This window comes from Bacillus sp. GW821-FHT01G09, assembly GCF_059422205.1.
Map to the genome: position 1 here is coordinate 865484 of NZ_JBWKWL010000001.1, position 57671 is coordinate 923154.

A 57671-nucleotide genomic window follows, 5' to 3' on the forward strand; every position below is an offset into this window, starting at 1 on the left:
CAGCATCATCAATGACCTGAATCGGATTTCCCGCTTCATTATAGCCATACTGTACCTTCCGGCCATTTGGCTGTGTCATGAGAAGTGTCTTTTTATCAGCATCATAGCTGTAGACATATGTTTCTTTTTTAGCGTTGATCGCTTTTTCGAGACGGTGTCCGCTATACTGATATTCGGTAAAGACAGGCTTTGCTTCGGTACTGTTGGCTGAATACTGTTTGACAAGGCGCCCTTCACTACCGTAGTCATAGCTTGTGACAGTCCCGTCTGTATCTGTAACCTTCTTCAGCAAATCATTCTCATATGAGTAGGTGACTTTCTTATTTTTAGGTCCTGTGATGGACGTCACATGGCCGTTTTCATCATAGGTAAATGTAAGCTTGCGGCCTGATGCATCTGTAATGGCGGTCAGTTGATTTTTGTCATTGTAAGTATAGACAGTTGCATTGTTATGGCCATCCACTACCTTTTGGAGTTTGCCGCCTTTTTTATTGAAATAAGCGTTGGTTTGATCCTTTGTTTTTAATATGAACTGATCAGCTGTTTCTGTTAATTCAAGATATACACCGGTCGGCGGCTGAAACGTGCCATCGGCTTTTTTCGTGAATCGATGTGTCGTAGCGTCTTCATCGATATACATTGCCCCGCCATCCGTTGAGATGACAGATGTTTCTGCATCAGCATACCAGCCTTGTCCAAATAAGTGATCAGAGCTGTCAAGACTGTTGTAGGTTCTCGATAAGCCAAGTCCCGGACCGCGTCCGTCAATTGACAAATCTTCTTCATTCACAATGACATTGCCTGTCGCACCATTTAACTGGCCGCTTGGGATATCAATGATAGACCAGTATTCTTCTGTCCCAAGGAATTCTGCTCCTTCATGGAACGTTGGGTTAAAGGGCGCCGTTGGAATTGTTTCACCATTCGCATCATAAGCGACAAGCGTGAAAGAATAATTCTTCTTCCCTTTGTAATTCCCATTTGCATTGTTATAGACAGGTGATGGATCGAGGGCTAATTCCCCGCCTTTTCCATCTGTATGAAGCTTATAGCTTCCAGCTTTGATTTCCTCAGAAGTCGGCCAGATGTTTTTATTTTGGGTTGTCCAATGATCCGCGTCACCCACATCAAAGGATTGATATTCTTTACCGTTGTAAATGTTAACTTTATAGCCTTTCGCATTTTGAACCTTTTCCCATATCAAATTCACATAGCCCGTTTGACTCGATTTTGTATTTGTATACAAATAGCCAGTTAAATTCTTTGGCTTAGCGATATCAGGAAGTGCCGGGTTAGCAGCCGGTGATGCAATGGATTCGCCGTCTTTGTTGTATGCGATAATTTTAAACGAGTAATTTCTTTTGGCTCCATCTCCCCCGGCGTTTTTATAAGTTGGGCCGGGATTGATCGGCAGCTCTGCACCATTGCCGTCTTTCAGATGAAGAGCATATTTCCCAGCCTTAATTTCAGCACTTGTCGGCCAAATCTTTTTCCCTTTGGTGGTCCAAGACGTCTGATTTCCCAGATCAAGTGTCTCAAAGCCTTTCCCATTGAACACCTGAATCTTATAGCCGGTTGCACCAGATACAGCTTTCCAAGAAAGATCGAAATAACCTGTGGCATTCCCATTATTGTAGCCCTTTGCTGATGGTGCTTGTGCTTTTCCTACATTAGGGATAACGGGCTTTGCCGGTGCGGACATCGCTCCTTCACCTTGGTCAAATACTGCACTGACGCCAATCCAGTAGTTTTTGCTTGTAGCATAGCTTCCGCCGGAATTCTTATAGACCGGGGATGGATCTAATGCCAATTCAGCTCCACCCTTGCCGTCCAGATGCAGTTTATATCTCTTGGAGGCAATTTCTGCGCTCGTAGGCCAGATTTTTTTCCCTTTTGTGCTCCACGACGTGACGTTGCCTGCAGAAATCGCTTGATATTCCTTACCATTGTAGATCCATACCTTATATCCTTTTGCGCCTTCAACCTTTTTCCAGCTGATATCGAAATAACCTGTGGAATCGCCGTTGTGATAAGCTTTAATTGTAGGGGTGTTTCCCTTTGGTATGGTATACGTCACTTCAATATACGGTTTATTGGCGGAGTTCGCTGAAGAAATTAGTTTTTTCCAATATTCCTTGCCGTTTCCGTTTGTATGAAGCTTAAATCCATAGTTGGCCCCGCCGGAGTTCCATGACTTTACAGCAGCGGTCACATCATAACTCGCCCACTGTCCTTTATGGACGTCTGCTTTTCCGATATTTTTAGATGCCGGTTTGGTGTTCCATGTCACTTTTGCATTATCATAATTGCTGTTGACCGTATCCAGCCAAAGACCGGTTGCCTTTGTTCCATAATAGGAATGGGCTACGTATGTTTTTAATGTAGCTTTAGTGACAGTCATATTTTGAATTGGCTTTAGGTTGTTAAATTTCATGAACGCATAGTTTGTGCCTGTTGTTTTGTCATAATAGCCCGTTTTCAGTACATAGGCCTTTAAATTAGCATCCCATTTTTGTGAGGAGGCCGAATAGTTCGTCGTCGGGTAGGCACTCATGACAAACGTGTCCGATGAAACAGATAAAGAAGTTGACGGGTCGATAGATACTGGATATACGCGTTCTGGGTCTTTCAGCCAGTTCTCGTCTGCCGTAAGATGAAGCAAATACCCTTCTTCATTCTTTTCCAGCTTATAGCTGACTTTGTCTGACCGTTCAACCTCGCCGGAAAGCTCATCTAGTTTTGAATCCGTCATAAAAGGCTTAGGCACAGAAAAAACAACTTTGCCTTTTTCATCAGAAAAATCAATGGATCCATCCTCTTGTTCTTTAGCCTGCAAATCGGTTTTTAACTGAAATGTAAATGTGTTGTATCCATCATACTGATGAAGGACTAAATCTTCTTTTATGTTTTCATTGAATGTGAAAGTCTGAAGATCAATATTCGGAAAAACATCCGGATACACAATCTCATTACTGTCAGTCTTATAATCTGCTGAGGTATCTTTCGGAGTAAGTGAAGTTTTATTCAGGCCTTTCGCTTCTACAAGTGAATATGTAACCTTATGGTCATTATGCTCAAAAGTCGCATAAAGCCCGTTCTTCATTTGCTTTTGAAAATCTGAATTCAAAATAGCGTTCGCTGTCTCGACTTGTTTGCTTGTCGACTCTTTTAACTCAGGAGAAATGTCTTCCCAGTCGGCATCAGGTGTTTCCTTTGTATGAATAGGATCAAGGTATACTTCCTGTTTATAGACACCGTCACCTTCATAATAGAGTTTTGTATTTTCTGTTCTTTCAGAGGTGATCTCACCCTCTTTGTTTATATCTTTTGGATCAAAAGGTACAGCTTTCTCAGTTTGTTCTTTCTGAAGAGTTTCTTCTGGATCATCGGCAGCAATACGATTTCCATTCTCTTCTTCTGTGGATTTTGCCAGTACATCGGCTGGCACTAATGAAATGATTAAAGCCAACACTAAAAATGCTGCTATGAACCTTTTAAAGTTTCGCCTCTTTCTTTTTTTCATTTTCTCTCTCCTTTTGTAATAAAAGTAATATTTACTCAATAATCTTAACTAGACTGAAATATTATTACAATATTTTTCTAGAAAATTTATCTTATTTTAAGGATTAGCGAGAGTCAATTGACCTAAAACAAAAAAAAGGCCCCATAGGCCTTTTTACATTTTTTATTGTATTTGTTCAATCTCCGTACCCTCAGCTGTCACATTCGCCTTCCCCTGCCTCCTGACAAGCGTCAAGGCCATGCCCGCAAAGATCATTACGATGCCAAGCGTTTGATAGAGGTCAGGGCGGAAGCCTGTGAAGACGGTATCTAGCACGATCGCGACAGCGGGGTCGAGAAATACAATGATTGAAATAAATTTCGTTGATAAAAATCGCAAACCGTCAAAAAACAACAAATATACAATACCCGTATGGATGATGCCGGTAGATACCACCATAATCCAGTTTCCCTGAGATAGGTCAGCAAAAGCGCCAAAGTGAATAAACGGAATCAGGATGATAACCCCTAAACCCGTCTGCAAGAAGGTGGTCGTGTAAGGACTGAGATTGTGAATGCCTTTTCCCAATAAAGTGGTGAACGCATAAAACAGTGCGGCGAGAACTGCCCATATGATCCCTGATCCCATCAGCTGTGTCAATGAAGTGCTGCCGTTAATCCCGGAAATCAGCGCAGTTCCCAGAAAGCAGATGATAATGGAGCTGACGGAGATCACATTTAATTTCTCTCTGTAGAAGAAGCTCCCCAGAAGAAGAACAAGCACCGGCGCTAGATGATAAACGGAGATGGCAATTGTAACGGACGTTTCTTCAAAAGACTTAAATAAGAACACCCAGTTGAATACAAGAAAGAAACCGCACGCCAATGTTTGCAGCACGTCTCTCTTGCTCCATTTTTCAGTTTTATACTGGCCGGACGCCAGCCAGCAAAGGCCTAAAAACAGCGTCGCGCAAAGGCAGCGGACAAAGACCAATTCAAATGACGGCAGATTGGTATGCTCTGAGAAAAAGCCGATAGAACCGAAAATCACCATGGAGATGACCATTTTGATTACGGCTGTTGATTTTTGTTTTGACGATATGGAAAGATCCTGTTGCATCAAACGTATTCTACCTCCAGTACTGCATAGCATAAACTGTTTTTTATGAATTCAGAAATCTACACATAGAATTCCTCTTTTTTACATGTAGATATTATAACACTTCTATTCTAAATAAAAAAAAGCGCCCAAGGGCGCTTTTTTTACAAATCTATCGAACAATCAAAACCGGGCATGTTGATAATTGAGACACTTTATGGCTGACGCTTCCAAGCATCATTTCTTTCAGGCCGCTGATCCCCCGGCTGCCAACTACAATCAGGCTGACGCCTTTCTCTTTTGCGTGATTTAGTATCTCATACGCCGGCTCGCCATTCGCGTAAATGGTTTCAGCTTGAACGCCTTTTTCGGCTGCTTTTTCTTTTGCATTCTCAAGGATTTTCAGGCCCTCTTTTTTAACCTCGTTCCTGATTTCATCAATAAAGTGTTCAGGCACATAGACAATTCCCGTCAGAGAAGAAGTCGTGACGACGGCTTCTCTCCCCACATGAAGAATGCTTAGTTCCGCTTGCTGCTCCTTTGCCAAATGCACTGCGGCATCAAGCGCTTTTGCACTCATGTCTGATCCGTCAATCGCTACTAACATTTTGTTAAACATGCTCTTCCCGCCTTTCGGACTGTGGGTGGTTCATCTTTCTCTTTTATTGTCCGCCTGCATTTTGTTATTGTCAATTGAAGCGCATGAGTTTTCAAAAATTTGTCAGATACTCTCTCCGTTTGTGGCGATGACCTGCTGATACCAGTTGAAGCTTTTTTTCTTGATACGATTAAATGTTCCATGTCCTTCATTGTCCCGGTCCACATAAATGAAGCCGTAGCGTTTTTTCATTTCCGCAGTAGATGCGCTGACAAGGTCAATTGGCCCCCATGATGTGTATCCGATTAATTCAACGCCGTCCGCAATGGCTTCGCGCGCTTCAATTAAATGATCACGCAGATAGTTGATTCTGTAATCGTCCTGAATCGTGCCGTCCTCTTCAACCTTGTCTACAGCGCCAAGACCGTTTTCAACAATGAACAGTGGCTTCTGATAGCGGTCGTATAAGGTGTTGAGCGTAATGCGCAAGCCTTTCGGGTCAATTTGCCATCCCCATTCTGATGATTTCAGGTAAGGGTTTTTGACTCCCCCCAGCAGGTTGCCGCCTGATTTTGCAAGCTCTTCCGGATCAGTGCTAGCCGCCATCGACATGTAGTAGCTAAATCCAATATAATCCACCGTATGTTCTTTCAAGAGCTCTTCATCGCCTTCAGCCATTTCAATTTCGATATTGTTTTCTGCCAGATAGCGTTTCATATATCCCGGGTACGCGCCTCTTGCCTGAACATCTGAAAAGAATAGTGTTTTGCGCTCATTCTCCATTGCCGCGAAGACATCCTCCGGCTTAGAAGTCATCGGATAGGTTGTCGTTGCCGCTATCATACAGCCAATTTTCGAATCAGGGATGATCTCGTGACCCGCTTTGACAGCAAGAGCACTGGCCACAAATTGGTGGTGTGCCGCCTGGTACATCGCGTTTAATTTGTTTTCTCCTTCTTCAAAAACAAGACCGCCTCCGGTAAATGGCGCATGGAGCACCACGTTAATTTCATTAAACGTCATCCAATACTTCACTTTGTGTTGATAGCGTTTGAAAACCGTTTTGGCATAGCGTTCATAAAACTCTATGACTTTGCGATTCTTCCAGCCGCCATAATTTTTCACTAAACCGAGCGGCATTTCATAATGAGAGATGGTTACGACAGGCTCAATATGATGCTTTAACAGCTCATCAAACAGATCATCATAAAAGCTGAGGCCTTCTTCATTTGGCTCCTCTTCATCGCCATTCGGAAAAATTCTCGTCCACGCAATCGATGTGCGGAACGCCTTAAATCCCATTTCTGCAAATAAGGCGATATCCTCTTTATAACGATGATAAAAGTCAATCCCGTTGTGATACAGATTCAAGGAAGTCATTGATTCATCAAATGGAGACATGATCCCGTTCGGCGATACGTCAGCTGTCGAAAGCCCCTTACCCCCCTCGTTATAAGCACCCTCCACTTGGTTGGCAGCAACTGCGCCGCCCCATAAAAATCCTTCTGGAAATCGTTTTGCGTTTGAACTCATATTGATCACCCCATTAGTTTTTTCAAGATAAAGCAAGCAGCGCTTCTTTTGTCTGCACTTTACCGATCTCTTTTACCGGCGAAAATGAATATTGGTCTGTGTTGGTCACGATCACCGGGGTAATGACGTCATATCCCGCGGCTTTGATTTGCTCCAGATCAAAGGACACGAGCGGATCTCCCGGTGCGACCTTGTCGCCTTCTTTGACGTGAGCCGTGAACCATTGTCCCTCCAGCTTCACCGTGTCCAATCCAATGTGTATGAGTATTTCGGCTCCCTGATCACTCGTAATGCCAACTGCGTGTTTTGTTTTAAAAATGGTGGTAACGCTTCCATGAACAGGCGAAACAACTTCTCCTTCTTCAGGCTCTATGGCAAATCCTTTTCCCATGATCCCGGCAGAAAACACTCCGTCTTTGACTTCACTTAAGGCTTTCACTTCTCCCTTAATCGGGCTGTGAATAATCTCTCTGCTGCCCTCATGCACAGCCGGCTGCTGGCTGCCGTCAGAAGGCACATCCTCGAATCCAAGCAAATACGCAGCTGCTGTTCCCGCCGCAAACGCAATCACAAGGCCGATCATCGCGTAAATAAACGTTGGGCCGATAAAGACAGGGATGCTCGGGAGACCTGCATTCCCCCCGACGATATAGGAAGCAACACCCGTCATGCCGTAAAACGCGCCACCGGCTGCACCGCCAATCAAAGCGGCCGCAAACGGCTTTTTCAATCGCATATTCACGCCGTACATCGCAGGTTCTGTAATCCCCATCAGCGCCGTGATGCTTGTGGTAAGCGCAAGTGATTTAAATTTTTTGTTTCTGGAGCGAAGGAAGACGGCAAATGATGCTCCCGCCTGCCCCATATTCGCCAAAAACATAGCTGGCAGTAAATAATCGTGGCCGTTTTGAGCGATGTTGTTGATCATGATCGGCACAAAGGCATAGTGCATGCCCGTCATAATGATTAAAGAGAATGTACCAGCCAGCAAAATCATCGCCACAAGCCCTGCATGATCAAACAAATAATTGACCCCAGAAGACAAGTATTCTCCTAAAATAGCGCCAAGCGGACCGACTGTAATCAATGTCAGCGGCACGACAATCAATAGCGTGAATGTCGGAACCACAATCAATTTGAGAGACGAGTGTGTAAAACGGTCAATCCATTTTTCTACGTACGAAGCAATCCAAATCGCCAGCAAAATCGGGATGACCGTTGACGAATAAGTGGCAGCGGTTACAGGAAGCCCGATAAAGGAAATCGGTTTCCCCGCATCGAGCAGGGCTGTCAAATCCGGATGCAGAATCGCCGCCGCAATGGCTGCCGCTACGTACGGATTGCTTCCGAATTTTCTCGCCGCACTCATCGCTAGCAGGAGCGGCAGGAAGTAGAACGCGCCGTCACCGACAGCCGTCAAAATGACATGAACCTGGCTCTTCTCCGCCATCCAGCCAAACGTAACTGCCAGCGCAACAAGCCCTTTGATCATCCCCGCTCCCGCAATCGCAGGCAGAATCGGGGTAAACACACCAGAAATCACATCAAAGACCGCACTCAGCACATTCTTTTTCTGAGAGGATGAACCAGCGCTCCTCTCATCACTGAGATTGCTGTGCCGCACAATCGCCTGATACACCTTCGGCACATCGTTTCCGATAATGATTTGAAACTGCTCGCCGCTGATATTGGTGCCCATCACTCCAGACAGCTGCTCCAGCTGACTGCGATCCGCCTTCGCGTTGTCATGAAGATTAAAACGCAGCCTCGTCATGCAGTGGATCACGCGCTGAACGTTGTCTTCACCGCCTACGAGTTGTAATATGTCCTTCGATAATTTATCATAATCCATGTGTATACCTCCTTTTTATGGGGGGACTGCTGGAAGAAAGGTGGCCGCCTTTCACCAGCTTTTTTTGTATCAAATGCTGCATCACCTCCTAAAAGAGAATAAAAAAAACCTAAATGACACAGATTGCGAGAGTCTCCTCCGGCACCTGCACCATTTAGGTTTTGCCTGCTTTCGCAGTAACAATCCTGACGGGTCGTTTATTTGTTTGTAGGTATACTTTAGCACTAGATTTGCGTGATGTCAACGCTTTCATTTTTGGTGTTGACTATCGTTTCTAGAACAAAAGTAATCATAAAGGTTTGAACTTTAACTTCAATAAAAAAAACCTTGAAAGGCACTTTGCCAATCAAGGTAAAACAGTTATCACTAGACTACTCTAAAGCTACTTACTAGGAAGCAAACCAGAGGGTCCTGAAAACCATTTAATTAAAATAGTTATGACGTGAGATTTTTATAACCAGGAATCTCTTCTAACATGAAAAACCTCTAGTTGTTTATCATATAACATGTGTATTAAATTTAAATTCGAAATTGATTACAGTTCCGATATATTCATATTCTTTTAGTATAACTATAAGCGACTAGCCAACAACTCTTTTGGTGTTATCCTTGTAATTTAAAGTATTGAGCTAAATTATTCATATACTTATCATAGTCATCGTCTTTACATTTATTCATGATAGTCTCTACAGTAGAATTGACAGTTTTTATATTAAAATCTCTCATTATGAGATATCCATGACCTAATTCAATTTTTGTACTTTCAAGTATCTTATCCAATCTTTTAGGACTAATAATATCAAAAGTAAATAAATCAGAAGCACCTGGTATATCAGGCAATCCTATGTCAAGTTCAAATGAAACGTAGAAATCATCAGCGTCCTCACCCCAATTTTCATAGTCTTTAGTTAAAGCTTTAATTTCTAACATAATTATATCCCACCTTTTAATCTAAAATATCAACATGTACATTTCTTAATTCTGTTTTTGATCCTACAACAGTAATTTCATTTTCAGTGAAGTTCGCTCTCCACATTTTTTCCTTTGGTTTATATTGCAATCTGAAAGCTCTCATTTTATCTACACTTTTGTACCCTAAAAAATTTCCTGCTTTATCATACATTTTTTCCGCTCCTTGACCAACCCAGCCTTTTCCTGCATCTAGTGCATTCTGACGTGTTGAGCTACCAAGAGTTGATAAACCTTTAGGGGAATTTTTTATTCCTATAACCGTTTGGGAAGAGCTTAAATTATCTACATATCCAGGATGCCACCACTTACTATTAACACTGCCTTTAGAAGGTTTCTTTTTTACGTCTCCCTTTATATCCTTCTCCACTACTTGTTTAGCCACATCTGTGACAACACGCTTCCCGCCTCGGACCGCCAATTTTTTAACAGCACCCTGAGGGCTTACCCACTCAATAAATTCATACTGCGTTCCAGCCAAAAATGAATCCAGTGACTTAGCTCCGCCTACTTTATCCTCTGGTATGTAAGACACTTCTTCTAGCCGCTTTTTCCCTCCAGCATAGAATTCTCTTACGATCTGGCCGTTTTCATAAACATAATATTTGCCGCCAACATAGTCGATGCTTGCAGTATTGCGAGTTAGTTCGTCAATCACTTCTATCGTATCTATCTTTTTTAATCTTTTATTATTATATAGTTTATCATTTATCACCCGTATGTCTCCATAGACTTTCGGGTGAGCTGCTGCTTCTTTCTGTAATACAGTTACGTTACTGTCATCAGCATGAATCTCACGCTCGATCTTCTGTTGTTTGTCATCCATCATCACAGAATCAACGTTTGATTGCTTATGTTTCTCCAGTTTCTTCAGCATCATCTCCATCGGAGAATCATCCGCCTGCTTCATTTGCGAGTTAATGCCGCAGAAGGTTTGGTTGATCTTTTCTTCTTCCTGTGATTTCAGGATGGAGCCGCTTTTGTAGCCTGTGATTTCAATTTTCGGGCCGGTGTACATGGTTTCGAGCTGATCAATGTATTTTTTCATCGTTTGAAAATCTGATTTTGCGGCTTCTAGTGCTTGGGTTTGCTGGCCGTCAAATTGAAAGAGCTTATTCAGGGTGTCTGAAATCAGTCGCTCAGCCTGTTCTGTTTCCATTCGGAAAAAGGTATCATTGACTGCCGGCAGGCTGACGATGTGGCCGATGGCTGATGTCTGGCGATTGACTGCGTCAGTGAGCTGCTCTGTCACTTCTCGTGCATGCTTGACCCCATGTCTCGCATCGTGTGAGAGAAAAGCCTCTGCGATCATGCCGTGGGAGTCAGATTCTACAGAGGAAATCGCATGCTGTGTTTGTTTCAGCACTTTTTTGTATTCGTCGATAAACATGCCAAAGAAAAGGAGAAAAGGCTTGTGGCACTCCTCGTAAAAGGTCCGGATGGCATCTCCGCCTTTTCCTTTCAGCGCATCCTTCATGCCTGCCAGATGCTCAACGCTTTTTTCCAGCTTCTCCAGCTGTTGTTTTTGCTTGTCCAGTTTCTCAATCGTATGCTGAATGCCCTCGTGAAGAGCGTGGACATCTAATGTTTTCAATCCCTTGTCCTCCCGCGCTTTATTTCATGGAAGATGATATGTTTTCGTCCGTTTCCTTCATGGCGTTTACCGCGCTTTCCGTTTGTGCGATATGCTTGGCCAGAACAGACGCATATGCTTCAGTGAGCTCTTTGATGTCCTTATTTAATTGCTCGATGGACTTCACAACATTCAAATGGTTTCTGCCTGAGAGATGGCCGGGTAAGGAGGACTTGAGTTCAGCTGAATTCTTGAGCTGAGAAAGCCCTTGCTTCACTGTGCCATACACCATTTTAATTTCCTGTGCCATTTGTGCTCACCTCACTTTTTATGTTTTTCCTTCTCTATTTCATGCTCTATCCTCGTAATTTGGCGTCTTATGGAATAGACATCGCCCTCTAATGAGTGGATTTTTCCTTCTATGCTTTCGATGATTCCGCTGACTTGATCGCTTTTGATTTGCTGATATGCTTTGTTCATTCCTTCACGAATATCTTCAAACCGCTGAGCATGTGTTCCTCTCCATGCCTCCCGGTTAAGATGAGGCCGGTGAATGAGATGCTGGGCCTCGGAGAATTCGTGTTTGATTTGCCTGATTTCGTGCAGCACTCGTTTTAACTGATGGATCTGTTCCTGTTTTTCATGTAAGTCGGCTTTTACCGAATGTAACAACATTTCACTATGCATGCCGCAACACCTCATGTTTCTATCAAACTGTGTCAATTCTTTACAATACAGACTATTTTCATATTACATGATGGGTCATATTGGATAAATAGGTGAAAGGATTTGTCTTACAGAGGATATAAATAAGTATATTTATCTATTATCCTTTTCATTCGACTTTCTCGCGAGTAAAATACTGCTTACATAGGACTTTAAGATCAGGTACAATCGTCCTCATTTGATTTGCGATGCCATTTACAAATATCTGTTACCTATAGTCAATAATAATGATAAAATTAGGATATCTATCTAAATATGGAGAGAGAAAAATGAAAAAAAACAGTGGTTTTCATGAAGAATTGCAAGAAAAGCACCAGCTTTATCCGGTTGAACATCGTTTTCAGTCTGTTTTACCGAAAGAATATCCAGAAATTTTAACTTTACATATAGCAAAACAATTTGGCGAAAAAATCAAAACGCTTGTTCATCACGGACAATATAATCAGGCGGTTGAATTAACCCAAAAAATATCTTCTGATCTTGGTAATGATACTGCCTTTGCAATACCACTTTCTTCAGTTCTTTATCATGTAGGTGACCTGGATCTTCCTGTGTCAGAGCACTTTTCGCTATCACGGTTGAATCTACTCGGAAACCATAGAGCGGATGATAATTTTTTTAAAGCATTAAAGAATGAAATGTTAACTGCTGATCGTGTGGATTTTATGGTCAGTTTTACAAGATGGTCTGGCGTCCAACTTCTTATTCCACCATTACAAGAGCTTAATAAACGTAATGTGCCAGTACGTATTATCACATCAACATATATGGGAATTACTGAACCTAAAGCCCTTAAACAGCTCATGCAATTTCAAAATGTCGACTTGAGAATTGTAAATGATTACAGTCAATCGTTTCATACAAAAGCTTACTTATTTGAACGTCTTTCAGGGCAACATAGTGTCATTATTGGATCATCAAATCTCTCGCAATCCGCTCTGACCACTGGGTATGAGCTAAATGCAAGAATACCAGATACAAAATATCTTCCAATTTTTCAACAAACAAAAGATGTCTTTAATAAAGTATGGGTCGAAAAAACACAACCGGTCGATGACCAGTTCTTAAAAGCTTATGAAGAATTTCAAGCAGCTAATCACAAAATGAGCGCGTCTCTCGTCTCTCAAAACTCTCTTTACCAAACAAAAATACAACCTAATACCATGCAAGAAATAGCGCTTAAAAACCTCAAGAAAACGAGAGAACAAGGTGAGGAAAGGGCTGTTATTATCGCTGCAACTGGTACAGGGAAAACATATCTTGCAGCATTTGATTTTTCCGAATATCAACCAAAAAAATATCTTTTTATTGCTCATCGTGAGGAGTTACTAACTAAAGCCATTGAAACATTTGAAAAAGTCACTAATGACCATGATAACTTTGGATTGTTAACTGGATCGAAAAAAGAATGGAATAAAAGGTTTTTATTTAGCACAGTTCAAACCTTGTATAAAGAAGAAACATTAAAACGGTTTGCACCAGATGAATTTGATTACATTGTCATTGATGAATTTCATCATGCAGAAGCCTCTACCTATCAATCAGTGTTGAATTACTTTAAACCTGGATTCTTATTAGGTTTAACTGCAACTCCAGAACGTTTAGACGGTAAAGATGTACTTGAAATCTGCAATCATAATGTTGTCTATGAAATCCGCCTTCGAGATGCGTTAGAAGCTGAATTGCTTGCCCCATTTCATTATTTTGGTATTCCGGATCATACTGTTGATTACGATAAAGTGAAAATAACAAACGGGGTCTACGATGAACGTTCATTGGTTAATCATTTGAAAAATCATGAGCGAGTCGATTATGTAATAAAGATGATAAATATGTACGGTTTCGACGGAGAAAGAATGTGTGGGTTGGGCTTCTGTACTAACGTTGAACATGCCCAATATATGAGCCAAGAATTTAATCAATTAGGATTACATACAACTTATTTAACAGGGCAAGATTCCTCAGCACAACGTCAGAAAGTGATTAGAGAACTTGAAGATCCGCATCATAGTTTAGAACTGATTTTTACAGTAGATATTTTTAATGAAGGCATTGATATACCAAAATTAAACTTACTGCTTTTTTTGAGACCGACTGAATCACCAACCATATTTATTCAACAGTTAGGAAGAGGATTAAGAAAGACTGATGATAAAGAGTTTGTAACGGTACTTGATTTTATAGGAAACTATCAGAAATCGTTTGTTATACCGCTAGCCCTTTCCGGACAAACTAGCCAAAAATCCTTTGATAAAGATTCATTACGAGTTGCGGTTACCCATGAGTTTGCAGACTTACCAGGTGGATCTTATGTAGATCTTGCATCTGTAACGAAGAAAGAGATTTTACACAAAATTGATAGTATTAAATTAAATTCAGCTGCCATGCTAAAAACATTATATTATCAATTTAAACGAGATATTGGGCGTTCTCCAGAGCTACTTGATTTTCTTTATTCAGATCAAGCTCCAGGTCTTACCTTTTTTATAAAAAAATATAAGTCTTGGGTCGAAACGAAAAGAAAAATGGATGACCTTCATTCTTTAGATAAAGAAGTATTAAATGATTCGCTAGTTTTAAGAATGGTATCCTGGTTAGAGCAACAGTTTCCGATTAAGTGGCCCTATGATTTATTATTGTTACAATGTGGATTTAATATACAGAGAATCACTGTAGAGGATGTTAAAAAGTCTTTAGAAGATACATTTCATTTAAAAATCAAAAATACTAATATACACGACAACTTGATTAAACGATCTATGGAGCGTTTATCCACACCACATAAGAAACAACAATGGAGTTTTGGTACAGTGGAGGAAAATACGTTCATACTACAATTAAATATTTTTGAACGTTTATGCCATCCTCGGTTTGGTCCTTATATTAAGGAGCGTATCCAGTATGGTTTAACCGAATTTAGACGCATGAATAATTTAGAAGCACTTTTATCTAGTGAACTACAACTCACCTTGTATCAAACATATACTAGAAATGAACTCATACATTTATTTCAATCAACTGATCAAGAGGGAACGTGGCGAGAAGGTGTAAGGAGAGTTAACAATAACTACTTAATTTTTATTACATTAAATAAATCTAAAAAAGTTGAGGACCATTTGTTATATAAAGATTACTTTATAGATCCCCATCATTTTCACTGGCAAAGTCAAAATCAAACATCACATGATTCTCCTGTAGGTCAGAATTTTATTAACCATAGACAAAAAGAATATAAAATACATCTTTTCGTGCGTAAATTTAGCGAAATGCATGACATCACCTTACCTTTTATTTATCTAGGTAAAGTTGATTACGTATCAAGCAATGGGGACAAACCTATGAATGTAATATGGAAGCTCCATCAGCCTGTCCCAGAAAACTTGTATGTTGATTTAATTAACTAGTGCATTTACGGTTGGAAGATCAGCAGGTGCCCATTCAAGTGACTCAAGTTCACTCACGGGCACCCATCTGAGTTCCGCATGTTCTTTGGCAACAGGTTCATCCTCTACAATTTTCGCTTGAATAGAAATCAAATTAACAATGACTTTTTCATATTCGTGATGAATGTCAGCAATTATTTCACCTGCTTCAATTTTACAACCAAGCTCCTCATGAATTTCTCTTACAAGAGCTTCTCGTGCATTCTCACCCTCTTCAAGTTTCCCTCCTGGGAATTCCCATAGATTGGCCAAAGACATGATTGGCGAACGAAGTGCACATAATATCATATCTTTATCGTTTTTAATCACTGCTGCAGCTACTTTGATTGTTTTTTTCACTTTATTTCTTCCTTCCTTGCATTTCTTCTTAAATTCAACGCTATATTTAATATTACATAGTGATCTGACCTTGCACTTTTAGTAAAACTTTATCATACTGAAAAGATTCTATGACAAACAACATAACTTTTTTTGACTATATAGAGTTATTATCACCCACTAAAAAACTACTTAAGTAAAATAACTTATTCTAATGGTAGAGTTTTAATCATTTTTTAACTTATTTGTTCCTAAAATAGAATTTAGCAGTCCCTTTATTTTTTCTGCCTCGCCACTCTCATTTGTCCTTAATCTAATAAAAGGTATCCCTGATTTCCTCAGAATAGAATCTTTTAATTCATCCCTTCTTTTCTGGTCATTTGAATAATGATAAGCAGTACCGTCTACCTCTATTACTCCAGCAGGTGCATTCCCCATTTTGTAATAAAGCATAAAATCAAATCGAGCTACTGTTTTAACAAACTTTTGCTCCTCTTCATTTAAATGAGAGGTGTCATTAAATAAATCCTTTAAACGATACTCCCTTCTAAACTCAATTTTTTTATAGGTCTCTTCTTTAAGAATATCTCTGAGCAAACTAGCAATAATCCTTTCAGATTTATACTTTGAGTCACTCTCTCGTAGTTTATTTTCTCGTTGCACTAAAACTTCGGAGAATTCTTTATATAGTAAATCGAACACAGAAATGACCTGACTTTCATGATATAAACTAGCTTCCGTATAATATTCCATATAACGTATTAACTCGGAGAATTCTTTGTTACTTCTCTTGAAAATATCGACAGCAGATACTAAAACAAAACGTTTTTTTGCTCTCGATATAGCGACATTAATTAAAGTAGCACTATCAACAAATTCAATATCCTTTTTACCGCCCTTATCATCAAGTACTGTGGAGAAAATAATTCCATCACATTCTCTTCCCTGAAACTTATGTACAGTATCTTTAATAATTTCTTCTCTCATATAACGATTAGCAGCTTTTATCTGGGCTCTATAAGGAGCAATGAATCCAATATCATCAAAATCACGTGGGAAAACCTTATCTCTAATCGTTGCCTCTTCAAGAGAATCTAATTCACGAACATTGTGTCGCCCGCCTTGGAATCTCATATGATTTCCTTTAACGGTTTTTATTAAAATAATTGAAAAATCGTCTTCTTCATCATATTTAGTCAAAGGAATGAGGTTGCCATCATAATATTGTTCATTACAAAACTTGATGATCATAGGATGGCAACGATAGTGCTCCTTTAATAAAGTAACAGGAATTTTATTCTCGTATACTTTTAAAACAGAATGCAGTAGGCTATTTTCTACATAATCAAAGCAAGGTTCGATTCCCATTTCTCCCTTTGATATGTTCTTATCTGGAATGTGAGGTAGTTGTTTTGTATCTCCAACAATAATTACATTTTTAGCACAGCCTAGAGCAAGGATACCTGGCATCAATTCTAACTGTGAGGCTTCATCAATAATTAAGTAATCAAATAAGAAACCATCTGGAATTGATTTCATTAAAGAGAATGCAGTACTCAGAATAATAGGATATCGATTTATAAATCGATCAAACTGCTTTGCATCTTTATATTTCTTGTACTCAAAATTCTCTTTCTTAACCGTTTTTTGCTTATTATGTATATAATTTTTGAAAATTAATGTAGAGTAATTTTCAATTCGATTACTTAGCTCATCAAAATTTTTGGCATGTAGCATTTGATTTATTTTATTTAACTCAGAATTTAATTCAGTTAGTTTTTGCTTATAGAATTGATATTGGAGTTGAGAAAGCATTTTCTCTTTATTTAGACTGTCTCCTATTTGTTTGAAATCATATAACCCATAGTAGAAAAGATATTTGGTTTTCTTAAAGAAGTTCATTCGATTTTGTTTGTTCAGTGCTTCGTCAGCCATAAAATTTAAAATCTTATAATTATTAAACTTATAAAAAGGTAAAAGTTTTGGTTTCATGGTTTCTAATGACTCAAAATGTTGTTTATAATATTTTTCCTCCGTCTCTAGGTCTTTTATTTGCTGTTTTATCACTGCTTGTCGGTTTTGTAACTTTAATAGTTCTTTAATAGATTCTACATCACTTAAGACGCTTTTCAGTAACTCTGATTCTCTCTCATTCTCAACCTTCCATTCGGCTATATTTTGAGGGAGTTCCGGAAGTTGCTCAAAGAATTTTTTTTGATTATCTTGGCTACCTAATGATGCAAGAAGAAAATCGTAGCCTGCTTTCTCCATTTTTTCTCTTACATTGGCGACAGCAGAATTATTACTTGAGACAATTGCAGCATTTTTTCCCTTCATCATTATATTAGTGATCAAATTTAAAATAGTTTGTGTTTTTCCTGTACCAGGAGGACCTTCAATTACACTTATTTGAGAAGAAAAAGCAGACTGAACTGCCTGAATCTGACTTAGGTTTAAACCAAAAGGAAAAAGGAGTGTCTCTGAATCCTTATACGATCGATTTTCTTTTGAAAAATAAGCATAGAGAGCACTTTCTATTCTTAACGGCATACGCTGAATTTCACCTTCCAAAATAGGTGGGATATCATTTTTTGTTTTATCTTTAACGGCCGCTACATGTCTAAAATAATCCAAAAGTTGTTTAAACTTTGCATTACCTAAAGTAATCTTTTCAATATCTTTTTCTTTATAAATATATTTCTGATCATTTCCACTAAAAATCAAAACAGCATACTTATCTCCATATATTTTAACGCTTTCTATATTTGCTTTTACATTTCCCTTTAGAACTAGTCGTTCTTGCTTGTTAATGACCAATTCTCGAACAGGGGTAATTATACACCTATCTAATTCTTCACTAATCTTCATTCCACTGTTCAATGTAATATGAACAGTTATTTTAGCATTATCACGTTTAGATAATCGCCATTCTTTAATTTGATCAGAATATGTTGTATTACCTACCTCAATGCTTACACCCGTCAAATTATTCCCTCCAAAATAACTTTTATCAAAATTGTTATTTTTTGTTATAGTATACAAAATTAATAAGGTGTTTTCAAAATACCTGATATGAAGTAAGTAAGAAAAGAACCTTTTCTTTTCCAAGAAAAGGTTCTTAAATATAATTTTATCTTTTAAGCTTACTACCCCAAACAGCCTCACCGCTGCCATTCAACACACTAAACGTCATGATGTTCTTCTCTCTCACCGAATCCCACTGGCGTAAAAATACCCCGTTATACGTCTTGCCCGCTAACGTGATGGCGGCTGTATTCTTACCGGTTTTCTTCCATGTTCCGGTCATTTCCCCGGAAATGGTGTGGTTTTTGTTGAGCTGGATGTTGATGGTTTTTTTGATGTCGGCTGAGATGTCTTTTCCGTGCTGGATGAGTTTGTATGTTCCTGTGATATCTTTTTGTTTTACTTCTTTCAGTGTTTCGCCCGCATAACGATAGGGCGTTGCTACCGGCCAGCCGTCTTTGTTCATGAACAATTGGTGGACTCTGACTTCGTGTTCTTCACCCCTGCCCGGGAAGCGGGTGTGGAAGATTAAATAGGAACGCCCGGTTTTTTCATCATAGTATGCGGAGTTGTGGCCTGGTGAGACGTACCCGGTGCCTTTTTCATTTTCTGTTTCAAAAATGTAGCTGCCCATGAGTTTGACGCCGTATGGTTCGATGGAACGGTCGTCGAAGAATGTGCCTTCTTTACCGCGGACGTCGAGCATTGGATTGCCTTCTGCATCATAGTAAGGGCCGTCTGGTTTCTTGGAGCGGGCCACACGGATGTTGTAGCCGCCTGTTGCATCGAGACCGCCATATGATAGGTATAAGTAGTAGTATTGGGTGTCTGGATTATAGAGAACATACGGGCCTTCGATTCTGCTGTGGTTGCCGCCGAGCAGTTTTTTGCCGTAGCCCTGCCCAGGAAGCGGGAAGCCCGTTTTTGGATTCATTTCAAGAATGAAAATGCCGCCTGAGTATGATCCGTACACCATCCACAGCTTGCCGTCTTTATCAAAGAAGGTATGCGGGTCGACAACATTCGGGTGTTTGGTTGCGTCATACGGTGTTCCATCGCTGCTTGTGCCTTCCATTCCTGATTTCAAAAAGATGCCTTTGTTTTTGTATGGGCCTTCGATGTTGTCAGCAACGGCAACACCCATGGCGGATCTTGGCGAGTCGCCGCGGCAGGCGTTGTAGTACATGTAGTATTTGCCGTCCGCCAGCTGCGTGACGTCAGCCGCCCAAAGAGTATCGGATTGCGCCCATTCGAAGGTTTCTTTTAATTCTTCATAGACATTCGGAATAAGTGGGTTGTCATTGCTTACGCTGGTGGTCAGCTGCTGCCATTGCATGAGGTCATTTGTTTTTGCTGAAGCGAGATGAGATCCAAAAACATAAAAGGTGCCGTTTGTTTCAATGATGGAAGGGTCATGGACGCTGACTTCTTTAAATACTGGTTTTTGTGCATAGACGGAGCTTGGGTGGATGAAGGCCATGATAAGAGCTGCAAGAAAACATACACGGAACAATCGGTTGAACATTTAACCAATTCGCCTCACTTTTTTTATTAAATTTTTAAGCGCTTACATTTTCCTATGAAGAAACCCCGGCCTATTAAAACAGCCGAATGTTTTCATATTCAAACAGATAGGTGATTTCTCACTGTTCTCTTACATTGTCTGGCTGTTTTGCGCAGAACTGCTGCTTGCATATCCTCTCCTTCATAGTTCAACTCTTTTGGTGTTTCTCCTTCTTTCATCACTCTGTTTTTCATTCGCGTACATGTAATAACTGCTTTGTCAGGTTTTGCATCGACTGTGATACAGCCATTTCGTTGTCGGCGGTTTTTAAGATGATGCCTGATTGCCCGTCAACACCAGAGTGATTCGGCTGGCTCTTTATAAAATGCCTTGCGAAAAATGCGACTTAGTAAACGCATATTGAGAGTTAGACAGCGGCCGCTTGCCTCCTGTCTGGATATCGTGTGCAATCGCTGAAAAAACCCATCCTGCTTTCTGCGTCGCGCTATTACAATACCAATCTAACTTGTTAAAGACTGTAAAAAACCTTTTGACTTCTGCTGCTGAACCAATTAATATAATACTCAGTTAATAGTTATCAGAATTTTTAGGAATTGAGTGATTCATATGACACTGCATAAAGAGCGTCGGATCGGCCGGCTGTCTGTTCTCCTGCTGCTGAATGAGGCGGAAGAGAGTACGCAGGTTGAGGAGCTGGAGCGAGACGGATGGAGGGTCTGTCTTGGCAAGGTAGGATCAATGGACGCGCATAAAGTAGTAGCCGCAATTGAAACCGCTTCCAAAAAGAGCGGTGTCATTCAATCTGAGGGTTATCGGGAGTCACATGCGCTTTATCATGCGACGATGGAGGCTTTGCATGGCGTGACCAGAGGTGAAATGCTTCTAGGATCGCTGCTTCGGACGGTGGGCTTGAGGTTTGCCGTTTTGAGGGGAAATCCTTATGAAAGTGAAGCGGAAGGCGATTGGATTGCTGTCTCGCTTTACGGAACAATCGGGGCGCCGATTAAAGGTCTTGAGCACGAGACATTCGGTGTTGGAATTAATCACATATGAAACAGCCCATAGATCTTAGACGATAGGGGGCTATGCGTGAAAACAGATGTTCACAGCATAGCTCCTTTTTGTATGGGCGCTTTACCAAAGTAAAGAAAAAGGAGTTGGGCTTATGGTGACTTTAGACGGTTCTTCATTGACAACAGCCGACGTCGCTCGTGTGCTGTTTGATTTTGAGGAGGCAGCGGCTTCCGAGGAAAGTATGGAGCGCGTGAAAAAAAGCAGAGCAGCAGTGGAACGGATTGTACGCGACGAAAAGACAATCTACGGCATCAACACCGGATTTGGCAAATTCAGCGATGTCCTGATTCAAAAAGAAGACTCGGCGGCGCTGCAGCTGAATTTAATCCTTTCTCATGCCTGCGGAGTCGGCGACCCTTTTCCTGAGTGTGTTTCCAGGGCAATGCTGCTTTTGCGCGCCAATGCGCTGTTAAAAGGCTTTTCCGGTGTACGTGCTGAGCTGATCGAACAGTTGCTTGCTTTTTTAAATAAACGCGTCCATCCTGTCATCCCTCAGCAGGGATCACTTGGCGCAAGTGGAGATCTGGCGCCGCTTTCCCACCTGGCGCTTGCGCTGATCGGGCAAGGAGAGGTCTTTTTTGAGGGGGAAAGAATGCCGGCAATGACAGGCTTGAAAAAAGCCGGTATTCAGCCGGTAACGCTGACATCCAAGGAAGGGCTTGCCTTGATTAACGGGACTCAGGCCATGACTGCAATGGGGGTGGTCGCCTACATCGAAGCTGAGAAACTAGCCTATCAAACAGAGCGAATTGCCAGCTTAACGATTGAAGGCTTGCGGGGAATTATCGATGCATTTGACGAGGATATTCACTTAGCCCGCGGCTATCAGGAGCAGATCGATGTCGCAGAACGAATTCGCTTTTATCTATCTGACAGCGGACTGACAACCTCCCAGGGAGAACTGCGGGTTCAGGATGCCTATTCATTGCGCTGTATTCCGCAAGTACACGGTGCGACTTGGCAGACACTAGGCTATGTCAAAGAAAAATTAGAGATTGAAATGAACGCAGCTACAGACAATCCACTCATTTTCAATGACGGTGACAAAGTGATTTCCGGCGGAAACTTTCACGGACAGCCGATCGCCTTTGCCATGGATTTTCTGAAAATCGCAATATCAGAGCTTGCGAATATCGCAGAGCGCAGGATCGAACGACTTGTGAATCCGCAGCTGAATGACCTGCCGCCGTTCCTGAGCCCTCATCCCGGTCTGCAATCCGGTGCAATGATCATGCAGTACGCCGCGGCCTCACTCGTTTCTGAAAATAAAACACTGGCCCATCCGGCAAGTGTGGATTCCATTCCGTCATCCGCCAACCAAGAGGACCATGTCAGCATGGGAACCATCGCCGCTCGGCATGCTTATCAGGTGATCGCAAATACAAGGAGAGTCATTGCGATCGAAGCCATTTGCGCATTGCAGGCGGTTGAATACAGAGGCATAGAACATGCAGCGTCCTATACGAAACAGCTTTTTCAAGAAATGAGAAAAGTCGTGCCGTCCATTCAGCAGGACCGTGTTTTTTCCTATGACATTGAACGCTTGACTGACTGGCTGAAGAAAGAATCTTTAATACCTGATCATCAGAATAAAGAACTAAGGGGGATGAACATATGACTGATGTAAAAAAATCAATCCGTGCCAACAGAGGAACAGAGCTTGAATGCTTAGGATGGGAGCAAGAGGCAGTGCTTCGGATGTTTCGAAACAACCTTGATCCAGAAGTCGCCGAGAAGCCGGAAGACCTCATCGTATATGGCGGGATCGGCAAAGCCGCACGGGATTGGGACGCTTTTCACGCCATTGAGCATTCCTTGAAAACATTAAAAAATGATGAAACATTGCTCGTGCAATCCGGAAAGCCAGTTGGCATGTTCCGTACACACCCGCAGGCCCCGCGCGTGCTCCTGGCAAATTCTGTTCTTGTTCCGAAGTGGGCAGACTGGGAGCATTTCCACGAACTTGAGAAAAAAGGGTTAATGATGTACGGACAGATGACGGCTGGCAGCTGGATTTACATTGGCTCACAAGGCATATTGCAAGGAACCTATGAAACCTTCGCTGAGCTGGCGCGACAGCACTTCGGGGGCAGCTTAAAAGGAACGTTGACGCTGACAGCGGGTCTCGGCGGAATGGGAGGCGCACAGCCGCTGTCTGTCACGATGAATGAAGGCGTCGTGATTGCCGTCGAGGTTGACGAGAAACGCATCGACAAGCGGATCGAAACAAAATACTGCGATCGAAAAACAGCATCGATTGAGGAAGCCTTAGCTTGGGCTGAAGAGGCAAAGCTGGCAGGAAAACCTTTGTCCATTGCACTTCTCGGAAACGCAGCTGAGGTGCATCACACACTTTTGAACCGAGGCGTCAAAATTGATATTGTGACAGATCAGACATCTGCCCATGACCCTTTAATCGGTTATGTTCCCGAGGGCTATTCACTTGATGAAGCTGACCGTTTGCGTCAAGACAATCCAGAGCTTTACGTACGCCTTGCGAAGCAAAGCATGAAAAAACATGTCGAAGCCATGCTGGCCTTTCAGCAAAAGGGCTCTATTGTATTTGACTACGGCAACAATATCCGGCAAGTCGCAAAGGATGAAGGGCTGGAGAATGCCTTCGATTTTCCGGGTTTTGTCCCTGCCTACATCCGCCCCTTATTCTGTGAAGGAAAAGGGCCGTTCCGTTGGGCGGCGCTTTCCGGAGATCCGGCAGATATTTACCGTACGGATGCGTTATTAAAAGAGCTGTTCCCGACAAATAAAGCCCTTCACCGCTGGATTGATATGGCACAGGAAAAAGTCACCTTCCAAGGCTTGCCGTCCCGTATTTGCTGGCTTGGATATGGAGAACGAAAAAAGATGGGCCTCGCCATTAACGAGCTGGTTAGAAGCGGGGAGCTAAAAGCGCCTGTCGTTATTGGGAGAGATCATTTGGACTGCGGGTCTGTCGCCTCTCCAAACCGGGAGACAGAAGCGATGAAGGACGGAAGTGACGCTGTTGGTGACTGGGCTGTGCTAAATGCACTTGTCAACACGGCGGCGGGTGCAAGCTGGGTTTCTTTCCACCATGGCGGCGGTGTCGGAATGGGCTATTCCCTGCATGCCGGCATGGTTGCAGTGGCCGATGGAAGTGAGCTGGCTGACGAGCGGCTCGCGCGGGTCTTAACGAGCGACCCAGGAATGGGCATTATCCGTCATGCGGATGCGGGTTATGAACGTGCCGCTGAAGTAGCGAAGGAACAGGACATTATCGTGCCGATGCAAAAATAAAGGAGTGATGACATGCCAAAGCAAATTGATACGATTCTCATCAACATCGGTCAGCTTTTGACGATGGAAAGCAGCGGTCCGCGGGCAGGCAAAAGCATGCAGGATCTTCATGTGATCGAAGACGCTGTTGTCGGCATTCATGAACAGAAAATTGTGTTCGCCGGACAAAAAGGGGCTGAAGCCGGTTACGAGGCAGACGAAATCATTGACTGTTCGGGACGCCTTGTAACGCCTGGCCTCGTTGATCCGCACACCCATCTTGTATTTGGCGGATCTCGTGAAAAGGAGATGAACCTTAAGCTTCAGGGCATTTCATATTTGGATATTCTGGCGCAGGGCGGCGGGATTCTGTCTACAGTCAAGGATACCAGGGCGGCTTCAGAAGAAGAGCTGCTGCAAAAAGCCCATTTTCATCTGCAAAGAATGCTGTCCTACGGCACAACCACAGCAGAAGTGAAAAGCGGCTACGGCTTGGAAAAAGAGACAGAGCTCAAACAGTTGCGTGTCGCAAAGAAACTGCATGAAAGCCAGCCTGTTGACCTTGTTTCCACATTTATGGGAGCCCATGCGATTCCTCCCGAATATCAAAACGATCCAGATGAATTTCTGGATCAAATGCTTTCCCTTTTGCCGGAAATCAAAGAGCAGGAGCTCGCCAGCTTTGCTGATATTTTTACAGAAACAGGTGTTTTTACAGTCAGCCAATCCCGCCGTTATTTACAAAAAGCAGCTGAGGCGGGCTTCGGATTAAAAATACACGCAGATGAAATCGATCCGCTTGGAGGTGCTGAATTAGCAGGTGAGCTAAAGGCTGTCTCAGCCGACCATTTGGTAGGTGCATCGGACGAAGGCATAAAGAAATTGGCTGGAGCAGGAACGCTCGCCGTCCTCTTGCCGGGCACGACATTTTATCTTGGCAAAAGCACATACGCCAGGGCAAGAGCTATGATTGATGAAGGTGTATGTGTCAGCTTGGCAACGGATTTTAATCCTGGCAGCTCGCCGACTGAAAATATCCAGCTGATTATGTCCATTGCCGCGCTTCATCTGAAAATGACTGCAGAAGAAATTTGGCATGCGGTCACAGTCAATGCCGCATACGCCATAGGGAAAGGAGAGGAAGCCGGTCAACTCAAAGTCGGCCGCTCAGCTGATCTAGTCATTTGGCAAGCCTCGAACTATATGTATATTCCGTATCACTACGGGGTCAATCATGTACATCAAGTCATGAAAAACGGAACAATTGTTGTCAACAGGGAGGGAGCCATTCTTGGATAAGTACCCTTTTCTCAGAGAGGCCGGATCTTCGTTTAAAGACCGGGATGTCACAAAAATGAGCGACCTGATCGCAACATGGGACGGCCAGGACATTAAGGGACCGGCGTTGATAGGTGTCCCCCTATCAAAATCCTCCATCAGTCATTCAGGCGCTTCCTTTGCACCCGGAACAATACGCCAGGCTCTGAAACATTCATCAGCCTATTCTGCTGAGCTTGGAGAGCACGTCGTATCAGAGCTTCTATATGATCTGGGGGATATCGATATTCATGTCACTGATATCGTAAAGTCACATCATCACATTTTCCAAACCATGCACGCTCTGCTTTCGGATCATCCGGATTGGGTGCCGCTCATACTTGGGGGAGATAACTCTATCAGCTACTCCACAATAAAAGCGATAGCACAAACAAAAGGAACGACAGCGGTGATTCAATTTGATGCCCATCACGATGTTCGCAATACGGAGGACGGGGGGCCGACAAACGGCACCCCCTTCCGCCGCCTTTTGGATGAAGAGATTATTAAAGGTCAACATTTGATCCAGCTGGGTATCAGAGAATTCAGCAACAGCCAGGCCTATGAAGCATATGCAAAAAAACATAGCGTGAACATTCACACGATGGACATGATCCGGGAAAAAGGACTAATCCCAACGATAAAAGAGATTTTGCCTGTTGTTCAAGATAGAACAGATTTCATTTTTATATCTGTTGACATGGATGTCTTAGACCAGTCCCATGCCCCCGGCTGTCCAGCGATTGGCCCGGGCGGCCTCTATACAGACGAATTGCTTGAAGCAGTCAAGTACATCGCACAACAGCCCAATATTGCCGGGATTGAAATTGTTGAAGTCGATCCTACCCTCGATTTTCGAGATATGACAAGCAGAGCTGCAGCTCATGTTCTGTTACACGCATTAAAAGGAATGAAACTCTCCCCATTCAAGTGATCTTCTGGCAGGTTGTATTTTGGGTATAGGAAACTCATCTGCCTAATGAATGGCAGCTAAAAGGAGGGCGAGACAGTGAATCTTCAGGAGAACAGCAGCCAACAGCTAAAACGCACAATGAAAAGCAGGCACCTATTTATGATCTCATTGGGAGGCGTCATAGGCACAGGACTTTTCCTCAGTACGGGCTATACGCTACATCAAGCCGGACCCGGCGGTACGATACTCGCTTATGTAATCGGCGGGTTGATGATGTACCTCGTCATGCAATGTCTCGGCGAATTGTCGGTTGCCATGCCGGTGACCGGCTCTTTTCAAAAATATGCTACAACATTTATCGGTCCATCTACCGGTTTTATGGTCGGCATCATGTACTGGATCAATTGGGTGGTGACGGTAGGCTCTGAGTTTACCGCATCCGGTATTCTCATGCAGCGCTGGTTCCCTGACAGCAGTGTATGGATGTGGAGTGCGATTTTTGCAGCCCTTCTTTTTATATGCAACGCATTTTCAGTTAAGTTATTTGCGGAAACTGAATTTTGGTTTTCCAGCGTAAAGATTGTCACCATTATTTTATTTATCATTTTAGGAGGAGCCGCCATGTTTGGCCTGATCTCTTTAAACGGAACGGCGGATGCTCCTATGTTGTCAAACTTCACGGACCATGGCGGGCTGTTTCCGAATGGCTTTCTCGCCGTTTTTATCGCGATGATATCTGTGAGCTTTGCCTTTTCTGGTACAGAGTTAATCGGCGTTACAGCAGGAGAATCAGCAAATCCTCAAAAGGATATACCGCGATCCATCCGTAATGTCGCATGGAGAACCGTGATTTTTTTCATTGGCGCTGTCTTCATATTATCCGGGTTGATTTCATGGAAGGACGCAGGCGTGATTGAAAGCCCGTTTGTAGCCGTATTTGCGGAGATCGGAATCCCTTACGCTGCTGATATTATGAATTTCGTGATATTAACAGCCTTGCTGTCTGTCGCCAACTCAGGCTTATATGCTTCGACCCGTATGATGTGGTCGTTAGCAAATGAAAACATGATCAGCTCCCGTTTTAAGAAAGTGACATCTAAAGGCATTCCTTTAAATGCCTTAATGATCAGTATGGCTGTATCTTGTTTATCTCTCGTTTCCAGTATCGTGGCCCCTGGAACTGTCTATGTGGTGATGGTAGCAATTGCTGGATTTGCAGGAGTCGTGGTCTGGATGAGCATTGCCTTGTCCCAACTCTTGTTTCGAAAGAGATTTTTGAAAAAAGGGGGGAATGTAAAAGATCTGACATTTCGCACGCCGCTTTATCCTCTTATGCCTATAGCCGCTCTCTTATTATGTTCTGCTTCTTGTATCGGTCTTGCTTTTGATCCCAATCAAAGAATCGCACTTTTCTGCGGAGTTCCTTGTATCATCCTTTGCTATCTGATCTACCATTTCAAAAGAAATGTTACAAAAGCGAAAAAAATCAGCCAAGAGGAATATCAGGCTGATCACATCCTGTAATCAAAAAAGCACACCCCGCTCAGGATGGGATGTGCTTTATTTTTATTCAGTAATCAACGTATGAATCAGCTTCGGCGCCTTCGCTTCCGCGGCGATGCGGATGTTGTCATAGACTTTTGCGATGACTTCATCAACGTTTTCGCGGTTGGCGTAAAGCGTCACGAGCGGTTCGTCTTTTTCTACTTTGTCGCCGACCTTCTTGCGGAGCATGATGCCGACGGCTAAATCGATCTCATCTTCTTTTGTGGCGCGACCGGCACCTAACAGCATCGCCGCGACGCCGATTTCGTCCGCAACGATTTCAGAGACGACACCCGCTTCTTTGGCAGGCACATCAATTTGATATGCGGCTTGCGGAAGCTTAGACGGATCGTCAACAATTGAGCTGTCGCCGCCTTGGTTTTTCAGGAAATCCTTGAATTTCTCAAGTGCTTTGCCGTTTTTCATGACTTCTTCCAGCTTCGCTCTCGCTTCGTCCAATGTATCGGCTTTTTTCGCAAGCACAACCATCTGGCTGCCGAGCGTTAAGACAAGCTCATGAAGATCCTCGGGTCCCTCGCCTTTGAGCGTGTCGATCGCTTCTTTGACTTCAAGCGCATTTCCGATCGCAAAGCCGAGTGGCTGGGACATGTCTGAAATGACAGCCATTGTTTGACGGCCGACGTTATTTCCGATGCGTACCATCGCTTTGGCAAGTTCAGCTGCGTCTTCTTCTGTTTTCATGAAGGCGCCCGCTCCCGTTTTTACGTCAAGCACGATGGCGTCCGCCCCGGCAGCGATTTTTTTGCTCATAATCGAGCTTGCAATGAGCGGAATGGAATTGACCGTTCCCGTTACATCACGAAGCGCGTACAGTTTTTTATCAGCCGGCGTTAAATTGCCGCTTTGGCCGATGACCGCAACCTTGTCGCGGTTCACAAGTTTAATAAATTCATCCTTCGTCAGTTCCACGTGGAAGCCGTCGATTGCCTCTAACTTATCAATCGTGCCGCCCGTATGGCCGAGGCCGCGGCCGGACATTTTGGCAACCGGCACGTCAAGAGCCGCAACAAGCGGAGCGAGAACGAGTGTTGTCGTGTCGCCGACGCCGCCGGTGGAGTGTTTATCCACTTTAATTCCTTCAATGGCAGAAAGATCAATCGTTTCACCGGAGTTCACCATAGCCATCGTCAAGTCCGCGCGTTCACGGTCACTCATATCCTGGAAGAAAATCGCCATAGCAAGCGCGCTTGCCTGATAATCAGGAATGCTTCCGTCTGTATAGCCGTTCACGAAAAATTGAATTTCTTCAGTGGTGAGTTCTTTTCCGTTTTGTTTTTTGATGATGATATCTACCATTCTCATGTTTGGTCACCGATCCTTTTCGATTAAGTTCAGTAAATCAAGCCCACAATTGCTGCTGATAAAAAGCTGACAAGCGTAGCACCGTATAATAATTTCAAGCCGAAACGAGCGACGACATTTCCTTGCTTTTCATTCAGTCCTTTTACGGCACCGGCAATGATTCCGATTGAGGAGAAGTTCGCAAAGGACACAAGGAATACCGATACGATCGCTGTTGTACGGCCGCTGAAATGGAAACCGTTTTGCGTAAGCGACGTCATGGCGACAAATTCATTCGATACCATTTTTGTTGCCATAATGCTTCCCGCATTAACAGCTTCATTCCATGGGATACCCACAAGAAAAGCGAATGGAGCAAACACATATCCAAGAATGCCTTGGAACGAAACACCGAATACTGCATTAAAAATGCCATTGATCAAGGCAATAATCGCGACAAATCCAATCAGCATCGCAGCGACGACAACCGCTACTTTGAAACCGTCAAGAATGTATTCTCCGAGCACTTCGAAGAAGGATTGTTTTTCCTCTTCCTCAACACGAAGCATATCCTCTTCTTTTGCAACCTCGTACGGATTAATAATAGAAGCAATTATGAAACCGCCAAATAAGTTCAAAACAAGCGCTGTTACAACATATTCCGGTTTCAGCATTGTCATATACGCGCCGACAATCGACATTGATACAGTTGACATCGCAGATGCACAAAGCGTGTACAAGCGCTGCTGATTTAAAAGACCGAGTTCTTTCTTCAAGGAGATAAATACTTCTGACTGCCCTAAAATCGCAGAAGCCACTGCGTTATACGATTCCAATCTTCCCATACCGTTTACCTTGCTGAGGGCAAGGCCGATATATCTAATGATAAACGGGAGGACTTTCCACTTTTGCAGAATCCCGATCAGAGCGGAAATAAACACGATTGGCAAGAGAACATTCATAAAGAATGTCGTTTGGTCCGCATTCACCAAGCCGCCAAACACAAAGTTAATTCCCTCAGCCGCGTATTCAAGCAGATAACCGAATCCTTTTGCAAATCCTCCCACGAGGAAATTCCCTATCCCGGTATTGAGGAGAATGTAGCCAAGAATAAATTGCAAAATGAGCATAACAACAATTGGGCGGATCTTAATTCTTTTTTTGCCGCTGCTCGCGATCCACGCGAGGCCTAAAAACACGATTAAACCGATAATCCCAATCAAATACTTCATATGTGTTTCTCCTTTATTTGTATTCGCTTACAATCACTGTTTCCTCAGAAAACGGAAAGCAGTCTGCCTTCCGTCAGCTCTTAATAGTTGTCTCCGCCTGATGCATTTTCTCCTTTTACGATAGAAACGCCTGCGCTGGCGCCAATTCGGCTTGCTCCGGCCTCTACCATTGTGTCTACATCTTCTTTCGTTCTGACGCCGCCAGATGCTTTCACGCCGATATCAGGTCCTACTGTTTTGCGCATTAAGGCGATATCTTCCTTCGTTGCGCCGCCTGTAGAAAAGCCTGTTGATGTTTTTACGAAATCGGCTCCCGCAGACACCGCTAAACGGCATGCACGTTCTTTTTCTTCATCAGTCAGAAGGCACGTTTCGATAATGACTTTGACAAGCGCTTTTCCGGCTGCAGCTTCCACTACACCGCGGATATCAGCTTCCACCACATCGTCTTCCTTGTCTTTTAAAGCGGCAATATTAATGACCATATCCACTTCAGTGGCGCCTTTTGAAATGGCGTCTTTTGTTTCGAACGCTTTTGTTTCAGTTGTATTGGCACCGAGCGGGAAGCCGATGACCGTACAAACGTCGACTCCAGTTCCCTTAAGCTCTTTTGCAGCAAGCTCCACCCATGTCGGATTGACACATACTGAAGCAAATTTGTATGTTTTCGCTTCTTCAATTAGTTTTAGAATTTCCGCTTTTTGTGTATGCGGTTTCAAAGCTGTATGATCAATTATGTTGGCTAATGACATCCTTCGCACACTTCCTTTTTTGTTAAGATATTTTTTAGCATAACCGACTTTTGAACATATGTAAATTGGTAATTGAAATTTTGTTCAACGAAAGGTTTGAACGTGTCACAAATCATTAACAAGCGCCCTCGCGGTATGCTGGTCAATGATTAAAACGTTGGCATATTTTCCGGTTAATGCTCCGTGAATGGAAGATACTTTTCTGCTTCCGCCGGCAACTAAAATGGAGCGTTCCTTCAGCCTGAGGTCTTCAAGCTCAACACCGATGGTCCGGTCATTGATGGCACTGCTGCAAATATTCCCTTTCGCATCAAAAAAGCGTGAACAAATATCCCCGACGGCCTGTTTTTTCAGCAGGGCTTTCTCTTCTTCGTTAAAATATCCGAGCCGAAACAACAGCGCTTCATCACGGACAGTCCCGACCGTAAAGAGAGCGATATTCGCCTGCTTGCCCATCTCAATAATCCGCTCAATATGACGGTCTTTCTCCACCATTCGCTTCACATCCGCATTATCAAACACGACGGGAAGCGGGAGATAGCGAGGCATCGTTTGAAAAGCCTCCGCAAACAGCTGAATCGTTTCAGCCGAATACGTGTTTACCCGGGAATGGCTGATGCCGCCTTTCAGCTGGACGACCTCGACGCCTTTTACTTGCTTCGGCTGCATGTTTTGCGCGATTTGATACATGGTGGTTCCCCAGCTGACGCCGACAATGTCGCCGTCTTTTACCGTTTCATGCATATATTCTGCACCATAGCGGCTTAGGTCATGTGTAATTCCTGCATAATCGGGTGTCGGGGAAAACACAACATGCGCCTCAAGGAGCCCGTATTTCTCTTCAAGTATGGAACCGAGCGCATCCAAATCCTCAAAAGGGTCCATGACGCGAATCTGGACATACCCTTTTTCCTTTGCATATTGCAGCAGCCGGGAAACGGTTGGCCTTGAAATGTTGAGCTGCTCAGCAATTTGCTGCTGACTGTAGTCAGACTGATAGTAAAGCCTTGCCGCTTCTATGCTTAATTGTTGTTTTTCCCGATCCATTCTGCACCTCCCTGTGGATCAGTCCTGATAAAACTGCTTTTGATTTGCTTTTATTATACAGGCTGGCGCCGGCTTTCATCCACCTGATTTCTAAGAAACTGAAAAACGCTCTGGGCGCGGACCTGCCCAGAGCTTACTTCTCCCAGGTCATATGCTGATAAATGCCTTTCATAATGGCGTACATTCCATATAGGATCAGGCCTAATGCCAATATAGACAGAATCAATTTGCCATGCGGCTGCTGCGCGAGTTCGGCGAGCGCACCGTCAAAGCCTCTTGTGTCGTCGGGATCAGCGGTCATGGCTGTCTTGATGAGAAAATAGCCGATAGCAGAGAAAATAATGGCCCGGGCGATATTGCCTGCGCGTCCGGTGTTTTTCGTGATGCATATCATTTGTTTGTTCATTTTAGACGTATCAAATTCTTTCATAAAAGCAGCCCGAACACCTTTCATAAATTGAACAATCGCAAATACGATAAAACCCGCACCCGTAAGCCCTGTGAGCCATTGGCCGAATGGCTGCGCCAATACATAAGCGGACCACGTCTGTTCTGAAGTGCCGCCGTCCCCTTGGTCAAACACAAATCGCAAGGCATTCCAAGCGATGGATGTGTAAACGGCGGCACTGAAAAAGTTTCCTATTCTCCGTGACAGGCCTCGCCTGCTATTTCCGTGCCCCTCCGTGTCCTTGATCGCGCTTAACACCATCCAGATCACATAGCCGATAAGGCCAATACCTATTAAAAAAAGCAATAGTGACCCATACGGCATGCGTGATAGCGTTTGGAGCGCTCCGCTCGAATCTTTCGCGCGGCCTGCCCCGGCAGCCGTCATAAAGGCCAAAACCCCAAGCAGAATAAAAACGCCGCCGAATGCAAAATAACCAAGCCTCCCGAATCGTTTGATCCAAGGCTTGGTTTCCTGTTTTATTTTTGACATGTACCGGTCTTTCACCGCCATGTGTCCAACCCTCTTTCACAGAAATCTTTACTGTAACATTCCCGATTGGACAAAGTTGAAACAGCTTCTGCCTCAGCTATGGCCGGCTGAGATACGTTTTTGCTGATTAGCTGATTGTGCAGGTGTCATCCAAGCAGCCGCTGCGGCAGCTGTGACTCCGCCTGCTAATTTCCCAATGATCATGGCCGCCGCCATTTCTTTTTTCATTCCAGCCACAAAACCGAGGTGGCTGCCGAGTACAAAAGCGCCGCTGACCGCAAACGCGACATTGATGACCTTTCCTCTCGGCGTCATATCCTTTAATGAAGCCAGCATTGGGATATGGTGCGCCAAAGAGGTCACCAAGCCTGCTGTTGCTGTCTCATCTAAATGAAGATGTTTCCCCAGGGCCTGAAGCGGTTTTTTAAAGGTTTTTGTAATAAAAGCCGTCATTGGAAACGCCCCTGCCAGGGCAATGGCGATGGTCCCTGTCGTTTGTATCCCTGTCTCGACATTCTCCATTCCCGGAATCAGCATAATGCCGGTCATCGTTTCAACAGAAACAGCTGCAAGCCCGATAATCGCAACCACACTGACCGCTTTCCCGAAGAGATGAAACAACTGAATCATACTGTCGGTGTATCGCCATAACCCAAAAGTGATCACAGCAGATAACAGACTCGGGATCAGAAGGTTTTTACCTATCATGCCGATGTCAAAGCCTGCGCATAATCCGCCGATTAAGCAACCGATCGGCACTGTGCACAGCCCGATTAATATGCCTTTCGCAAAATACGGATGATCCTCTTTTTCGATGATGCCAAGAGCGACGGGAATCGTGAAGACGATTGCCGGTCCCATCATTGTTCCTAAAAACACCCATGAAAACAGCCCGGCCTGCGGATCTTTCGCCATTTCTCCAGCCAGCGCATATCCTCCCATATCAATCGCCAAAATGGTGTTCGCAAAGGAAGAAGGGTCCGCGCCAATCGCTGTATAAAACGGAGCAACAATGGGAATCAGGATTGCTGCCAGCACGGGCGCCAGCGACACAATTCCGATCATGGACAGCGCCAGCGGCCCCATAGCCTTAAAGCCGTCCGCAAACCGCTCGCCTAGCCCCCATCTGTTTCCCAAACAATAATCCGCCGCTCCCCATAGTAAAAAGGCAGCCAAAATGAATACAACCGCGTCATTCACCGTCATAGTTTCTCCTTTTTCAAACGTATGATTGGTTTTATCATATCATCTGAAATCACCGAATAGAGTTGATCTTATTCAATATGAGCTAAAAATTCTTTTATATCGGCTTTTTCAACGGCTGTTATGATGCTCCGCGCTTTTTCTTGCGGGACCGTTAATGTCAATTTTTCTATTATGTCTTCTTCAGACAGCTCATTTCCTGGCGCCCCTTTTGGGCAGTCCACACGCGCTTCGCAAATCCGGCCGTCTGATAAATAGGCCCGGACAATCGTGAAACGGCCTTTTGGAACGGCATGGGGAGCCGGCTGAGTAGCATTGTCATATACGCGCTGAATATGCCCTATTGTCGTTTGAATTCCGTTTGGGATCGGCTGGCTGTTGAAATGTTCAACGGTCAGGTCGTGTCCGTGCAAAGCAAGAGCAATCACATATTCAACGCTGAAACGGCCTTCCTCTCCAGTTTTCGGAGATCTTTCCGTCAATGCAGCATCTCCGCCTGGCGGAAAAATCACTTCAATACGTTCGGTATTGGCAGCAGAAATGGTTTCTTCGGAGATAAGCTGTCGTACCGCATCTGCAGCATGGTGTGCCGCGGAACAAAATGGATAGATTTTAAACCATAGACCCGGCTGCACAATTCTCCACGGTGCCCCCCAATCGTTTAGCAAAGTATGTTGTGCTTTTTCAACGTCACCGTACAGACTGAAGAAACCAGTTTCTCCTTCAAGTGCCGTGCGGGACCCGCCAAATTCTGATTGGGCCAGCTTAACGGCCAGCAAGCCAGCCTGAGCCGCCAAACCGGCGTGCAGCGGTTTCATTTCTGTTCCAAATTGCACCCTCATCCCAGCAGATTGCGTAGCCGCAAAACCAATTGCTTTTTCCAGCTCTTCCTGAGTCAGCTCCTCAGCATAACCTACGGCGCAGGCAGCAGCGATAGCACCAAGCGTTCCTGTATTATGCCAGCCCTTTTCATAGTGGCGGCTGCCAATTGATTCTCCCAGCCGTGCCATCACTTCCACACCAACAACATAAGCGCCAAGAAGCCGCTCGTCATGTCCGCGAGCGGCAGAAGCAATAAGAGAAGGCACGATGACTGCACTGGGGTGTCCTCTTACATCGGAGTGGACATCATCAAAATCCAATGCATGGGCGATAAATCCATTGAGCATCGCGGATTGTAATGGCGCGGCCTTTTTGCCCTGTCCGATAACAGGAACAAGGGGCCGGCCTCCTTCATCCTCTATCAGACGGAGGAGCTTTTGAATTCCTTTATCTTCTCTTCCTGCGAATGAAGCGGCAGTAAAATCAAGTAATCCCTTTTTTGCTTCGTGAATCGCGTCAACTGAATGCTCAGGTTGTGACGTTCTCACAGCCTCTGCAAGACCTGCTGTCAGCCCTTGTTTGCTCATTTGATGGTCTCCAATACAATAACCGCCAGCTCCGCAAAGTATTGAGAGGCAACCGTAAGGGCTTCTTCATCCAGTGTAAAGGCCGGATGATGCCACTCCTCCGTCCCGTTCGTTCCCATCCAGACAAAAAATCCCGGAATCTTCTCTTGATACAGAGCGAAGTCTTCTCCGCCCGGAGACTGCTCAGCGTGAACGGTTTGATAGCCAAGCCGTGCCGCAGCTTCGGATGCCGCATTCAAAAATGTGCCGTCATTCTGAACGGAAGGCAAATAAGGAAACCACTTGAATTCTGCTTGTGCCCCATAGCCCGCTGCAATTCCTTCAGCCACTCGTCTCATATGCTCCGGAACAGCCTGCCTCGCTTCTTTTTGAAAGGTTCGAACCGTCCCCTCCATTTCAGCTTGGTCTGGAATCACGTTCCACGACGTGCCCGCCTGTACTCTTGTGATACTGACGACTGCGTTTTGCAGTGAGCTGATATTGCGGCTGACCACAGATTGCAGCCCGCTGATGATTTGTCCGGCTGCAGCGATTGGATCAATACTGTTATTCGGGATGCCGGCGTGTCCGCCTTTCCCTTTGATGACGATCTCAAACCGGTCAACACTTGCCATAAGCGGACCTTCCTTTACACCAATGGTCCCGACAGGCAGATCCGGCTTATTGTGCATGCCGAAAATCGCGGAAACGCCATCAAGTACGCCAGCTTCTATGACCTTTCTTGCTCCTGCGGCGATTTCTTCTGCCGGCTGAAAGATAAAGCGGACTGTACCTTTCAGCTCGGCCCTTCTTTGATTCAGCAACATCGCTGTGCCAATAATAGAAGCAGTATGAAAATCGTGTCCGCACGCATGCATTGTGCCATCAACCTTAGATGCAAACGGGAGATTCGTCTGTTCTTGGATCGGGAGCGCGTCAATATCCGCTCGTATTGCTATCACGGGGCCGTCTTCCCGTCCTTTGATTTCTGCAATCACGCCAGTCTCCAATTGAGGAACATCAAGTATTTCGATTTGCTCCTCCTCAAGCCAGCGGCGGATTTTTTTCGTCGTTTCAACCTCTTGAAATGACAGCTCAGGATGTTCATGAAGATCACGCCGCATATTGATTAAACGGGTATGAAACGCTTTGTCGGCCATTGTTCTTCTCCCCTTCTTATATAAGCTCTGCAGGCTCTCCCACCTGCTTGATAAATCGTTTCGTCCGTTCGTTTTTCGGATGGTCAAACAGTTCTTTTGGCGTTCCCTGCTCGATAATATGGCCGTCTGCCATAAAAATCACTTTATCAGCGACCTCTTTTGCAAACGCCATTTCGTGTGTAACAATGATCATCGTTGTTTGCTTTTCCGCAATGGATTTGATGACCTGAAGCACCCCTGTGACGAGCTCAGGGTCAAGCGCTGAAGTTGGTTCATCCAGCAAAATCGCATGCGGATTGACCGCAAGCGCCCGGGCGATGCCGATTCGCTGCTGCTGGCCGCCGGACATTGTGATCGGATAGCTGTCAGCCTTATGCTCCAGACCGACTTGTTTCAGAATCTCCATTCCAATACGTTTCGCTTCGTCGCGTGGTTTATGTTGAGCCACAATTAAAGCTTCTGTAATGTTTTGCAGAGCCGTTTTATTTTTAAACAGATTGTAGTTTTGAAAGACCATGGCCGTTTGCTGACGAAGCCGATATGCTTCCTTGCGTGTAAACTTTTCCGCATTCAGTTTGGCTTCTCCGATTTCAATAAGTCCTTGATCCGGACGCTCTAATAGATTTAAGCACCGGAGAAGCGTTGATTTTCCGGAACCGGACGGACCGATGATTGCCACCACTTCTCCGCGTTTCACTTCTAGATCGATTCCGTCGAGCACGACGAGATCTTTAAACGCTTTGCGAATATTTTTTACTGTTATCAACTGATTTCACCTCTAAGTCCGGTATGGCTTGCTCATGGCACGTTCAAACAAGTCCTGCAAAATGCTGTAGATCATGGTAAGAATCCAATAGACGATCGCAATCGCCAAGTACGTCTCAAAATATTTGAGGTTTCCTGAAGCGTACATCTTCCCTTGGGCGAACATCTCCATGACCCCTAATGTAAAGGCCAGTGACGTTTCTTTCAGGAGCCCGATAAATGTATTGCCCGTTGCCGGAATCGCATTTCGGATCGCTTGCGGCAAAATAATCCGTCTGTATGCCTGAAATTTTGTCATACCGACAGACAGGCACGCCTCCAGCTGCCCGTCATCAACAGAATTGAGGGCGGCCCGGAAGATTTCTGCCAAATATGCTGCATTTTTTAAGCTTAACCCGATGATGGCAGCTGTGAGAGCTGTCATTTTGCTCATCTCTGGAAACAGCTGCGGCAGCCCGTAATAGATTAAGAACAGCTGCACCAGTGTCGGCACGCCTCGGAAAAAGGATATATACAGCTTTGACAGCTGATGAAGCACTGGAATTTTGTTCTTTGTAATGAGTGCGAGAATAAGTCCTCCGATAATGGCAAAAATCATAGCCGCTATGGCCATAAACAACGTGATCGGAAGGGCCTGAATTAAAGTCGGGAACGCTGATATCATGAATTCCCAATCAATCGTGTTCATTCTGGTGAGTCACCGCCGTTTCTTAATGCTTCTGTTCTACTGTGATATCTTCATTAAAGTATTTTTCAGAGAGTTTTTTCAGTGTTCCGTCTTTACGCAATTCATCTAGCGCCTTATTGACTTTTTTGCGGAGCTTGTCGTGCGCATCGCCCTTGGCAAATGGGAATGCAACCTGTTCGTAAACAATCGGATCTCCCGCAAGCTTTAATGGCAAACCGGTCTTCTTGATTTGCGCGATCAATACAGTTCGGCTGTTGACATAAGCGTCTACACGGCCGTACGCAACATCCTTCAGCGTACCCTCTTGTGTTTCGTACGTTTTGATATTGATTTTTTTATCAGGATCTTTGCTTTCAAGGTTTTTCGCGTGGTTTGAACCGAGAACGGCTGCGACTGTCTTGCCTTTTAAATCGTCTACTGATTTGATATCAGTATTGTCTTTTTTGACGACAATCTGTGTTCCGGCATAAGCGTATGGTTTCGTAAAGTTATACGTTTCCTTACGTTCGTCTGTCACAGCTACCTGGTTGGAAATGGTATCAAGCTTGCCTGTTTGAAGCTCCCCCATCAGCCCGCTGAATTCAAGCAGCTTCCAGTCCAGTTTCATGTCAATTTTCTTAGCGACCGCTTCCATCACTTCCACGTCAAAACCTGTCAGCTTTCCGTTTTCTTTATAAGCAAATGGGTAACTTTGTCCTGTCGCACCGACATGAAGCACATTGTCATCCTCTTTACTGCTGCTGTTTCCATTGCCGCAAGCTGAGAGTACCGCTAATAATGCAGCAACGACCAGCACAGTCCATTTTTTCATTTTCATTTGATTTTCCCGCCTTTTCTTTTTTTATAGATCATGTCGCAATTGTTTTTTCATATAGACTGTGATATGCCCTTTTCCAAGGTCTTGTTCACCTGAGCGGACATACCCTTTTCGTTCGTACATCTCAATCAGCCACGGATGCTTATCCGCTGTTCCGAGTGAGACAAACGGAACCTTTAACGTATCGCGAAGGATTGTTTCCTCCAGCCATTGAAGCAGCTTTGTTCCGATTCCTTTTTTACCGGTGTCGGGGTCCACAGCGAACCACCAGATATGCGGAACGCCATACGGTCCCGGCTGTTTTCCCCAAGGCATTCTCAAGGTGATGGTCGCGATGATCCGCCCGTCTTCTTCCATGACGTAGCAAGCGTTTTTCCGAATATTTTGCAGCACCAAATCTAAATCCGCATGAGCGGCAGCAAAACGAATGCCAAGCTTTCGAATCGGTTCATAAGCCCGCAATGTCAGCGCGAGGAGCTGTTCAGCATCACGTTCAACTGCAAGGCGATATTGTGGCTTCATCTAGCGTTCCTCCTTACTTTGCATAGCGGTTTACCGGCTTTTCCAAACCGAAGTGCTCTCGTAATGTTGTGCCTTCATATTCTTTTCTGAACACGCCGCGCTCCTGTAAAATCGGAACTACTTGATCAACAAACACTTCAATTCCTTCTGGAAGAAGCGGAGGCATGATGTTAAACCCGTCACACGCTTTCTTATCCACCCATTCCTGCATCTTGTCGGCGAGCTGCTCCGGCGTGCCGACGAAGATATGGTGGCCTCTGGAGCCTGCAACGTATTTGTAAAGCTCTCGTATCGTCATATTGTCCCTTTCAGCCATTTCCTGAACAAGCTTGAAGCGGCTCTTCACCGCATTAGAAGCTTCTGCGTCAAGCTTCGGCAGCGGCCCATCAAGCGGATATGCCGACAAATCAATTCCGCCTAAGTAATTTTGGAGAATTTGCAGACCGACAGATGGGATAATCAGATCTTGAAGCTCCTTGTATTTGGCTCGCGCTGCTTCTTCTGTATCGGCAATGATTGGGAAAATACCCGGCATGATGGCAATTTTTTCTGGATCACGTCCGAATTCCGCAGCCTGTTCTTTAATGGATTGATAAAATTCTTGAGCTGATTCCAGGTGGTTTTGTGCTGTGAAGATCACTTCTGCTGTTCTGGCAGCCAGCGCTTTTCCGTCTCCTGATGATCCTGCCTGGATAATGACCGGCTGGCCCTGCGGCGTTCTTGAAACGTTCAGAGGTCCGCGAACCGAGAAATATTCTCCTTTGTGGTTCAGCTCGTGCATTTTTTCTTTGTCAAAGAATTCACCCGTTTCTTTATTACGGATAAAGGCGTCCTCTTCCCATGAATCCCAAAGCCCCTTTACAACTTCGACAAATTCCTCTGCCCGCTGATAACGCAAATGGTGTTCAAGGTGCTTTTCACCGCTGAAATTCAGCGCTGTTGATTCAATAGATGAAGTGACGACGTTCCATCCGGCACGGCCGTTGGACAAATGATCCAATGACGCAAACTGTCTGGCAATATGGAATGGCTCGCTGTATGTAGTGGAGGCTGTTGCTGTCAGTCCGATTTTTGATGTGACCTGCGCCAAAGCAGAGAGCAGGGTGAATGGCTCAAACCTTGTTAATACATTTGGGTGTGATTTGCTGTCAATCGAAAGGCTGTCCGCTAAAAACAGCATATCAAGCTTGCCTCGCTCCGCTGTTTTCGCAAGCTCTTTAAAATAATCCAAATTCATGCTCGCATCTGACGGCGCGTCCGGGTGCCGCCAAGACGCGACGTGATGGCCTGTACCTGCTAAAAATACCCCTAATTTGATTTGTTTCTTTTTGCTTGTCATGACGATACTCCTTTTATCATGTTTTTAGGCTGAATAATCCGAAAAATAAACTCCTATATTCCTAGTCGTTTAATATGAATAAATCAAAATGTACCTTTGTCTTGGACGTTTGTCAATGAGTTAAGATTAATTTTTTCTATTCAAGCGAAAAGACCCTTGCGTGACCATGATGGAACGGCATTGATTCATTCAACTAGTGCAACCTCTATATCGGCAAGAAAACTGAGTCTAATGAAGCAAAGACTCAGTTTTCATCCAAGAATTTCATATAAGATTTCGCCATTTCCTTTGCCTTTTCTTCGCTTTTGCAAACCGCCTATCCATTCAGACGCCGTAACGATTGTATAAAAAAACAGCTGACTCCAGATATTCAAACCGGAATCAGCTGATTGATGTGAATTAATTAAGCTCATGAATACTCTCTTCTGCTTTAGCGGAAAACACTTTAGGCTCCAAACAGTCAAGGTCTTCATGAAATAAATTTACTTTTTGGATTTGCCGATTGTCATAGTGGTGGAAATAGTAGTTTCCAGTTTCGTTGCACATCACGGAAGTATATTGCGTATAATGAATTTCGTCTTCTTCCGTTATCACTGCGCCCTTTGGTATCGTCATATTTGCCAAAATTTGAAAAACGGCTGTTACACCTTTCGTTTCATCGGCCGCCGGCTCTAGATGTTCTTTCAAATAAACAGCTCTGACAAACCGGGAAGGCGGTGTATAATCCCCCGGCAGACCAACAGTTCCTAAGCCTTGGCCAAAAGCAGAAAGGGCTAATCCGCCCATCTCTTTGCTCTCTAATTGCTTCGGTCTGATTCCTGTATATTGCTGCAGATTGGTTACATGCCATATAAAGTCGGGGCTGTTCGTCATGACACCAGGTTGATTATCATAGACTTTGAGGCCGTCTGCTCTCGGTTCTATCGTCAGGCTTCGGCCTGTCCGGTCTGACAATATCCAGTGAAGCGGTAAAACTGTATCCAATAGATCTAATTTTTTCTCTACAATCGTTAAAGATCGAATCTTTTCTTTTACGTCTTCCAAAGACTTACAGACTGACAGCACCCATGTCACAAACTCATGCGGGGCAATGTGAACGGTATCTTCCCGTATCGTTTTTTCGTACTCCGCATAGCCCGGAAAATAAAGTGCAGCACACGATAAACCGTTTTCATTAACGCCGTCTGCAAATAAAATATTACCAAGTTTTCTTCCCATACCGATAAATGCGTACTGTGTCTGATGGGCCTTTCCGTCAGCTTCACTATTCCAACTGTAACGGCGCGGATAGAGAGTCACCTCTGTCCCCAGCTGAAATGCAAAATCCATTGTTCTCGCTAATACATGTTTACGGTCAGCAGTTTCCAATGTAAGACTTGTGCACATTTGATCAGTCCCCTTTTCAATTCAGATTAATATCATACATATTGTGAACGAATTGGTTTTATCAGCATAACGAAAGTCAAATCGGTTCGTCAAAGAATTGACATTACATCAAATAAAACGAAAAAATCCAGCCTTTAGAAGGCTGGATTTTTTATTATTTAGCCAAAACAAGCTCGTGAATCGCATGCGCAACACCATGTTCATTATTGGAGCGTGTTTGAAAGTTTGCGGCTTCCAATACTTCTGGGATGGCGTTTGCCATGGCAACCCCGCAGCCCGCCCATTCGATCATTGTCAGGTCGTTCCCATTGTCGCCTATGCACATGACTTCCGCCTGTTCAATTCCAAGCAGCTGTGCCAGCTGGCGTACAGCATTTCCTTTGCTGGCTTCCGGGTGCAGAATTTCATAAAAGAAAGGCGCACTTCTGACCATTGTATATTTTTCTCTCACGTCTTTTGGAATCGATGTAATGACGCGGCTTAAGTTCTCCGGTTTATCAATAAACATCACTTTCGGGATGAGGATATCTTTTGGCACCTCGTCAATCTTGCGGAAATGAAGTGGCACCTGTGTCACATAGGATTCGTATACGGTAAATTCGCTAATATCCCGGTTAGGCGTATACAAATTAGATGAGTCAAAGAAATGCATCGGCGTCCTCAGCTCTAAGCTCAGGTCATATAATGAAGTCAAATCATCATAACCGAGAGACAGCTCCGAGACCACTTCATTTGTATGCGTATTTTGAACAAGCGCTCCATTATACGCAATAACATAGTCGCCTTCTTCAATTAAATTCAGTTCATCTAAATATCTCTGCACACCCCCGATAGGCCGGCCGGTGCAAAGCACAATTTTGACACCTTCCGCTTTTGCCGCGTGAAGGGCGTCGCGGACCTCCTCTGTTACTTCATGATGATCATTTAAAAGTGTTCCATCCATATCAATTGCAATTAGTTTGTACATCCTGCATCTCCTTCATGTCGTTTTCAGGCTATAGTCCCATCATATCGTTTTTTCTTTTTGATATTCAACCGGAAGGGATGGTTTTCTCCGAATTCTATTTAGACGACGCCCTTGTCTTCGGATACGCAAGCGCGGTTTCCGCTTTCTTTCTGCCTTGACGCCGTTTTCTGCTTTTTTCTGTTTCATCAGCAGAATGCCGGCAGCTAGAAAAGGAATGCCGGTTATATTCAAGATGGCAAGCTTCACACCCGCCGCGATGAAAAAGAACCCCCATGAAGATGATGGATTCCGTCTGATCATGACGTAAGCCGCCATTTCCAGAACGATCAGGATGGCATGAAGCGCTATGCCATAAATCAGCAATACAAGGGCAAAAAACAAAACATAATTCACGATTGCCCCTGAGTACATCATAGCGCGCATCATTTGTATAAACGATAAGGACTGCATGGAGCCGCTGATGACATTAGGGTTATAGATCGTATAGTCACTAAATAACTGTTTGACTTTGAGAAAAGCCCCTAATATAAATATCCACTGAATGATATGTAAAACAAGCCCCGCTGCCACCAGTCTTTCAGCTTTTTGATTTCTCATCTTTCTCCTCCCTGCCGGTCTTTGATTCGATTCTTGTCATCGTTTTTCTCTGTCCATTTTGCTCCCATATCAATGTCCCGTTTTCTACTCTTATCAGCGTGCTTTTGAGCGGATAATAGGGGCCGAGGTACTGAATCTCGATAGACCCGTCAGTGCTTTGGGAAATCACCTTGTATGCCATAAAAGGCAGCTGTACCTCTCCTCTTCCTTCAATCACTTCCGTTTCCACAACCTCGTCTTCGGTAAATGTGACTGTTGCTGATTTCACACCGTCCGTTGGCCCGGGGGCACGCCCCTCATCCCACGTTCCGTAATAAAACGGCGTCTCTTCTTTTTGCTGCTGGCAGCCCGATACCATGATGCATACAGCAATTAAAAACAAAATGCCATATTTGTTTCTCAAGGGGATCACCATTCTTTCCTCCTTTTTTGGGCGAATGCCGTGCCACTGTGCCAATGACTACATAAGTTATAAGGAATTCACCCACAAGGAGACTGATCACATGAACCCTTATCAATATTACAGCCCTCAGCTGCCTCAGCAGGAACCTTACTATAGCCACTATGAGTACAATCCTTATCCGCAGCAGGATGTATACGATCCATACCAAATGGACAGACAGCCGGCATTGGAAAGAAGAATCGCAGCACTTGAACGGCAAAATGAACAGCAGTCAAGAGAATTAACCCGTCTGACAAACGAAGACCGCCGTCAAAATCGGGAAATTGCACGGATTGCCGAACAGGTCAATCAGCTAAGCCAGGCTGTTGAACGCCATACACGCCGCCTAAATCGGCTCAATCAGCGCCTCCGCACAGTAGAAAACAGGCTGAATATCCCATTTACTGCAGGGGAAGGCGGTTTCTGAGCAAACAAAGAAAAAAAGCGGAATACGATTCTCCCATTTCAGGGTTTCGTTTTCCGCAATTCTTATATGTTACAACGGAACATTTACATAAAAAGGGTTTGTACCCAGTATACAATCTTTACCGTTTTTATTCAAAGATAGAGGGGCTGAGGAAAATAATTGTAGTTCCTCTTTGACGGAATTTCTTTTCATTCAAGTTGCATGATAATACCGACTCACGTCAATCGATACATGGAGGGATTATTCATGCATAATACACAACACGGCTTGCAGCAGCTGAATCAATGCCGCCAGACTGCTCAGCAGCTCATTCAGCAAACACAGCAAAGCAGCCAGCAATATCGCCAAATGCTTCATCAGGAACAGCAAAACATCCAAATGCTGCAGCAGATTCTAAACCACGAACAACAAGCTGCACATACCATTCAGCAAGCACTGCACGGGCATGACATGGCGATTCAAAAGTGCCAGCAGGTTGTCAACATGTGCAACCAAATGCAACAGGAACTTACTGGACAATCCAGCGTCATGAATACGAATGTGTCTACACTTCCGTTCGGCCAAAACACGCCATTTCAGCAGCAATCCTACCAGCAGTAACATATAAAAAGCTCAACACAATGCGAGTGTTGAGCTTTTTTTCTTACTGTTCTTTGCGAATATGTATATCCTGAATAGACTGTTTCGGTGCATGAAATCTGCTCTCGGCTTCACTTCTTGCCTCGGCAAAAGCCCGCGCCTCCACATGATCTTTGTAGACATCCAGCTGAATCAAATACAGCGGGCGCACTTTAAATCCATGAATAATGGTTACCGCCCATAACGGGACCACAATAAAAACACCGGGCAGATCGGGCAAAACAAAACCAAACGCAAAAATGAAAAAATAAATGATGCCGTACATGATCCACTTTCTATTTCTAACCTTGATGCCAATAAATAAAAAGGCAAAAAAACTGGTAATGGCAAAAGGCATGAAAATAAACAGCATCCACCAGCTATGCAGCCATTCCCAAGCGGCACCTCTTTTTGTAATTCCCATATTTTTCTCCTCCTATTTACCTATAATAATCGATTAGGCATACCGCGTCACCCATAAACGGGAAAAACTTTCTCCCTTAAAAATAGTGATAGACGGAGAACAGGTTTCTTGCTATATTATTAATTGATAATGATAATCATTACTAATCTATTGAGATACATAGTGGGAGGGTTCTTGATGAAAAAGAACATATTGCTCGTGGGCATGCTTGTGCTGCTTCTCATGTTTGTCAGCGCTTGCAGCGGCACGGCTTCTAAAGGGAGCTCAAGCGATTCTGCTTCCGAAAAAACAGAAATGAGAACATACAAATCACCAAAAGGGAACGTCAACATTCCTGCACATCCGAAACGCATCGTCACTGATTTTTATGCCGGTGAATTGCTGTCTGTCGGGGCCAATGTGGTCGGCTCAGGCTCATGGTCATTTGATAATCCGTTTTTAAAATCAAAGCTGAAAAATGTGAAGGATGTCGGTGATCCAATCAGCGTTGAAAAAGTGATGGAGCTTCAGCCTGACTTAATTGTTGTCATGAATGAAGAGAATGTTGATAAATTAAAGAAAATCGCTCCGACTGTTGTCATACCTTATAACACAGCGAAAAACGTAGAAGACACAGTCAGCATGTTCGGAGATATCGCCGGAGCGAAAGACAAAGCAAAATCATTTATGGCTGACTTTAACAAAAAAGCGGAAACAGCTAAAAAGAAAATTGCCGGCGTCATCGACAAAGATGCGACCTTCGGCATTTATGAAAACACAGACAAGGGCGAATTCTGGGTGTTCAATGACAATGGCGGACGCGGCGGCCAAGCTGTATACAATGCACTTGGGTTAAAAGCGCCTGAAAAAATTGAGCAAGATGTCATCAAAAAAGGAGAGATGAAACAGCTCTCTCAAGAGGTTATTCCTGAGTATGCCGCAGATTATATGTTCATTACGGATTACAACCCGAAAGGCGAAAGCAAAACACTCGACAAGCTGGAGAATTCCTCTATTTGGAAGAACCTTGACGCTGTTAAACATAATCGCGTGTTTATCAATGACTTTGACACGTTCTACCCGTACGACCCGATTTCTGTCAGCAAACAGGTGGATATCATCACCGACATGCTGATCAAACGGGCCGAAGAAAATAAAAAATAAAAAAACGGCACAGTCATGACGCTGTGCCGTTTTTTATGATTCACTTTAATTTTGACTGTACAAAGTCCGGCATATCTTCAAACTTGACTTCTTCCCAAGTCTCGACATACTTTCCTTTCGCCTTCACCTTCAAATACGCGTTCTTCCGAAGCTCTTTGCCGGCGAAAAAGGTCACTTCTTCTTTTTTTCCGGATGCATTGTATCCGTCTAATGTATACTCAGTACCGCCTGGGCTAAGATGTTTGCCATCTCGATCAATCTGCACATAGACATCTTGCTGGTGAATAAACGGATTAAATCTGTCTGTAACATCGTTATGAAAAAAGAGAAGCCCGCATATTACGGCAGCAGCCGCCAAGACGGCCAGGATTGCCATTGCTTTTTTCATCTTTGCACTCCCCTTACTTGTTCATTTTTTTCAAATAGCTTGACCGCACCGCGAGGAAGAATAGAAGCTGAAAAATGAAAAACCCTCCGATGGTAAGACTGAGCGGTCCCGCTACATCGGAATATCCTTCCACAGCCAATGTTCTCAAGGCAAACAGTGTATGCATGACGGCAATGACAAATGGAAAGAAGAAAAGAATGGCCAATTGTATTGTCACGCTTTGTGCCATTTCACGCTCGCTCAGGCCGATTTTGGCCAGTGAACGGTAGCGCTCCCGGTCTTCATCTAAATCAGTGAACAGCCTGAAATATAAGAAACTTGCTGCCGCGACAAAGAATACAATTGCGATAAACAGGCCGATAAATAAACTCAGGCTCGGCAGCTGCACCGTATCATAGTAAGTCCCGGCTTTTGAAGCAAAATCAGAATGCACGTCGATATAATTGCCGTAAATCTCATTTTGCAAGGATTGGCTGATCTCAAGACTGTCTTTCCAATGATCATAGCTGTAGCCGTATAATGACGCTTTATCACCGAGTGATTTCAGCTGATCAAAGGTTTGATCATTCACCGCGATGATGGCATTCAATGAGATCAGCGGTTTTTTGACTTCTTTTACCGACAGTTTTTGATCAGACATCTCCCCTTTTTGGTTCAGCAGCTTCAGCTGATCCGGCGCTTTGTTTTTGAAATTGCGGTCATACGTTCCCGGGAAATAGACAGCCTCGTCTTCTTTCAGGCCGTTCACTTTGACATGGAAGTATTTTGCCGCATCCGATTCACTGATCATGTAAACAGGGGGAACAGTTTCTCCTTCCTGATAGCGAACATAGGAAACATCTATTTTGTCTTTCTTATACGTAAAGCCGTGTGTTTTCAATTCATGGTCAATATCTTTCAAATGAGTCTGTTCTTTTGGATTGTTGCTGTAAGATAAATACTCCATTTCATAAGCGGACTCTTCCGCCCCGACGGTCGATTTGTACATCGCGAGCACGCCTGTCGCAGTAAACGCAACCGCAGAAATAATGCTGACAATAAAGAACAGGCGGGCGTTGTCTTTTAAACGATAGACAAGGTCAGAAACCCAGATGACGTTTTTCCCGCGCAGATAAAAGGTTTTCCACTTCTTCAGCGCGCGCAGAATCCATATGCTGCTTTGGCTGAAAAAGAAATATGTTCCGATGACGGTGAGCAGTAAAATGATAAACGGTTCGGCCCCGTGGACATTGCCTTTAAGAACCATGCCGTACCCGCCGCAAAGACAGGCGATGCCGAATAAGGACAGAAGCACGGACGGCTTAGGCTCCGGCTTAATCTTGTCAGTGCCCTTTATTAATTTGATAACCGTATTTGATCTGACAAAAAGGATCGTAAACTGCGATAAAAAGAAAAATAAGAGCAGAAATCCGCAGGCCGTAATACCGAGCGCTTTCCAAGGCATATACAAAGGCAGCGCGTCCATTTCTAAAATATAAGCGCCAACCGTAAAGAACGTCTTTGAAAAAATGAATCCTCCGATAATGCCGGCTGCAATTGACATGACGCCGATGATCATATTTTCCGCAGTAATGAGCTTTCTCAGCTGCCCCGGCGTGATGCCCTGCATGAGCAGGATGCCGAATTCTTTATTTCTCGATTTCAAAAATGCGTTAACCGAATACAGAACAAATAAGAAAGAAAAAACAAAGATCATCCATTCCGCAGCGGTTAAGCCTTTTTTGGCGATATTATTCAGGTAGCCTTCCTTTAATGCCGGATGAAACAGGAACATCGCAAAGGTAAAGAAAATCAAAACGGAAAAGGCGCTGCTTAAAAAGAATGCAAGATAGGCCCTTTTGTTTCTCGTGACGTTTTTATAAGCGAACTGAAGAAAGGTCATTTGCGTTTCCCCCCAGCATAGACAGCACATCGAGAATTTGTTCATAAAATACTTGGCGGTTTTCCCCGCGGTAAATCTCATTAAACAGTTCACCGTCTTTTATAAAGATGACGCGGCGGCAGTAGCTTGCCGCAACAGGATCGTGGGTCACCATCAAAGCCGTGACTTGATCATCCTGATTCAGGCTCTGCATCGTTTCCATGACGTCTTTTGACGCTTTGGAATCAAGGTTGCCCGTCGGTTCATCGGCCAGGATGAGTGACGGCTTATGAATGACCGCTCTTGCGATGGCGGCACGCTGGCGCTGTCCTCCGGATACCTCAAACGTCCGTTTGTTGAGCAGGTTTTCGATTCCGAGCTTTGCCGCGATGCCTTGCAGTTTTTCTTCCATTACAGACGGTGCTTCTTTTTCAAGCGTTAACGGCAGCATGATATTTTCACCGATTGTCAGCGTGTCCAGAAGGTTGAAATCCTGAAACACAAATCCGAGCTGCTTGCGGCGGAAATGAGCGAGCTTTGTCCGCTTCAGGCGATGCGGGTTTTCTCCGTGAATCAGGATATCGCCTGAATCCGGACGGTCGATCGTTGAAATGATATTCAAAAGCGTTGTTTTTCCGGACCCGGACGGCCCCATTACCGCCGTGAACTCGCCTTCTTCTATTGAAAATGAAATTTGCTTTAAGGCCTGATAGGACACTTGTCCTTTATAGGTTTTATTTATATGTTTGACTTCAAGCATATTCGCCATGAAAATCCTCCTTATGGTTTTATTCTTGTTGATCTGGGCTGCTTTCATGTAGTGCCGGGACGTTCAACATAAAAATCCCCTTGACATAAATCCATGTTATCAAGGGGAAACAAAGCGGGCTATGTTGTTTTCTTAACGCAGCCTTACATTTTTGTAAGAAATGAAAATCGAACTGATGTCCCTTCACCGGGAGACGAGCTGATGTCCACCGTATGATTGAGCTTATCTGTAATTTCTTTGACGAGATGGAGGCCAATTCCCGTAGATTCTTGGAAACGCCGCCCGTTTTCACCGGTGTAATAAGGGTCAAACACCCGCTTGATGTCTTGCGAGGGAATCCCGACACCGTAATCTTTGACTTCAAGCACCGTCCTGTCTTCATCGCGGAAGACATTCAGCTCAATTCTGTCACTCTTGCCCGCTGAATACTTGACCGCATTTGTGACCACTTGGCCGATCGCAAATTTGAGCCATTTGGCATCGGTGTAAATCTGATGATCATCGCAAACGTTCATTTTCGGATAAACGCGATATTGAATAAAAAATCGTTTATAGCTTTGAATAACTGATTGGAGAAGCTCGGACAGGGAAACCGCTTCAATTTTAAAATCCCGTTCAAACAGGTCGAGCCTTGAAGAATAAAGAAGCGTCTCCAGCCCGAATTCAATCTGCCGGACTTCTTTTTTGATTTGTTCAAAAACGGGCTCATCCTCTTCTTGAATGATTAAATTAATGACCGACAGCGGCGTCTTTACTTGGTGCACCCATTGATTCATATACGTCACCCGCGCGTCAAGCTTGGCTTCGGTCTCATGGAGCTTCTGGTGCTGCAGCCGGATCAGCTCCATCTGCTTTTCATACAGCTCTGAACAGAACACTGAAGAACCGAGATACGGGATATCCGTCCCTTCCTGCCCCGAGCTGAGCCAATGATACACTCCGCGGTCTTTGTACCAGCGATAGGCAAGATAGCCCGCCAAAATAAGAAGCTGCACGCCCAATATGTAAAACAAGTGAGAAAAAGAATGAAGACCCGCAAACCAGTAATAAAAGAAGACAAACAGCCCTTGAAGGAGAAAAAGCAGAATCAGCACTGCATGAGACCGGAGAAACAGCTTCATGACTGCGCCCTCAGCTGGTAGCCTTCGCCCCGCACCGCTTCAATAGAAACAGGCGCATTCAGCTCCCGCAGTTTTTTTCTGAGCCGCGTGATATACACGTTAAGTGTATTATCATCGATGAATATGTCGGTGTCCCACGTCTTTTCCATGAGACGGTCCCGACTCGTCACCTTTTCTCCCCGCTCAAGCAGCACTTCCAAAAGCTTGCTTTCTTTTTTAGAAAGCTCGCTTTTTTCATCCTGAAAACGCAGTTCAAACCGTTCCACAAAGAGCTGGACGCCGGCATATTCAACCACTTTCTCTCCCTGCTTTGCGGCGTACTCCCCGTACGCCCTCCGGATCTGGCTTTTGATTTTCGCCAGCACAATATCATAAGAAAACGGTTTTTCGATATAATCGTCTCCCCCGTTTTCAATCGCCATCACCTGATCCATTTCCCCGCTTCTGGCAGAAATAAAGATGATCGGGCTTGTGGAGTGCTGGCGGATCTGCCGGCACCAATAATATCCGTCATATGCCGGCAAATTGATATCAAGCAGCACCACATCGGGCTTTTCCCGCAAAAAGACATCAAGAACAGCTGTAAAATCCGCGGCGACCACTGTTTGATATCCGTATTTTTCAAGGTAATTCTGCAATAGTCCGCGAATGTCTTCACTGTCTTCCACAATCATAATTTTATTCAAACTGAACCACTCCCGTTTCTTACACTGCTGCCATCATCATAATCGTTTTGGGCGTATGGACGCAACACCGCACAAAAAAACCGCCATCTCGGCGGTTTCTGGTCTCTTTAGCCGACCTGCTGCTTAGCTGCTTTACCGGCTGATCCGAACTCTCTCATTTTGCTTCGCACTGTCTCTTCCACGGCTTCAATGCCGGGTGTCAAATAGCCGCGCGGTTCGTACAGATCGCTGTTTTCCTGAAACATGCGGCGTGTTTCGTCTGTCCACGCTACCATACATTCCGTATTGATATTGATCTTCGCGTGGCCGAGTGTGATGGCTTTTTTGATCTGATCCTGCGGAATCCCGGATGCCCCATGAAGAACGAGGGGAATATCAGTCATGCGGGAGATAGCCTCCATTTCCTTAAATCCGAGATTCGGCTCACCCTGATATTTGCCGTGTACAGAGCCGAGGGCGGCGGCCAGCGCGTCGATATTGGTTTCTTTGACGATCCGCTCACATTCCGTGATATCGGCATAGCGGACCCCGCCGACCAGGCCGTCTTCCATTCCGCCGACCGTGCCGACTTCGGCTTCTACTGACACGCCGTGTTTTGCGGCATAATCGGTGACTTCTTTTGTCATCGCGATATTCTCGTCAATCGGCTGATGGGAGCCGTCAATCATCACTGAGCTGAATCCGGCATCAATGGCCTGTCTGCAGCGTTCCGCACTGCTTCCGTGATCGAGATGAAGCACCACGGGAACGGTAATCGCCATGTCCTCCATTAACGCGCCGGCCATGGCGGCAATCGTTTTAAATCCGCCTAAATAGTCGACCAGGCGATCGGAAGCCGCGGCGATGACCGGTGATTGCTCCTTTTGCGCCGCCTGCAAAATCGCCTTCGTCCACTGCAAACCATTGATATTAAACTGGCCGATCGCATACTGCTCCCGCTTTGCATCTTCAAGAAGCTCTTTCATCGATACAAAAGCCATATTCACCCCTCCTTTATCCATTACATGTTGAAGTATTTTGATACGACGTCCACTGTTGTTTTTTTCGCTGTTTGAATGGCTTCCTCAGCAGTCAGCTTATAGTATTCAGGCCGGAAGAGCTCAACCGATACAACATCAGAGAAGCCGATTTCCTTCAGTGCTGATAAGTGGGCATCTAAGTCAATTGCCCCTTGTCCCGGCCATACACGATCCTCATCTGTTAAAAAGCCGATTGGGAAATCTTCTGTATCATCAATATGATAGATGAAGATTTTCTTTCCGTCCGCCTGCTTTAAGCTCTCAATATTTGAACCCATTGCATGGAAGTGAAAACTGTCAAGGACAAGTCCGACATTGTCACGGTTAACTGTGTTTACGATCTCATACGCCTGTTCAAACGTATTGACCGTACATTGCGGATGGCCGACAAATTCAAGCGCGATTTTTACGCCGTACGGCTCCGCGATATCTGACAGCTCAGTCAGCACGTCTACACTGCTCTTTTTGATCTCTTCTTTTACAATCTTCTGCTCTGTCACAAGCGGAACGGCCACCACATATTTCACACCGAGGGTTTTGCATGTTTCCATCATGCCTTTAAATTCAGTGATGATCTCGTTGTGGCCCTTTTCATCACGGTTGTTGAAGAAAACGAGTGCGTTTAGGGCAAGCGGTTTGATGTGGTGGGTTTGAAAATATTCCGCAAGGTCATCCAATGAATGATCTTTTAAGTACTCCGGCAGCTTATCCATTGTGCGGATTTCAATATAATCATAGCCGTGCTTTTCGCATAGTTCTAAATCCTGTTTAAGGTTTGAGTTTTCCAATGTTGTCGCTTCATTAAAACAAAGTTTCATGCCAGACTCCCCCATCTGCGTTTTAGATATGAAGGGAGTTCGGCAGGAAGGCTGTCGCCATATCCTGCCGAACTCCATGCTCAGCTTATGCCAGACCTAATTCTTCTTTCATTTTCTTAAGCATAAATCGGCTTGATTCATCCGCTCTTTCATCGACCCAAGCAAATACGGCATTCGTCGCAATTCCGTCGAACTTCATCTCTCTCAGTTTTCTGAAAATCGTATCAAAGTCAACCTCGCCTTGGCCAATGTCCAAATGCTGGTGAACCGTTACTTTCGCGTCAGGCGGATTGACGATGTAGCGAAGGCCATGAGCCGCTTTATGATTATAGGTATCTGCAAATAAAACATGTGTGAGGCGGTCGCCGGCTTCGTCAAACATGGTCTCGATGTCGCCTTTGCCGTCATCATAGAAGAACGTGTGCGCAGTCGAGTAGACAAGATTGATCCAATCCTTGTCAAGCGCGCGGATCATATCCATCGCACCTTTGTGCGTTTCGATAAAATCGTATGGGTGGGCTTGAAGATTGAGTTTCACGCCTTCTTTTTCAAAGACTGGCAGAAGCTCATCCATGGATTTGATAAATTTTTCTTCACTTGTTAAAGGATCATATTTTGAACCGCTGAATTCGCTGTTCATCAAATCCACTTCAAGTTCAACCGCAATTTCGATTGCCCGTTTCCAGTTGCGCACTGCTGCCTGGCGGCGGTCTTCATCGGGTCCCGCCCAGTGGTAAAGAGGAAGAAGCGATGAAAGCTTAACACCTGTATCTCTTAAAAGGCGCTTTAATTGTTTGATCTTTGCTGAATCGACTTTCGGATATTTATAAAACGGGCAAAAATCCTCGCGCGGCGATAATTCTATATATTCATAGCCGAGCTCTGCCGTTTTATAGACCATTTCCTCTAAAGTTAAATCATCACGATACATGGATGGATCCAATGCTAACTTCATATTTTCACTCCTCTGTTTTTTAGTTTTGAACTGTTGTAAAAGATTGATAGAATTCCGGTTTTTCCTTCAATTCAACCTTTTCTTTTTGTCCAGATTCCTGGGCTTTTACACACGCGTCAGTCGTGACAGCAGCAATATAGCCGTCCCATGCCGTCGGTCCGCTGACCTCGCCTTTCTTTTGAATCGAATCAATAAAGTCTTGGATTTCCACATCATACGCAGCGACAAAGCGTCTCTGCCAATCCATCAAAATATCAGTGCTGAATTTGCCTTCTTTTCTCAAGCTGATGCTTGATGGCTCGGGAAGCTTGATGATGCCGTCTTCTCCGACGATTTCACATTGAATGTCATAGCCGTATTTACAGTTCACATAGATTTCAGCATTGATGACGATGCCGCCTTTTGTTTCAATCACCACGATTTGCGGATCTTTTAAATGCGGAAGCGCGTTTTTTGATTTTTTCGGATAGATGACTTGAACGGACTCGTAGTCATCATTGACGAGCCAGTGGAGCACGTCAATTTCATGAACAAGCGTGTCGACTACGGCCATATCGGTTGTGTAGTTATCTCCCACAGTCGGGTTGCGGTGCGCGCAGTGAATCATAAGCGGTTCGCCAATCACATGGTTATCGAGTGCTTCCTTCAGCTGTACGTAACCGCTGTCATAACGGCGCATGAAGCCGACTTGAACAAGGCGTTTGCCCACTTTGATTTCTTCTTCGACGATGCGCATGCATCCTTCAGCCGTTGTCGCGAGCGGTTTTTCACAGAATACATATTTCTGAGCTTTAATGGCTTTCAGCACGCTTGACTCATGCGCAGGCCCCCAGCTTGTCACTAAGACAGCATCTACATTTTCGTCTGCAAGCAGGCTGTCATCATTCGGATACACCGTTGCGTTTAATTGGTATTGCTCAACGACCTTTTGTGCAGCTTCTTGATTGACATCCGTTACAGCTACAATTTCTGCACCGGACAGCTTGTTCGTGATGCGGTTAATATGTTCTTTTCCGATTGCTCCAGTTCCAATTACGCCAATACGTAAACTCATTGACAGCCACTCCTTCTGTTGATTACATAATTTTGCTTTCTGTTTCTTGCTTTACTTGGCTCTGAGGAGATCCGTAGAGTTCCTCTTGAATTTGTTCAAGCGACTTGCCAGACGTATTCGGCGCAAAGAGCAGCCCGATGATCATACTGGCCGTCACACATCCGAGAAGAATTGCAGCCATCGTTCCAATGCCGAAATTGGTGATAATCATTGGGACAAACAGACTCCAAATCCCTATTGAAATACGGACAAGGAAAAACATCAGTCCTTGTGCGGAAGCACGATATTGCGTAGGAAAGATTTCGCTGGCCCATAACTGATAGTTCGCTTGCTGCCCGGCTCCGTTATTGATGCCGATCACGACAATAAACAGGAGCAGAATCGGCAGGCCTTCAACTGGCAGCAGAAACAGTGTCCACCCGATCACCGCCATGAAAGCGGCGATTCCAAATACGGTTTTTCTATATTTGTCGGCAAAGGGCATGAAGATCAAAGCGACCCCCAATCCTGTGAAGATAAACAGCCCCATTTGCAAAAGGTTGGCCATGTTGGCAGATACACCGCCGACCTGCTGATAAATGTATGGCATAAAGAAGCCCATGACCCCGGCGGCTAAGTTCCAAACCAAGTACACACCCATCAAAAACAGGATGCTTTTTAGATACATAGGCTTGAGCAAATCAAAATACGATGTCTTATTCAATACAGCCGGCTTCTCTGCCTGAGCTTCCTCCGGCTGATTTTTTGTCTGCCAGGCGTCTGATTCCGGAAGCCTGATTCTCAGGATGTACGTAATCAGCGCAATCACAAGCAGATGGGCAAATACGATTTTATTCCCCAAGAGTCCCAAGTCACCGGCCAGTACGGAGAGGAGCAGTACAACGACAGCGCCCGCGGCCCAAGCGACTTGTGCTACGCCGCAATGCCTGGCCCGATTCTTCTTTGGCGCATTTTCCGCAATAATGGTCCATGACGCGGTAATGTCAGCCCCTACTGATAAACCGATAATGATGTAACCGCTTAACAACATGGGGAAATTAACCCCGAACAAAACCAAACAAATCCCTAGTGCATAAACCAGCATACTATTGGTATAAACAGCCTTCCGTCCGACTTTATCAGCCAAAAACCCGCCAAGCAGCGCGCCGACAGCGGCAGAAATCGCATTTGCGCTCAGCGCGCCGAGCAGCCCGATTTGCGTATCGGATAGCTTAAGGTAACTGACCCATAATGATAAACCGGCGGAGCCTGCCACAATTGAACCGGCATCAATATAGTTGGCCAATGCTGCCGCGATTGTCCGTTTATTGAAGGCTGAATCTCCATTGGTATTGCCCATATGTTCATTCCCCATTAAGTCAGATCCAACAACTGCTGATCAATATAGTTTCTCGCAATCAATGCATACTCCAGCGGGTTTGCAACATCGGGGTCCTGTTCAGCTTCAATGACAATCCATCCGGAATAACTGTGCTTCAACAGCAGCTGATATACTTCTCTAAAGTCAATGCAGCCGTCACCGGGAACCGTAAACATGCCTTTTAAAAATGATTGCCGGAACGATTGCCCTTCGAGCCTG

Annotated in this window: 51 protein-coding genes and 2 pseudogenes (2 of these 53 running past the window's edge); 10 read left to right on the forward strand and 43 right to left on the reverse strand. The window is 44.5% G+C overall.

Translation table 11 applies throughout. From position 1 onward, the window contains the following. The 9 genes from wapA to AC07VD_RS04345 all read right to left on the reverse strand — a co-directional run. Nucleotides 1-3523 carry the 5' portion of a tRNA nuclease WapA gene (wapA, locus tag AC07VD_RS04305; RefSeq protein ID WP_342819399.1) on the reverse strand. Its footprint begins 3485 nt before the window's first position, so only the first 3523 of its 7008 coding nucleotides appear in the window; it begins with the start codon at nt 3521-3523; the stop codon falls past the left edge of the window. Nucleotides 3524-3685: 162 nt separating this feature from the next. Continuing rightward, on the reverse strand, nt 3686-4621 hold the full coding sequence (locus tag AC07VD_RS04310; RefSeq protein WP_129092881.1) for a DMT family transporter: 936 nt from the start codon (nt 4619-4621) through the stop codon (nt 3686-3688). A 151-nt stretch (nt 4622-4772) separates the two neighbouring features. Beyond that, on the reverse strand, nt 4773-5219 hold the full coding sequence (locus AC07VD_RS04315; protein WP_015714985.1) for a universal stress protein: 447 nt from the start codon (nt 5217-5219) through the stop codon (nt 4773-4775). A 102-nt stretch (nt 5220-5321) separates the two neighbouring features. Then, nucleotides 5322-6731 carry an aryl-phospho-beta-d-glucosidase gene (bglH, locus tag AC07VD_RS04320; RefSeq protein ID WP_129092815.1) on the reverse strand — a complete coding sequence of 470 codons (1410 nt, stop codon included), beginning with the start codon at nt 6729-6731 and terminating at the stop codon, nt 5322-5324. A gap of 22 nt (nt 6732-6753) precedes the next feature. Next, nucleotides 6754-8583 (reverse strand): PTS beta-glucoside transporter subunit IIABC, encoded by a 1830-nt coding sequence (gene bglP / locus AC07VD_RS04325; RefSeq protein ID WP_129092816.1) that lies wholly within the window; start codon nt 8581-8583, stop codon nt 6754-6756. A 603-nt stretch (nt 8584-9186) separates the two neighbouring features. Next, nucleotides 9187-9513 carry an Imm8 family immunity protein gene (locus tag AC07VD_RS04330; RefSeq protein ID WP_160832146.1) on the reverse strand — a complete coding sequence of 109 codons (327 nt, stop codon included), beginning with the start codon at nt 9511-9513 and terminating at the stop codon, nt 9187-9189. Nucleotides 9514-9529: 16 nt separating this feature from the next. After that, nucleotides 9530-11146, reverse strand: a complete 1617-nt coding sequence (locus AC07VD_RS04335; RefSeq protein WP_160832145.1) for a ribonuclease YeeF family protein — start codon at nt 11144-11146, stop codon at nt 9530-9532. Between the two features lie 19 nt (nt 11147-11165). Further along, the gene (locus AC07VD_RS04340; RefSeq protein ID WP_003218942.1) at nt 11166-11435 is read right to left on the reverse strand and encodes a YwqI/YxiC family protein; all 270 of its coding nucleotides are present in this window, start codon (nt 11433-11435) and stop codon (nt 11166-11168) included. 11 nt (nt 11436-11446) lie between these two features. Further along, entirely contained in the window at nt 11447-11812 is a 366-nt protein-coding gene (locus AC07VD_RS04345) for a YwqH-like family protein (RefSeq protein ID WP_003218945.1), read from the reverse strand. A gap of 308 nt (nt 11813-12120) precedes the next feature. Between AC07VD_RS04345 and AC07VD_RS04350 the strand changes: the two genes are divergently transcribed. After that, entirely contained in the window at nt 12121-15255 is a 3135-nt protein-coding gene (locus tag AC07VD_RS04350) for a DUF3427 domain-containing protein (RefSeq protein WP_134154852.1), read from the forward strand. On the opposite strand, the gene AC07VD_RS04355 is transcribed toward AC07VD_RS04350, so the two are convergent. From AC07VD_RS04355 to AC07VD_RS04370, 4 genes and pseudogenes are all read right to left on the reverse strand, one after another. After that, on the reverse strand, nt 15244-15633 hold the full coding sequence (locus tag AC07VD_RS04355; RefSeq protein WP_014481384.1) for a (deoxy)nucleoside triphosphate pyrophosphohydrolase: 390 nt from the start codon (nt 15631-15633) through the stop codon (nt 15244-15246). The two genes, AC07VD_RS04350 and AC07VD_RS04355, sit on opposite strands and share 12 nt — an antisense overlap. 204 nt (nt 15634-15837) lie before the next feature. After that, nucleotides 15838-18597, reverse strand: coding sequence for an AAA domain-containing protein (locus tag AC07VD_RS04360; protein ID WP_342819396.1), 2760 nt, complete (start codon nt 18595-18597; stop codon nt 15838-15840). Between the two features lie 145 nt (nt 18598-18742). Continuing rightward, on the reverse strand, nt 18743-20161 hold the full coding sequence (gene abnB / locus AC07VD_RS04365; RefSeq protein WP_342819395.1) for an arabinan endo-1,5-alpha-L-arabinosidase AbnB: 1419 nt from the start codon (nt 20159-20161) through the stop codon (nt 18743-18745). Nucleotides 20162-20290: 129 nt separating this feature from the next. Continuing rightward, nucleotides 20291-20450, reverse strand: a pseudogene (locus AC07VD_RS04370) (hypothetical protein). A gap of 317 nt (nt 20451-20767) precedes the next feature. On the opposite strand from AC07VD_RS04370, the gene hutP reads away from it, so the two are divergent. From hutP to AC07VD_RS04400, 6 genes are all read left to right on the forward strand, one after another. Continuing rightward, nucleotides 20768-21214, forward strand: coding sequence for a histidine utilization transcription antiterminator HutP (gene hutP / locus AC07VD_RS04375; RefSeq protein WP_032725058.1), 447 nt, complete (start codon nt 20768-20770; stop codon nt 21212-21214). 112 nt (nt 21215-21326) lie between these two features. Next, a complete protein-coding gene (gene hutH, locus AC07VD_RS04380; protein ID WP_014478452.1) occupies nt 21327-22853 on the forward strand; it encodes a histidine ammonia-lyase in 1527 nt (508 codons plus the stop codon). Next, a complete protein-coding gene (gene hutU / locus AC07VD_RS04385; RefSeq protein WP_130573046.1) occupies nt 22850-24508 on the forward strand; it encodes a urocanate hydratase in 1659 nt (552 codons plus the stop codon). Before hutH ends, hutU begins: the two co-directional genes overlap by 4 nt. Nucleotides 24509-24520: 12 nt before the next feature. Then, entirely contained in the window at nt 24521-25786 is a 1266-nt protein-coding gene (gene hutI / locus AC07VD_RS04390; protein WP_217017312.1) for an imidazolonepropionase, read from the forward strand. Further along, nucleotides 25779-26738, forward strand: coding sequence for a formimidoylglutamase (gene hutG, locus AC07VD_RS04395; RefSeq protein ID WP_069964413.1), 960 nt, complete (start codon nt 25779-25781; stop codon nt 26736-26738). Before hutI ends, hutG begins: the two co-directional genes overlap by 8 nt. A 75-nt stretch (nt 26739-26813) precedes the next feature. Next, a complete protein-coding gene (locus AC07VD_RS04400; RefSeq protein ID WP_019712856.1) occupies nt 26814-28241 on the forward strand; it encodes an amino acid permease in 1428 nt (475 codons plus the stop codon). A gap of 42 nt (nt 28242-28283) precedes the next feature. On the opposite strand, the gene AC07VD_RS04405 is transcribed toward AC07VD_RS04400, so the two are convergent. The 18 genes and pseudogenes from AC07VD_RS04405 to AC07VD_RS04490 all read right to left on the reverse strand — a co-directional run bounded on the left by AC07VD_RS04405 (nt 28284) and on the right by AC07VD_RS04490 (nt 44782). After that, nucleotides 28284-29585 carry a pyrimidine-nucleoside phosphorylase gene (locus AC07VD_RS04405; RefSeq protein WP_032722754.1) on the reverse strand — a complete coding sequence of 434 codons (1302 nt, stop codon included), beginning with the start codon at nt 29583-29585 and terminating at the stop codon, nt 28284-28286. 29 nt (nt 29586-29614) lie between these two features. Then, nucleotides 29615-30796 carry a nucleoside permease NupC gene (nupC, locus tag AC07VD_RS04410; protein WP_348709276.1) on the reverse strand — a complete coding sequence of 394 codons (1182 nt, stop codon included), beginning with the start codon at nt 30794-30796 and terminating at the stop codon, nt 29615-29617. 80 nt (nt 30797-30876) lie between these two features. After that, nucleotides 30877-31548, reverse strand: a complete 672-nt coding sequence (gene deoC, locus AC07VD_RS04415) for a deoxyribose-phosphate aldolase (RefSeq protein WP_015385091.1) — start codon at nt 31546-31548, stop codon at nt 30877-30879. A 105-nt stretch (nt 31549-31653) separates the two neighbouring features. Further along, on the reverse strand, nt 31654-32595 hold the full coding sequence (gene deoR / locus AC07VD_RS04420; RefSeq protein ID WP_014478458.1) for a DNA-binding transcriptional repressor DeoR: 942 nt from the start codon (nt 32593-32595) through the stop codon (nt 31654-31656). Nucleotides 32596-32728: 133 nt separating this feature from the next. Continuing rightward, a complete protein-coding gene (locus AC07VD_RS04425) occupies nt 32729-33556 on the reverse strand; it encodes a DUF1206 domain-containing protein (protein ID WP_128422499.1) in 828 nt (275 codons plus the stop codon). A gap of 72 nt (nt 33557-33628) precedes the next feature. Continuing rightward, nucleotides 33629-34741, reverse strand: coding sequence for an ethanolamine utilization protein EutH (gene eutH / locus AC07VD_RS04430; protein ID WP_494721526.1), 1113 nt, complete (start codon nt 34739-34741; stop codon nt 33629-33631). Between the two features lie 68 nt (nt 34742-34809). After that, nucleotides 34810-36147, reverse strand: a complete 1338-nt coding sequence (locus tag AC07VD_RS04435; protein ID WP_129092819.1) for an MmgE/PrpD family protein — start codon at nt 36145-36147, stop codon at nt 34810-34812. Beyond that, entirely contained in the window at nt 36144-37286 is a 1143-nt protein-coding gene (gene sndB, locus AC07VD_RS04440; RefSeq protein ID WP_077670866.1) for an N-acetyl-sulfur-metabolite deacetylase SndB, read from the reverse strand. Before sndB ends, AC07VD_RS04435 begins: the two co-directional genes overlap by 4 nt. Nucleotides 37287-37302: 16 nt before the next feature. Then, on the reverse strand, nt 37303-38052 hold the full coding sequence (locus AC07VD_RS04445; RefSeq protein WP_014481395.1) for an amino acid ABC transporter ATP-binding protein: 750 nt from the start codon (nt 38050-38052) through the stop codon (nt 37303-37305). A 12-nt stretch (nt 38053-38064) separates the two neighbouring features. Further along, a complete protein-coding gene (locus tag AC07VD_RS04450) occupies nt 38065-38739 on the reverse strand; it encodes an amino acid ABC transporter permease (RefSeq protein WP_494721525.1) in 675 nt (224 codons plus the stop codon). A 22-nt stretch (nt 38740-38761) separates the two neighbouring features. After that, a complete protein-coding gene (locus tag AC07VD_RS04455) occupies nt 38762-39556 on the reverse strand; it encodes an amino acid ABC transporter substrate-binding protein (protein ID WP_494721524.1) in 795 nt (264 codons plus the stop codon). Nucleotides 39557-39580: 24 nt separating this feature from the next. Continuing rightward, complete coding sequence (gene snaB, locus AC07VD_RS04460) at nt 39581-40078, reverse strand: sulfur-containing aminoacid acetyltransferase SnaB (protein ID WP_014478464.1); 498 nt, start codon at nt 40076-40078, stop codon at nt 39581-39583. Between the two features lie 13 nt (nt 40079-40091). Continuing rightward, nucleotides 40092-41417, reverse strand: coding sequence for an LLM class flavin-dependent oxidoreductase (locus tag AC07VD_RS04465; RefSeq protein WP_130573059.1), 1326 nt, complete (start codon nt 41415-41417; stop codon nt 40092-40094). Between the two features lie 185 nt (nt 41418-41602). Next, nucleotides 41603-41830 (reverse strand): annotated as a pseudogene (locus AC07VD_RS04470) (hypothetical protein). Continuing rightward, on the reverse strand, nt 41817-42803 hold the full coding sequence (gene yxeI, locus AC07VD_RS04475) for a penicillin V amidase (RefSeq protein WP_217017316.1): 987 nt from the start codon (nt 42801-42803) through the stop codon (nt 41817-41819). The pseudogene AC07VD_RS04470 and the gene yxeI overlap by 14 nt, the downstream one beginning before the upstream one ends. 154 nt (nt 42804-42957) lie before the next feature. Next, nucleotides 42958-43770, reverse strand: a complete 813-nt coding sequence (gene yidA, locus AC07VD_RS04480; RefSeq protein ID WP_122895697.1) for a sugar-phosphatase — start codon at nt 43768-43770, stop codon at nt 42958-42960. Nucleotides 43771-43809: 39 nt separating this feature from the next. Beyond that, the gene (locus tag AC07VD_RS04485; protein ID WP_217017318.1) at nt 43810-44367 is read right to left on the reverse strand and encodes a hypothetical protein; all 558 of its coding nucleotides are present in this window, start codon (nt 44365-44367) and stop codon (nt 43810-43812) included. After that, nucleotides 44348-44782 (reverse strand): DUF3255 family protein, encoded by a 435-nt coding sequence (locus AC07VD_RS04490; RefSeq protein WP_217017320.1) that lies wholly within the window; start codon nt 44780-44782, stop codon nt 44348-44350. The genes AC07VD_RS04485 and AC07VD_RS04490 overlap by 20 nt, the downstream gene beginning before the upstream one ends. Before the next feature lie 88 nt (nt 44783-44870). On the opposite strand from AC07VD_RS04490, the gene cotNE reads away from it, so the two are divergent. Together cotNE and AC07VD_RS04500 are read left to right on the forward strand one after the other, a co-directional pair. Continuing rightward, nucleotides 44871-45236: an inner spore coat protein CotNE gene (gene cotNE, locus AC07VD_RS04495; protein ID WP_003227093.1), complete on the forward strand. Its 366-nt coding sequence runs from the start codon at nt 44871-44873 to the stop codon at nt 45234-45236. 246 nt (nt 45237-45482) lie between these two features. Further along, nucleotides 45483-45836 (forward strand): hypothetical protein, encoded by a 354-nt coding sequence (locus AC07VD_RS04500; protein ID WP_003236356.1) that lies wholly within the window; start codon nt 45483-45485, stop codon nt 45834-45836. A gap of 43 nt (nt 45837-45879) precedes the next feature. Here the strand turns inward: AC07VD_RS04500 and AC07VD_RS04505 are convergent, their stop codons facing one another. Continuing rightward, a complete protein-coding gene (locus tag AC07VD_RS04505; protein WP_003243293.1) occupies nt 45880-46278 on the reverse strand; it encodes a hypothetical protein in 399 nt (132 codons plus the stop codon). Between the two features lie 177 nt (nt 46279-46455). Between AC07VD_RS04505 and AC07VD_RS04510 the strand changes: the two genes are divergently transcribed. Beyond that, nucleotides 46456-47421: an iron-hydroxamate ABC transporter substrate-binding protein gene (locus AC07VD_RS04510; protein ID WP_015385106.1), complete on the forward strand. Its 966-nt coding sequence runs from the start codon at nt 46456-46458 to the stop codon at nt 47419-47421. Between the two features lie 40 nt (nt 47422-47461). Here AC07VD_RS04510 and AC07VD_RS04515 read toward each other — a convergent pair whose 3' ends face one another. The 11 genes from AC07VD_RS04515 to iolE form a co-directional block, all read right to left on the reverse strand. Further along, nucleotides 47462-47809, reverse strand: a complete 348-nt coding sequence (locus AC07VD_RS04515; protein WP_024572303.1) for a YxeA family protein — start codon at nt 47807-47809, stop codon at nt 47462-47464. 13 nt (nt 47810-47822) lie between these two features. Further along, nucleotides 47823-49691 carry an ABC transporter permease YxdM gene (gene yxdM, locus AC07VD_RS04520; RefSeq protein WP_461728049.1) on the reverse strand — a complete coding sequence of 623 codons (1869 nt, stop codon included), beginning with the start codon at nt 49689-49691 and terminating at the stop codon, nt 47823-47825. Next, nucleotides 49666-50439 carry an ABC transporter ATP-binding protein YxdL gene (gene yxdL, locus AC07VD_RS04525; protein ID WP_024572301.1) on the reverse strand — a complete coding sequence of 258 codons (774 nt, stop codon included), beginning with the start codon at nt 50437-50439 and terminating at the stop codon, nt 49666-49668. Before yxdL ends, yxdM begins: the two co-directional genes overlap by 26 nt. A gap of 143 nt (nt 50440-50582) precedes the next feature. After that, complete coding sequence (gene yxdK / locus AC07VD_RS04530) at nt 50583-51560, reverse strand: two-component system sensor histidine kinase YxdK (protein ID WP_129092821.1); 978 nt, start codon at nt 51558-51560, stop codon at nt 50583-50585. Continuing rightward, nucleotides 51557-52246, reverse strand: coding sequence for a two-component system response regulator YxdJ (yxdJ, locus tag AC07VD_RS04535; RefSeq protein WP_003243527.1), 690 nt, complete (start codon nt 52244-52246; stop codon nt 51557-51559). The genes yxdK and yxdJ overlap by 4 nt, the downstream gene beginning before the upstream one ends. A gap of 107 nt (nt 52247-52353) precedes the next feature. After that, on the reverse strand, nt 52354-53226 hold the full coding sequence (gene iolJ / locus AC07VD_RS04540) for a 6-phospho-5-dehydro-2-deoxy-D-gluconate aldolase (RefSeq protein WP_129092822.1): 873 nt from the start codon (nt 53224-53226) through the stop codon (nt 52354-52356). Between the two features lie 20 nt (nt 53227-53246). After that, the gene (gene iolI / locus AC07VD_RS04545) at nt 53247-54083 is read right to left on the reverse strand and encodes a 2-keto-myo-inositol isomerase (protein ID WP_015250853.1); all 837 of its coding nucleotides are present in this window, start codon (nt 54081-54083) and stop codon (nt 53247-53249) included. Between the two features lie 85 nt (nt 54084-54168). After that, a complete protein-coding gene (locus tag AC07VD_RS04550) occupies nt 54169-55038 on the reverse strand; it encodes a sugar phosphate isomerase/epimerase family protein (protein WP_086344514.1) in 870 nt (289 codons plus the stop codon). A gap of 19 nt (nt 55039-55057) precedes the next feature. Further along, the gene (gene iolG, locus AC07VD_RS04555; RefSeq protein ID WP_014481414.1) at nt 55058-56092 is read right to left on the reverse strand and encodes a bifunctional inositol 2-dehydrogenase/D-chiro-inositol 1-dehydrogenase; all 1035 of its coding nucleotides are present in this window, start codon (nt 56090-56092) and stop codon (nt 55058-55060) included. A 22-nt stretch (nt 56093-56114) separates the two neighbouring features. Further along, a complete protein-coding gene (iolF, locus tag AC07VD_RS04560; RefSeq protein WP_032676943.1) occupies nt 56115-57431 on the reverse strand; it encodes a myo-inositol transporter IolF in 1317 nt (438 codons plus the stop codon). Between the two features lie 14 nt (nt 57432-57445). Then, nucleotides 57446-57671, reverse strand: the end of a protein-coding gene (iolE, locus tag AC07VD_RS04565; protein WP_128738473.1) for a myo-inosose-2 dehydratase. It continues 668 nt past the right edge of the window; 226 of the gene's 894 nt are visible here — the last part of the coding sequence; its start codon lies beyond the right edge, outside the window; the stop codon is at nt 57446-57448.

Bases quoted from the DNA above. Each gene is read 5' to 3' on its own strand.
- hutP (WP_032725058.1), top strand. From the start codon at position 20,768: ATGACACTGCATAAAGAGCGTCGGATCGGCCGGCTGTCTGTTCTCCTG.
- iolI (WP_015250853.1), bottom strand. From the start codon at position 54,083: ATGAAACTTTGTTTTAATGAAGCGACAACATTGGAAAACTCAAACCTT.
- AC07VD_RS04490 (WP_217017320.1), bottom strand. From the start codon at position 44,782: ATGGTGATCCCCTTGAGAAACAAATATGGCATTTTGTTTTTAATTGCT.
- yxdL (WP_024572301.1), bottom strand. From the start codon at position 50,439: ATGGCGAATATGCTTGAAGTCAAACATATAAATAAAACCTATAAAGGA.
- deoR (WP_014478458.1), bottom strand. From the start codon at position 32,595: ATGGATCGGGAAAAACAACAATTAAGCATAGAAGCGGCAAGGCTTTAC.
- AC07VD_RS04515 (WP_024572303.1), bottom strand. From the start codon at position 47,809: ATGAAAAAAGCAATGGCAATCCTGGCCGTCTTGGCGGCTGCTGCCGTA.
- hutH (WP_014478452.1), top strand. From the start codon at position 21,327: ATGGTGACTTTAGACGGTTCTTCATTGACAACAGCCGACGTCGCTCGT.
- AC07VD_RS04485 (WP_217017318.1), bottom strand. From the start codon at position 44,367: ATGAGAAATCAAAAAGCTGAAAGACTGGTGGCAGCGGGGCTTGTTTTA.
- yxdM (WP_461728049.1), bottom strand. From the start codon at position 49,691: ATGACCTTTCTTCAGTTCGCTTATAAAAACGTCACGAGAAACAAAAGG.
- AC07VD_RS04315 (WP_015714985.1), bottom strand. From the start codon at position 5,219: ATGTTTAACAAAATGTTAGTAGCGATTGACGGATCAGACATGAGTGCA.
- AC07VD_RS04340 (WP_003218942.1), bottom strand. From the start codon at position 11,435: ATGGCACAGGAAATTAAAATGGTGTATGGCACAGTGAAGCAAGGGCTT.
- nupC (WP_348709276.1), bottom strand. From the start codon at position 30,796: ATGAAGTATTTGATTGGGATTATCGGTTTAATCGTGTTTTTAGGCCTC.
- AC07VD_RS04425 (WP_128422499.1), bottom strand. From the start codon at position 33,556: ATGGCGGTGAAAGACCGGTACATGTCAAAAATAAAACAGGAAACCAAG.
- yidA (WP_122895697.1), bottom strand. From the start codon at position 43,770: ATGTACAAACTAATTGCAATTGATATGGATGGAACACTTTTAAATGAT.
- iolF (WP_032676943.1), bottom strand. From the start codon at position 57,431: ATGGGCAATACCAATGGAGATTCAGCCTTCAATAAACGGACAATCGCG.
- AC07VD_RS04500 (WP_003236356.1), top strand. From the start codon at position 45,483: ATGCATAATACACAACACGGCTTGCAGCAGCTGAATCAATGCCGCCAG.
- deoC (WP_015385091.1), bottom strand. From the start codon at position 31,548: ATGTCATTAGCCAACATAATTGATCATACAGCTTTGAAACCGCATACA.
- sndB (WP_077670866.1), bottom strand. From the start codon at position 37,286: ATGGCCGACAAAGCGTTTCATACCCGTTTAATCAATATGCGGCGTGAT.
- AC07VD_RS04550 (WP_086344514.1), bottom strand. From the start codon at position 55,038: ATGAAGTTAGCATTGGATCCATCCATGTATCGTGATGATTTAACTTTA.
- yxdK (WP_129092821.1), bottom strand. From the start codon at position 51,560: ATGAAGCTGTTTCTCCGGTCTCATGCAGTGCTGATTCTGCTTTTTCTC.
- bglH (WP_129092815.1), bottom strand. From the start codon at position 6,731: ATGAGTTCAAACGCAAAACGATTTCCAGAAGGATTTTTATGGGGCGGC.
- AC07VD_RS04450 (WP_494721525.1), bottom strand. From the start codon at position 38,739: ATGAACACGATTGATTGGGAATTCATGATATCAGCGTTCCCGACTTTA.
- hutI (WP_217017312.1), top strand. From the start codon at position 24,521: ATGCCAAAGCAAATTGATACGATTCTCATCAACATCGGTCAGCTTTTG.
- AC07VD_RS04350 (WP_134154852.1), top strand. From the start codon at position 12,121: ATGAAAAAAAACAGTGGTTTTCATGAAGAATTGCAAGAAAAGCACCAG.
- iolG (WP_014481414.1), bottom strand. From the start codon at position 56,092: ATGAGTTTACGTATTGGCGTAATTGGAACTGGAGCAATCGGAAAAGAA.
- AC07VD_RS04465 (WP_130573059.1), bottom strand. From the start codon at position 41,417: ATGACAAGCAAAAAGAAACAAATCAAATTAGGGGTATTTTTAGCAGGT.
- eutH (WP_494721526.1), bottom strand. From the start codon at position 34,741: ATGACGGTGAATGACGCGGTTGTATTCATTTTGGCTGCCTTTTTACTA.
- AC07VD_RS04510 (WP_015385106.1), top strand. From the start codon at position 46,456: ATGAAAAAGAACATATTGCTCGTGGGCATGCTTGTGCTGCTTCTCATG.
- bglP (WP_129092816.1), bottom strand. From the start codon at position 8,583: ATGGATTATGATAAATTATCGAAGGACATATTACAACTCGTAGGCGGT.
- AC07VD_RS04505 (WP_003243293.1), bottom strand. From the start codon at position 46,278: ATGGGAATTACAAAAAGAGGTGCCGCTTGGGAATGGCTGCATAGCTGG.
- abnB (WP_342819395.1), bottom strand. From the start codon at position 20,161: ATGTTCAACCGATTGTTCCGTGTATGTTTTCTTGCAGCTCTTATCATG.
- yxeI (WP_217017316.1), bottom strand. From the start codon at position 42,803: ATGTGCACAAGTCTTACATTGGAAACTGCTGACCGTAAACATGTATTA.
- AC07VD_RS04405 (WP_032722754.1), bottom strand. From the start codon at position 29,585: ATGAGAATGGTAGATATCATCATCAAAAAACAAAACGGAAAAGAACTC.
- AC07VD_RS04310 (WP_129092881.1), bottom strand. From the start codon at position 4,621: ATGCAACAGGATCTTTCCATATCGTCAAAACAAAAATCAACAGCCGTA.
- AC07VD_RS04435 (WP_129092819.1), bottom strand. From the start codon at position 36,147: ATGAGCAAACAAGGGCTGACAGCAGGTCTTGCAGAGGCTGTGAGAACG.
- AC07VD_RS04455 (WP_494721524.1), bottom strand. From the start codon at position 39,556: ATGAAAATGAAAAAATGGACTGTGCTGGTCGTTGCTGCATTATTAGCG.
- AC07VD_RS04330 (WP_160832146.1), bottom strand. From the start codon at position 9,513: ATGTTAGAAATTAAAGCTTTAACTAAAGACTATGAAAATTGGGGTGAG.
- AC07VD_RS04345 (WP_003218945.1), bottom strand. From the start codon at position 11,812: ATGCATAGTGAAATGTTGTTACATTCGGTAAAAGCCGACTTACATGAA.
- cotNE (WP_003227093.1), top strand. From the start codon at position 44,871: ATGAACCCTTATCAATATTACAGCCCTCAGCTGCCTCAGCAGGAACCT.
- hutU (WP_130573046.1), top strand. From the start codon at position 22,850: ATGACTGATGTAAAAAAATCAATCCGTGCCAACAGAGGAACAGAGCTT.
- snaB (WP_014478464.1), bottom strand. From the start codon at position 40,078: ATGAAGCCACAATATCGCCTTGCAGTTGAACGTGATGCTGAACAGCTC.
- iolJ (WP_129092822.1), bottom strand. From the start codon at position 53,226: ATGGCTTTTGTATCGATGAAAGAGCTTCTTGAAGATGCAAAGCGGGAG.